General features: G+C 46.0%; 47 protein-coding genes (1 of these 47 running past the window's edge). 4 read left to right on the top strand and 43 right to left on the bottom strand.

Features of this window, described 5'->3' with window-relative positions:
• From M988_RS16605 to M988_RS16485, 23 genes are all read right to left on the bottom strand, one after another.
• Positions 1-520, bottom strand: the 5' portion of a protein-coding gene (locus M988_RS16605) for a CZB domain-containing protein (RefSeq protein WP_008815084.1). 185 nt of this gene lie to the left of the window's left edge; only the first 520 of its 705 coding nucleotides appear in the window; it begins with the start codon at positions 518-520; its stop codon lies off the left edge, out of view.
• 220 nt (positions 521-740) lie between these two features.
• On the bottom strand, positions 741-1277 hold the full coding sequence (locus M988_RS16600) for a fimbrial protein (RefSeq protein ID WP_156518187.1): 537 nt from the start codon (positions 1275-1277) through the stop codon (positions 741-743).
• A 55-nt stretch (positions 1278-1332) separates the two neighbouring features.
• Positions 1333-2274 (bottom strand): hypothetical protein, encoded by a 942-nt coding sequence (locus M988_RS16595; RefSeq protein ID WP_064575043.1) that lies wholly within the window; start codon positions 2272-2274, stop codon positions 1333-1335.
• 519 nt (positions 2275-2793) lie between these two features.
• Entirely contained in the window at positions 2794-3867 is a 1074-nt protein-coding gene (locus M988_RS16590) for a hypothetical protein (RefSeq protein ID WP_064575041.1), read from the bottom strand.
• A gap of 525 nt (positions 3868-4392) precedes the next feature.
• Positions 4393-4917, bottom strand: a complete 525-nt coding sequence (locus M988_RS16580; protein ID WP_064575037.1) for a hypothetical protein — start codon at positions 4915-4917, stop codon at positions 4393-4395.
• Complete coding sequence (locus tag M988_RS16575; RefSeq protein WP_064575035.1) at positions 4904-5605, bottom strand: fimbrial chaperone; 702 nt, start codon at positions 5603-5605, stop codon at positions 4904-4906. Before M988_RS16575 ends, M988_RS16580 begins: the two co-directional genes overlap by 14 nt.
• Positions 5598-8084: a PefC/AfrB family outer membrane usher protein gene (pefC, locus tag M988_RS16570; protein ID WP_061059190.1), complete on the bottom strand. Its 2487-nt coding sequence runs from the start codon at positions 8082-8084 to the stop codon at positions 5598-5600. Before pefC ends, M988_RS16575 begins: the two co-directional genes overlap by 8 nt.
• Positions 8085-8211: 127 nt before the next feature.
• Positions 8212-8751 carry a fimbrial protein gene (locus M988_RS16565; protein ID WP_064575034.1) on the bottom strand — a complete coding sequence of 180 codons (540 nt, stop codon included), beginning with the start codon at positions 8749-8751 and terminating at the stop codon, positions 8212-8214.
• A gap of 707 nt (positions 8752-9458) precedes the next feature.
• Positions 9459-9800, bottom strand: a complete 342-nt coding sequence (locus M988_RS16560) for a PapB/FocB family fimbrial expression transcriptional regulator (protein WP_064575032.1) — start codon at positions 9798-9800, stop codon at positions 9459-9461.
• A gap of 19 nt (positions 9801-9819) precedes the next feature.
• Positions 9820-10656 (bottom strand): helix-turn-helix domain-containing protein, encoded by an 837-nt coding sequence (locus M988_RS16555; RefSeq protein ID WP_064575030.1) that lies wholly within the window; start codon positions 10654-10656, stop codon positions 9820-9822.
• Between the two features lie 1117 nt (positions 10657-11773).
• Positions 11774-13504, bottom strand: coding sequence for a flotillin family protein (locus M988_RS16550; RefSeq protein WP_064575028.1), 1731 nt, complete (start codon positions 13502-13504; stop codon positions 11774-11776).
• Between the two features lie 36 nt (positions 13505-13540).
• A complete protein-coding gene (locus M988_RS16545; protein WP_008815093.1) occupies positions 13541-14179 on the bottom strand; it encodes an OB-fold-containig protein in 639 nt (212 codons plus the stop codon).
• A 347-nt stretch (positions 14180-14526) separates the two neighbouring features.
• Positions 14527-15486 carry an HTH-type transcriptional regulator YidZ gene (gene yidZ / locus M988_RS16535; RefSeq protein ID WP_008815095.1) on the bottom strand — a complete coding sequence of 320 codons (960 nt, stop codon included), beginning with the start codon at positions 15484-15486 and terminating at the stop codon, positions 14527-14529.
• Entirely contained in the window at positions 15455-16636 is a 1182-nt protein-coding gene (locus M988_RS16530) for an MFS transporter (protein ID WP_008815096.1), read from the bottom strand. The genes yidZ and M988_RS16530 overlap by 32 nt, the downstream gene beginning before the upstream one ends.
• A gap of 186 nt (positions 16637-16822) precedes the next feature.
• On the bottom strand, positions 16823-18478 hold the full coding sequence (locus tag M988_RS16525) for a PglL family O-oligosaccharyltransferase (RefSeq protein WP_064575026.1): 1656 nt from the start codon (positions 18476-18478) through the stop codon (positions 16823-16825).
• A 2-nt stretch (positions 18479-18480) separates the two neighbouring features.
• Entirely contained in the window at positions 18481-19155 is a 675-nt protein-coding gene (locus M988_RS16520; protein WP_004093246.1) for a helix-turn-helix transcriptional regulator, read from the bottom strand.
• Between the two features lie 13 nt (positions 19156-19168).
• Positions 19169-19717 carry a fimbrial protein gene (locus M988_RS16515; RefSeq protein ID WP_008815098.1) on the bottom strand — a complete coding sequence of 183 codons (549 nt, stop codon included), beginning with the start codon at positions 19715-19717 and terminating at the stop codon, positions 19169-19171.
• A gap of 18 nt (positions 19718-19735) precedes the next feature.
• Entirely contained in the window at positions 19736-20794 is a 1059-nt protein-coding gene (locus M988_RS16510) for a fimbrial protein (protein WP_008815099.1), read from the bottom strand.
• Complete coding sequence (locus M988_RS16505; RefSeq protein WP_004093252.1) at positions 20794-21405, bottom strand: fimbrial protein; 612 nt, start codon at positions 21403-21405, stop codon at positions 20794-20796. Before M988_RS16505 ends, M988_RS16510 begins: the two co-directional genes overlap by 1 nt.
• Positions 21406-21426: 21 nt before the next feature.
• Positions 21427-22188, bottom strand: coding sequence for a fimbrial biogenesis chaperone (locus tag M988_RS16500; protein WP_064575024.1), 762 nt, complete (start codon positions 22186-22188; stop codon positions 21427-21429).
• A gap of 47 nt (positions 22189-22235) precedes the next feature.
• Positions 22236-24710 (bottom strand): fimbria/pilus outer membrane usher protein, encoded by a 2475-nt coding sequence (locus tag M988_RS16495; RefSeq protein WP_064575022.1) that lies wholly within the window; start codon positions 24708-24710, stop codon positions 22236-22238.
• 180 nt (positions 24711-24890) lie between these two features.
• Entirely contained in the window at positions 24891-25433 is a 543-nt protein-coding gene (locus M988_RS16490) for a fimbrial protein (protein ID WP_008815102.1), read from the bottom strand.
• 78 nt (positions 25434-25511) lie between these two features.
• Positions 25512-26054 (bottom strand): fimbrial protein, encoded by a 543-nt coding sequence (locus M988_RS16485; protein WP_008815103.1) that lies wholly within the window; start codon positions 26052-26054, stop codon positions 25512-25514.
• A 763-nt stretch (positions 26055-26817) separates the two neighbouring features.
• On the opposite strand from M988_RS16485, the gene M988_RS16480 reads away from it, so the two are divergent.
• Positions 26818-27039, top strand: coding sequence for a putative periplasmic lipoprotein (locus M988_RS16480; RefSeq protein WP_004093259.1), 222 nt, complete (start codon positions 26818-26820; stop codon positions 27037-27039).
• 85 nt (positions 27040-27124) lie between these two features.
• Here M988_RS16480 and M988_RS16475 read toward each other — a convergent pair whose 3' ends face one another.
• Together M988_RS16475 and M988_RS16470 are read right to left on the bottom strand one after the other, a co-directional pair.
• Positions 27125-27316: a hypothetical protein gene (locus M988_RS16475; RefSeq protein WP_004093260.1), complete on the bottom strand. Its 192-nt coding sequence runs from the start codon at positions 27314-27316 to the stop codon at positions 27125-27127.
• 95 nt (positions 27317-27411) lie between these two features.
• A complete protein-coding gene (locus M988_RS16470; RefSeq protein WP_008815104.1) occupies positions 27412-28332 on the bottom strand; it encodes a LysR family transcriptional regulator in 921 nt (306 codons plus the stop codon).
• A 164-nt stretch (positions 28333-28496) separates the two neighbouring features.
• Here M988_RS16470 and lysA point away from each other — a divergent pair, with 164 nt between their 5' ends.
• From lysA to hycA, 3 genes are all read left to right on the top strand, one after another.
• Positions 28497-29759: a diaminopimelate decarboxylase gene (gene lysA / locus M988_RS16465; RefSeq protein ID WP_064575020.1), complete on the top strand. Its 1263-nt coding sequence runs from the start codon at positions 28497-28499 to the stop codon at positions 29757-29759.
• Between the two features lie 197 nt (positions 29760-29956).
• Positions 29957-32116, top strand: coding sequence for a formate hydrogenlyase transcriptional activator FlhA (gene flhA / locus M988_RS16460; protein ID WP_064575049.1), 2160 nt, complete (start codon positions 29957-29959; stop codon positions 32114-32116).
• 311 nt (positions 32117-32427) lie between these two features.
• Positions 32428-32892, top strand: a complete 465-nt coding sequence (gene hycA / locus M988_RS16455) for a formate hydrogenlyase regulator HycA (RefSeq protein WP_004093272.1) — start codon at positions 32428-32430, stop codon at positions 32890-32892.
• 55 nt (positions 32893-32947) lie between these two features.
• On the opposite strand, the gene hypE is transcribed toward hycA, so the two are convergent.
• The 18 genes from hypE to fdhF (M988_RS16365) form a co-directional block, all read right to left on the bottom strand.
• Positions 32948-33976: a hydrogenase expression/formation protein HypE gene (gene hypE / locus M988_RS16450; RefSeq protein WP_008815107.1), complete on the bottom strand. Its 1029-nt coding sequence runs from the start codon at positions 33974-33976 to the stop codon at positions 32948-32950.
• 14 nt (positions 33977-33990) lie between these two features.
• The gene (gene hypD, locus M988_RS16445; RefSeq protein ID WP_008815108.1) at positions 33991-35106 is read right to left on the bottom strand and encodes a hydrogenase formation protein HypD; all 1116 of its coding nucleotides are present in this window, start codon (positions 35104-35106) and stop codon (positions 33991-33993) included.
• Between the two features lie 13 nt (positions 35107-35119).
• A complete protein-coding gene (hybG, locus tag M988_RS16440) occupies positions 35120-35416 on the bottom strand; it encodes a hydrogenase maturation factor HybG (protein ID WP_004093282.1) in 297 nt (98 codons plus the stop codon).
• On the bottom strand, positions 35407-36528 hold the full coding sequence (hypB, locus tag M988_RS16435; protein WP_061059182.1) for a hydrogenase nickel incorporation protein HypB: 1122 nt from the start codon (positions 36526-36528) through the stop codon (positions 35407-35409). Before hypB ends, hybG begins: the two co-directional genes overlap by 10 nt.
• A 17-nt stretch (positions 36529-36545) precedes the next feature.
• Positions 36546-36887, bottom strand: coding sequence for a hydrogenase maturation nickel metallochaperone HypA (gene hypA / locus M988_RS16430; protein WP_035503530.1), 342 nt, complete (start codon positions 36885-36887; stop codon positions 36546-36548).
• Positions 36888-36996: 109 nt separating this feature from the next.
• Positions 36997-39297: a carbamoyltransferase HypF gene (gene hypF / locus M988_RS16425; protein ID WP_064575018.1), complete on the bottom strand. Its 2301-nt coding sequence runs from the start codon at positions 39295-39297 to the stop codon at positions 36997-36999.
• A 207-nt stretch (positions 39298-39504) separates the two neighbouring features.
• Positions 39505-41766, bottom strand: coding sequence for a formate dehydrogenase subunit alpha (gene fdhF / locus M988_RS16420; protein ID WP_082919470.1), 2262 nt, complete (start codon positions 41764-41766; stop codon positions 39505-39507).
• A 121-nt stretch (positions 41767-41887) separates the two neighbouring features.
• Positions 41888-42433, bottom strand: coding sequence for an electron transport protein HydN (hydN, locus tag M988_RS16415; RefSeq protein ID WP_008815112.1), 546 nt, complete (start codon positions 42431-42433; stop codon positions 41888-41890).
• A gap of 409 nt (positions 42434-42842) precedes the next feature.
• Complete coding sequence (locus M988_RS16410; protein WP_008815113.1) at positions 42843-43106, bottom strand: PAAR domain-containing protein; 264 nt, start codon at positions 43104-43106, stop codon at positions 42843-42845.
• Between the two features lie 11 nt (positions 43107-43117).
• Positions 43118-44008, bottom strand: a complete 891-nt coding sequence (locus tag M988_RS16405) for a hypothetical protein (RefSeq protein WP_064575016.1) — start codon at positions 44006-44008, stop codon at positions 43118-43120.
• A 19-nt stretch (positions 44009-44027) separates the two neighbouring features.
• Positions 44028-44879 carry a hypothetical protein gene (locus tag M988_RS16400; RefSeq protein WP_064575014.1) on the bottom strand — a complete coding sequence of 284 codons (852 nt, stop codon included), beginning with the start codon at positions 44877-44879 and terminating at the stop codon, positions 44028-44030.
• A gap of 2 nt (positions 44880-44881) precedes the next feature.
• Entirely contained in the window at positions 44882-45736 is an 855-nt protein-coding gene (locus M988_RS16395; RefSeq protein ID WP_064575012.1) for a hypothetical protein, read from the bottom strand.
• Between the two features lie 174 nt (positions 45737-45910).
• Positions 45911-46594, bottom strand: coding sequence for a hypothetical protein (locus M988_RS16390; protein ID WP_248846516.1), 684 nt, complete (start codon positions 46592-46594; stop codon positions 45911-45913).
• Between the two features lie 185 nt (positions 46595-46779).
• Entirely contained in the window at positions 46780-49668 is a 2889-nt protein-coding gene (locus M988_RS16385) for a T6SS effector BTH_I2691 family protein (protein ID WP_064575008.1), read from the bottom strand.
• A complete protein-coding gene (locus M988_RS16380; protein WP_064575004.1) occupies positions 49655-50869 on the bottom strand; it encodes a DUF4123 domain-containing protein in 1215 nt (404 codons plus the stop codon). The genes M988_RS16385 and M988_RS16380 overlap by 14 nt, the downstream gene beginning before the upstream one ends.
• A 3-nt stretch (positions 50870-50872) precedes the next feature.
• Positions 50873-52963, bottom strand: a complete 2091-nt coding sequence (locus M988_RS16375) for a type VI secretion system Vgr family protein (protein WP_064575002.1) — start codon at positions 52961-52963, stop codon at positions 50873-50875.
• A 9-nt stretch (positions 52964-52972) separates the two neighbouring features.
• Entirely contained in the window at positions 52973-54718 is a 1746-nt protein-coding gene (locus M988_RS16370) for a type VI secretion system baseplate subunit TssF (RefSeq protein ID WP_064575000.1), read from the bottom strand.
• Between the two features lie 267 nt (positions 54719-54985).
• Positions 54986-57130: a formate dehydrogenase subunit alpha gene (gene fdhF, locus M988_RS16365; protein ID WP_082019157.1), complete on the bottom strand. Its 2145-nt coding sequence runs from the start codon at positions 57128-57130 to the stop codon at positions 54986-54988.
• Between the last annotated feature and the right edge of the window lie 541 nt (positions 57131-57671).

Raw genomic sequence — 57671 nt, 5'->3', positions numbered from 1 at the left:
AATACGCAGGTAGATGCCCAAAATCTCGACGACCATCCCCGTGATACCATTGCCCTAAAGCACAGTGAAACTCATCGTCAGTAGGTACATTGTCTGAGCGTCTCAGTACTGACAGATACACTTTCTCTCGCCACTGGTAATGCTGTGACTTAAGAATGGTCATCAGGAAACTGTTCGCGATCCTTGCCATCGCATTAGCCGAGTCGAGCGTTGTTTTTTGGATACGGTCGGCGGTGAAACCAAGCTCATTGGCCAGTAATAGCATTTTATTCATATTGAGCGGTGGGGCGGTTTCAGGCGAGGCCTGAATTTTCTCAATATGTCGACGATAGACATACAGGTGATTGAGTGCCCGATAAGCATCCTCGCCCACCTGCTTTTGATGACTGGCAAGATTTAGCATATAGCGCTGCAGTTTGAGTGCTTTCTGAGTGGTGTATTGGATATGCGTCCGTTTCTCTTGCAGTGCGAGGTAAATATGTTTAAACCCTTCGTGCTCATTATCATCGTTTGCGCACATTTATTTTGTTCTCATTTTCTGTCTCTGACCTGACCGGTACCAGACAGCGTGACCTGCCGGAAACTTGAAAAAAACCTGTATCCACAGCGTTTATCAACCTTACCATTGGCCACTAGCCTCTGCCCTACACATTACGTTGACGGCTGTATCTGCGACGAATGTATATACCCTCGCTACGGCCTGCTTTACCTAGACTGAATATAAAGTCATATCTGCGACATCAGTTATAGCTCATCACGTATGCTGCTGCGGATTGAAAAGTCCCTGCCAGTCTACCGGGTATGAGTAAAACATTGAATTGTGCACCCATCTTCAGAAAATCATCACCCGGAATAGTTATAAAAGGTGTATCACGAGTAACAAACTGGGCCGGCCAAGGCTCTCTCTCGTAAGTCCAATAAATAGCAGCATCGGTTGCATTACCAGATTGGGCCCCAAGTAATCCCTTAAAACCGAAACTATCAACGTTGAAATTCCCCATCCATGAAATTGTAACTGTATTTTGAGATGTCAGCCCGGCACATCCAGCCTGAGTTAAATCAGGTTTGAGGCTGAAATGAACAAGATTAGACGGGTCAGGTGGGGCATTAAGCCCCACGCTACCCAGGTTAACTACGTTAGTAGCTGAACCACCCACTTCTAATTTCACATCACAAGTGGTGCTATTAACAGAGCCGATGAAACTCAGCGTTTCAGCAGTTGAGTTTAGCGCTAAAAAAGACGAACACAATGCTAATATCCGTGTAAGTAATAACATGATAATATTAATAATCCAGAAGAATCACTTAAAATAATAACCTTCAATTCTATAATCAAATCCAGACAACATTGATAGTCAGCGTAGTCTCCTTCAGACCATAGCTCCCTATCTTCGGATGCAACCTGATGATGAAATCCGTTTTATCCCGTGTTAACAGTAAACCGTTTTGTCCCGAAACTGTACTGACACGAACCGCAACGCTGTTTGTTGGATTGAGTATCTCAATATAGCTAGAGCCCATAGGGATTTTCGTGCTGTCGATAACATCAGGATTTATAAATTCTATTCCAACCTGACCACTGACACCTGCCTGAGCCACGGTAACCGTAAGTGTACGTTCTACTGTCGCAGCTGTATCCGAAGATGCGTTTACTGTGCCAAAATCGATTTCAGTCGGGTTGATGACTAAAGATGGCGATGAAGTTGCCGTGCAATTATAAGCAACGGGGATATCAAATCGCCTCTCTGTCGCTAGCCCCTGGTAAACAAAAAAATAGCCCAGTAACCCATTAGCCTGAACAGTAAATTGCCCATTGAGTAGCGTCGGTAGTGCCACTCTTACTGGGTTTAGGTTCATGGTAGTCCACGAATGCATCACATAACTCCCACTGCCGGGGAGGGCTATATTTGCCTGATTATTAGCGACAAACAGATTGAAATTACTATGTGAACCCACATTGAATGTATAGGTGCCGGGCACATAATTGATTGCAGAAAAGGTAACATTGTCATTAAATTTCACCCAGTTGCTTGAAGTAAATGCGAGTTTGATTGCTTCTTTCAACGCAGTAAGGTCAGCACTGCCGGGTATAGTTGACGAAACAAATGTCAGTTCATTTGTGTAAGGACCTATATTTACCTGTCTGTAAACATTAGCTTCATATACAGAGCCTTTAATTTCGGCCAAGACTGGCGTGCAGTTAAAATCTGTATCAGCATATGAAGTTACAGACACAGAGCACAAAGAAATCAGGAAAAACCTTATATATTGCACTTAATACCACCTTATTAATAAACATGTTATTCTTCTTTGGATATATTAAGTTTATGTCTTCCTCCGTAGAAATGACCTGCCCACAACGTAGCAGAGCCCGTGGTGAGTGGTGAGTTGAGCGTCAACACGGGCGACAAAAGAGTCAATTCACTGTGAGTGTGACAGTGACATTCGTCGTAGCGTTTCCGGGGATGACTCCAGTAGAGTCGAGCACAAACACGTATTTGCCCTTCGCTCCCGTGGTGATAGGCACATCTGAATTCAGGGGAACAGGATGGCCATATGCGTCCTGAATTGATACTTTTACCCCCACCCAGAAGAATTTTATCGCCGGTGGTTTGGTTGCTGTCGAAACGCATTAACAGATCCGATAAAATGCAGTGTGTCAACAGTTGTCATAAATGATGGAAATGATGGAAATAATAAAAATATTAACAATCGATATGACATGGTCAATGCCTGCATTCCCTTAATTCGGAATTTTCAGATCAAATATGTCCAGCATCAGAAAAAGAATAATCAATCCAGCTGCAGCAGGATGTTAATGATTGCCGTGGATTCTAAGTTATCAATTTTTGCATTTCTGGCATCCAGCGTCACGGTAAATGGCATATTAAGATTATCAACTTTAACCGGTTTTCCCAGTTCAACCGCCATTCCATCAGAGTTACGGTTCAGATAAATACTTCCTCCCCCCAGGTCAACACTTTGATTATCTGCCGCAGCTTCCGGACTGTTAAAGGTAACTGACGCTGCGGGAACAAAGGAGACTGGTGACGTAATCGTGAAATCCAGTGGACGGGTTATCCCATTTGAGCCTACTGAAACTTTCCCGAAGTTGATTTCATTCGTGACCGTGAATGTCAGCGGTGTGGCTACACGCGAACATGATACCGTTAGGTTGGGGCTAACCCATTGGCTAAAGCTGAAATTATTTTGTCTGAGTATTTTAAAAAGCCCACCTTGATATGATATTTTATAAATAAGCTTCAGATTTTTCATCTGGACTGATTCATCAGCCACATCCACCAAGTGTGGTTGACTTCCTGGCCCGCTGGAAAGTACCATTACTTCAATTCTACCGTTGCCTAATCCCTCTGGATAACCAGCACCAGGAACCAAAAAGATCGTTGATCCGCCATAATATTGAAAGCTTAAGTTATTACCATCGATCGTTTGATAGGGTGGTGATATCGGATTCCATTTCGTATATACATTCAGTATGGCATCTTTAATAGTTACATGAGTGTAGGGCTTTGCGATCGCACCATATCTTTCTGTCAGGTCGGTTAGGGACGTGGTGATAATCCCACCGGATAATGGTTGTCCATTATCACTGTCACTTAATTCTGCGGATATAATACTGGCTTCCGGTATATATTGCCGGTTAGGAAGTATTTCATGTGCTCCATTAACCTGAAACCAGACATCGTTCCAGTTGTATATGGTATCAGAAATCGGAGCTTCACATCGAAACTCCAGCGAGCCTGCAGCAGCACTCGCTACACCAGAAAAAGTTGTATATACCCCTGTACAGGACAATACAGATAACAGTAAGTTGAATGCTTTAAATGACTGAAAGGTATTTTTCATTTAGTTATTCTCTGGCTTTAATTATTATGCAGGATAAAACGTATTATTTGTATTTAATTGACTACAACAGGAAAATATCGAGACCTGCTGATTTTCCCTCGTTTTATTATCTTTACTCGACCGAAATTGTCTTTTCATTCAGTTTAACGTCAGCGTGGCGGAAGACAGTGTGGCTCAGAGCACTATCCCCTCGGTTAACAAAACGTTTTACGAAAGAGCTTCCCGTTGCATTTTTTATTACATCATCATTCGCATAGGCTGCAAGATTCGCTGACTGCGAATCGGCTGTTTTGGTAATCCCGTTTTGACTGATTGTGGTATTTCCCACCCATAATGTTCCGGAGCCAGATGCAGCGATAGTGAATGTTCTCCCAACGACACTGGTGTTTCCGTCTTTCAGTGTACGTTCATATGTCCAGACTGCACGGGTTGCTGGAGAAGATAAAATCAGCAACGTTAGTACTGCGCCGCATATCTATTTATTCCTTTTCATTACTCTCTTGTCCCAGTTCTTTTGAAACACCATCACGGATACATCACGCTGAACCGCACGGTGGCCGTGGTCTGTCCCCGGGGCGTGTCCGGTACTACAACGGTGGATGGCGTCAGTGTGCAGCTTCGGTTGTCCGTTCCCGCACAAAAACCCTTGGTTGTATCTGTCGCTCCATCCCCAGTCAGGTCAATCTCTTTCCCCGCCGTACTCAGCCAGAATTGTGCCGGTGTACCGGTAACACCTGCAGGCCCAGTCATTTCCATCCGTGAGGCGTTACCTCCCACCATCGCGCTGCCAATCTGTTCCCCGTAAATCACCGTATTCGTGGGGATCGGGCAATTGATATCTATCTTCACCGGGTTATAACTCTGCGTCCCATTCAGCAGACTGCCCAGATGTACCGTGGGTGGCACCGTCAGCGTACAGGGTGGGGCGGTGAACGTTGCTTTCAGTGTCACCGTGGCCGATGATGTTGCTGCCCGTGCTGATGGCAGCCATGCCATCAGCAGGACGAGCGAAGAAGAGAACACCAGTAAGGCGGCTTTATTTAACGTCATAACTCACCGCCCCGCCCCAGTCATTAAGCGCCTCCACACTGACCTCGTTTAGGCCACTGTGCCCCGTGCTGGCCTCAGAATAAGGCGCAAGTTGTGCCAGCGCACGCTGGGCTTCACTACTCAGCTTCACCTCTTTCCCTTGGCTTTTTACCTTCGTCACCGCGAAGTAATACGGTGTCGGGTTTTTTATCCATACGCTCCCGTCTCGACTGACTAAGGTCAGCTGTTTTTCCGCCTCTTTGCGCCCATCAGTTAGCGATTTGGGGCGGTAAATCAGTTTGACCTGAGTGTTCATGGCAATCGCCAGTACACTACCGTCGGTCTCCTTTTGCTTTGGCGGAATTTCCTGAACGTTCAAGCGAAACAGGGATTCTCGGTCAGAGGGTAATGCTGGGTTTACATTCATCAAACGGACTATCTGTTTCCCTTGAGGCCCCACCTTAAAGAACGGCGGAGATGGAACCATAAACACATCCGCTTTATTCTGTGACACATTGTCAATCCACACCTGGCCGCCATAGGTCTCCTGAGAACTGCTGCTCACCTCAAAGGAGATATTCTTTTTCCCCTCTTCATAGATAAACCGCGTTCCGTTCAGAGTGAAGGCCGCCATGGCTGAGCTGACCAGCGTAGTGCCTAGCACAGCCGCCAGCACCGTGCGCAGTAATACTTTCTTTCTGTTATTCACAACGTATCTCCTGAACGGTAACGATATTTTCTTTCAGACCAGACGCGCTGAAGCGGCATTGCTTCCCGTTGCTCTGGCTGACAGTAATGGTTTTCGGCGTAGCCAATAGGTTCATCAGTAACACGCCATTATTAGTAATGAATCCTGCATCCAGCCCCTGTTCGGTAGTTGCACTACCTCCGGTCAGTACATTGCCCTGCGCATCCCGCACTCGAACGATGTAACGCTGCACATTCTGGAAACCGAACTCCCGATAGATAATCGCTTTCTCTGTCGGTACCACTTCATAGGACGTATTAAGCAGTTCCGCGCTATCTGGGACGTTTTCTGGATTGATGCTGATGTTGGTCGGGTTGTATCCAGTCAGGTACAGCACCGTACTCCCATTGCCGTTGGTGGGCAGTGAGCCGTTAAAGGTCACCCCAGGGGTATCTTTAATCCTAACCACCGCCACGGTATCGGACGATTCTTTGGTCAGCAGGAGACCTGTAGGTGCAGTGGCAATTGCTGAGCCAGAGACATTCCCAGATAACGTGGTCGTGTCTCGGCTTTTCGACACGGCCAAGTTGGTCTGCATGCGGTCAAAGGCATAGCTAACGGAGGCGCCTGCGGTATTATTACTGCGCTCATCCGTCCCCGCGTTGACGCTGTAGTTCAGACGTTCATTCAAGGTGGCTGAGGTGCTGGTATTAAACGAGGTCCCACTGTATCGGCTGTAGCCCACCGAATTACTACTATAGTGACGTACTCCCCCCAGAGTGAACGGGATACTCACGCCCAGAGAGCCTGAATATTCATCCGTCGTTGACCAAGCACTACGAGAATAGTTGCCACTGAGGTACAGTGATATACCGTCCAGAATGGTGGTACTGGCAGACAGTGAAGCACCGATGGCATCTTTGTCACGATTCCAGTAAGACTGCTGCCAGAACGATCCACTCACATAAATATTGTCCATCCGGTGGGATAGGCGGGCTTCGTAACGTGCTTTTTCCCGGCCGTCAAACCAGACATAATGGTCATTCAGCCCAAGCCCGTCTGGGTCGTAAATTTTACGACGGTCGCCGTATTTAGGATCCCAACTTGCAAACTCGGTATACCCAGGGCTCTGATAACGGTACGTCAGCAGTTGAATATCCGTTTTGTTGGTAAAACTTTTGGCATACTTCGCCGTAGCACTTACGCCTTGGCGGCGGGAGCCATCATCATATTCAGCTCGCGAGCCGTTAACGCTCAGTGCCAGCGCGCCCCACATCCCCATAGATTGCGTAACGCCTATGCCTGCTGCCTGATAACCACTGTGCAGCAGAGTGGCCATATTGAGGGTGGTGGACGATAGCCCCCAGTCAAGGCTAGCCAGACCAAAGGTGCCATTACCGGAGGAGAACGCCTCACTCAGACGGTTGGAATCGTTTCGCTGCCCAACGGCTAGGTTGTAGTTATAGTCCCCTGGTCGCAGAAGAGAAGGCAGGGTGGCTACCGGGTATTCAGTTACAGTTTTATGCCCGCTATTATCCTCCACGGTTACCACCAGATTTCCGTTACTGGTGGAATTAATGTCATCGAGCCGATACGGCCCTGATGGCACTACGCGAGAATAAATGGTGTATCCCCCTTGAGATACTGTGATTCGGGATGCTGAGGAAGCGACACCCGTGATGACCGGCGCGTAACCCCGTGTTTGCCATGAGCGCATATTGCTGTTGGATCGCAGGGCGGCGCCATAAAACCCGAAATCATTGAATAACTCAGTCTTCGTCTGCGATCGTCCTAGCAACAGGTCGCCTTTAATTTGACTGATGGCCGTGGATAGTGTGAGGTCATTCGTGGTGAACTCACTTATCCCTGCGTTTCGAGCCGCGTTCATGTCACTGGATAAAATCCAGCGACCGACATTCAAACTGGTATTGAAGCTGCCATAGGCATTAAGGGAATCATCCCCATACCCGTTGTTGTTTCGAGTCTGAACGTTTTGGTTAAAGTTACCGTTATACTTCAGGCGTAGACCACTGATGCCATAATCCCAGCGTGAGGCATCGTTTTTTTCTGCCAACCAAGCTTGAGGAATACCGAAATCTAGGGACTGACTGCCGAGGTCAAAACTGACTTTTGTGCTGTCCTTACGTCCCAACTGGTAGCACCCTCGGACAGTGTCAAAGGTGTCCTGATACGCTTCCGGCTTAAAGAAGATGCCGGCATTCTGCAGCCACTCTGGACTGAGACAAAGCAGGCCTGTCTGCTCATCATCTGGACTGATGGTGAGCTCCGTTCGTCCGATTCGAGCGCCGTTGAGAGAAACGTCGATATAGTACTGACCTGCAGGATATTTCACCCCGTCCTTTAGAACCGAAGGAACATCCGTGGTTCCTTGCAGGAATGCCGTATTGAGTTCCGTGGCAGATGCAAAGGAAGAACAAATGCTCAGAGCTAGAAGAGACAGCGCAGGTTGTTTTATTTTTGTATATAGTTTTGTGTTCACGCAGACCTGCCTTCAGAGCAAATAAAGAACAAAACAAAAAAACAGCATAGACTGATAAAAGGCCCTGCCGAGCACGCACAGAACAGAGTTGTGTGCAGGCAGGACCTGTATGGATATCTAAAGAGGATTACTGGTAGGACACCACGTAAGCCACAGCAGAGCGGTAGTCACCCGGAGTAGTGTCACCAATCAGCTGTGCGCTGAATTTCGCGCCGTCGCTGGTAGCGTTAGCCAAGTTGGTTACGGCAACTTCTGCTGTGTTGGCAGTAGAAGTAATGTCACCTGGAGTATTGGCGTTCACCGATTTCAGTTTTGCGTAGGCGCCAGTTGCGCTCCCGCCCTGATTGGTCAGGCCGTTAGCATCCAGGTTACCAGTGAACGCGAAAGTAGCATTAGTCAAACCAGTGAATGTACAAGTAGCGCCGGCTTTCGGTTTCAGGGCAAAATCAATAACGCTACCTTCATGATCGGTGCCAGTTGCCTTCACTTTGACATTGCCCAACTGAATCACGTTGCTTACCGCACCATTGGATTCCGCTACGATGTCACAAGTGGTGTCAGTTACGGTACCCAAGAATTGGATATCTCCCCCGTTTACAGCCGCCATTGCAGAACCGGACATCACAGCCAGAGCCAGAGCAGAAACAGTCAGTAAATTCTTTTTCATTGCTTTATCCTTAATAAGTATTGATATAGGTACGACAGTCTGTCAGTGTAATTATTAATAAATACAACTTTCCCTTGATGATGGCGCTTGCTCCAACCTTGAGCTTTTCTTATTGCCACATCCTTATGGACAAGAAACCATCGGTGGCGCTTTAAAATAAAAATCAAAAAATAAAGCCCCACCGATAATCACTTATCTAAATATGGAGTTACATTATCCGACCAATAAGAATTGGATAGTGAGAAAGTTAAGTTATTAATAAGCCACTTGCACTCCGACGAGAGAGTACTTTACTTTATTGGTGCGCCCATTCTGCATGATTGTCCCCTAATCCTAACTTTTTCACTTTCTAGTTTTTTATATTTCCATCTATCCTCTGGAGTTTAATAAAAATTTCAGCGCATATAAGGAATTGCTGTGCTTAGCATAACCTCTGTGCTCATGATAATCTGACTGCCGCACTGTTTTATGCTAAGCGCGATAAATACCTCGCGATAATAATGTTGTTGGTTTTTTAATTGCATTGCTTTTAATCGATAACTTTCTACCAATAAGAGTTTATCAACTAACATATTGATTTAGCGTGGTTTTGAATTTTAAAAAATAACAACGCCTAGTTTTCCATTAAGTTCATAAATAACTTATGCAACCTGCGGCTATTATTAAGGCCATCTTTTTTCTTATTTATTGTTATGTTGCAATATCCGCTATTTCCTAGTTTCAATGTGCGTAAGCGACGAGCCGGTCATGGTGTGCCCTTCCTCATAAATTAGCGCACAAATTCTGGCGACCGTCCGACTGACCATCTGCATGTGACGATATTTCACCGAGAAATAACTCTGTGCGACACCATTAGCCTCACAGGCTTCGCTACGGCTTTTACCGTGTACCAATACATCTTCTAAAGACTGTCGGATACTTGGGCTATGCATCACACAGACCGTGGACAGCAAGCGAAAAAGTCGAATATCAACTTCACCCGGTGTTAATTCTCCCTGAGTTATTTTACTCATAGCGCTCAGATCATTCTCTTCATGTGTGCGACGCATTCCTCCACTCCTGCAATCTTTATACTGTGACACTGTATTCTTGTATATTAGCCAGTACCTGCTTCTCGTCACTGCTCGCCTTTATCTTGACCTGTTCATGCGAGGGCAATGGTGGTGGGGATGACACCAACGCCGGCCGGTGTTCCCTCATCGGGTAATAAGAAACGGGCCCTGCGGTTACTGTTAGCGAGGCAATAAAATCCTGAGTACGGTTCTGAATACCCAGTACTTTCATTGCCATCAAGCGATAGTGGTAAACTACCTTACTACTACATCCCAACAATCTTCCGGCGGTAATGGGTTCAACTCCCTTAACCAACCAACCTAAAACCACCTCTTGCGCCCTTGGCGATGCAATTAGGTGAGAAAAGTGTACATGCATTAATTGCTTAATTGACTGCAATGCCTCCGAAACACCTTGCGTCCTCCATGACGGGAGTTTGGTTAAATTCACTTCCTCTCTTAAAGTACGAAGGAGACAATGATATTCAGCCAGCAATAAACAAGGAGGATCATTCATCAAGGCATCATATTTTTTTAATGCTATCCCATCAAAATATTTCCCAACTATTTTGTCAGAGAATAAAAACTCGTCTTGCATAAATATGATGGCCGTATCTGGGCATTGTTGGCGCAGAGCTAAAGTAAGAGCCACTGCATTTCTAGGCGCATCATCGATAATAAGCAAGTTAGGCTGTGTATTTATTGCATAGCTAACAAGTATATCTGTATCACGCGTGCCTTGAATAATTATTCGGGTTTGTTTTATTGAACGGTACGTATATTCAATTGCTACCTGATGCGTCCAGTTCTTGGAGTAAATCATCACCTTTAATTTATTGTTTATCTTATTCATGACCGCATCCTTAAGCCCTGTTAATAACCAACTTCATTATTCATCCAAGAATAACACCATAGGGTTTGTGGGTTTACGAGCATCCTAAGCTAGACATTTGGCGTGGTATAATTAATAAAATCGATCGATAAGATCTTGATTTTAAATCAATAAGGTTTGATGTAAGAAAAATCTGATGATTGCATTGTGGGAATGTTCATAAAAGGAGCGATATTATTTTTTATAAAATATTTATAATATCAATGAATTTATTAATGTTTATTTTTGATATTACGTAATGTACGTTATAGCGTACATTGCATAATTATAAATACTTACAATAAGATGTTGCGATATTTTTCAGTATCAGCGCTTGAATGCTCATTTATTCGATAAACTTGAATAGTACGGAAAAATCGAAGGTTTAAAAAAACGGCATGGGAAATAGGCTGGGAAAAATCCTAATAAATTAGGACAAAGACAAATGAGAATTGTGTCGTGCATTGTAAAATACAGACACATTCAATATGGTGGAACTTGGATTATCTAACCTTATGGCAATAAAATAAAGAAAATACACTCTTTTTTAATTAGTAGAAGGCTAATGATGGGGTTTGTTTATCGTGGATAAACTGCAGAGAGGAGAAGACATTAACCTGCAAAAGTGCTGGCGACGATAAAGAATTTTGTTCAAACGTACTTAACGCAAGCAGCCCATCCACTCACCACCGTGTTTCTAGTCGCTGCCCCGCGGATATGATGAGTCAACGTAAACAGGCTAAACGATGCTTTTTGCTAGGGTTTAAACAGGAATAGATTGAATAGGTCGTTTAACATCAACGGTGCGCTGTTGATTTGACCCAGACTCTGAATTGAATACCAGTCAGTTGTGTAAAGGGGTACCTCAGTATGAATATGAACTGTAGGTCGCATAGCTGGGATAAAGATAAGCATCCTCACCAGCGTCACGGCGGTTTATCGCCCAGTGAGAAAATAAATGAAAAAGGGTGACAAAGGTGTACTGATTTTGTGAACTACTACATATTACGGGTGGTTCATGCTATCTAGTCTGCGTCAGACGCTTTTCACAAGATGCGACTAATCGCGAGTGACACAGCCTAGTTATAGTGAAAATAGATTAAGCAGGGCGCGGATGATTTTCGCTATCAACGACGGGTACATCTTCTTGTACTGGCAGATCATTCGCTGTCAGTGCAGCATCGCCGAGGCCATGGGGTAATGCGGCAGTCAGTGCGGCTAATGAACCACCGGAAAGACCCACCTCTCTGAGTAGGGAATCTACAATCGGCGCATGTGTACGATAGGATAGCGCGGCCGTCATTGCCTGTTCTGCTAGATTACTTCCACCGCTAGTACTTGGTTCAGATGAAGAGCCTGCTGTGGCAGAACCACTACGGTTTAAACCGTCAACCTGAATGATTTTGATACCGTCGATAGATTTTATTGGTTCAACGGACTTCTCAATAATACTTGGCAGGGACTGCAATAGTGCCAGTTTGAATTTTAGGCTGGTTTGATTATCGGACAGTATATTGACCGCATCATTTAATGCCCGTTGTGCTTCAGCTTCAGCAAGCCCTTTTTTCAGCGTCGCCTCTGCGAGTTTAATAATGGCTGCTGCTTGCATTTCGGCTGCTTCTTTCTCGGCCTGCGCCTTCAGCGTTAGCTGTACCGCTTCGGTTTCTGCGGATTGTTTTGCGACGATTAGCGCAACCTGTTTGGCACGATCTGCTTCGGCGGTTTCCCGAGTTGTAACCACGTGTTCTTCCGCGCGTACAGCCTCGGCTAATGCATCGTTTGCTCTTGCCTGAGCTTGAGATTGCTGCTCTGATTTACTGGCAATCGCAATATCTTTATCCTGCGCGGCGATTTCAGTCACCTGTTGTTGTTCAATCTCTTTTATTCTAATTTCACGTTCAGCTTCTACCTTACGAGTGCGAACAGCCTGCTCCCGGGCGATTTCCGCTTCTTGAATTTGACGTTCGGTGCTAATACGGCTCTGTTCAGCCTCTCGGCGGCGTTCCGCTTCAAATACGGCAATATTAGCGCTTTGCTCTGCGCTGCGAGTTTTTACCTGCTGCTCTTGGTCAAAGGTCATGAACGATTCTTGTTGCTCAATTTCCAGCTTACGTGACATGGCATCGCGGTTCTTTTCACGTACGGCGACTTCAATGTCTTGTTCGACTTCGTTACGTTCACGGCGGCGGCGTTCAGTTTCCTGAGTCAGTTTGGTTAGACCCTCTGCATCAAACGCATTGTTAGGATCGAAGAATTCTTTCGAGGTTTGGTTAAAGTTAGTTAATGAAACGCTCTCTAACTCCAAGCCGTTTTTGGTTAAATCCTCTGCGACCGTATTCTGTACGCCTTGAACGAAGTGTTCGCGGGTATCTTGCAGATCATGCATCGTCATCTGTGATGCCGTTGCACGCAGCGCATCCACAAATTTATCTTCAATAAGAATGCGTAGATCTTCCGGTGACAGCGTTCTTTGCCCCAATGTCTGTGCTGCGGTAGCAATTCCTTCAATGGTTGGTTTTACACGCACAAAGAATGCAACGACAACATCGACTCGCATACGATCTTTAGTGATCAAACTGTCTTTCATGGAGCGACTGACTTCCAGTTTGAGAGTATTCATATTGATGTGAATAAGCTCGTGAAAAATCGGAAGTACAATGGCGCCTCCGCTCATCACGACTTTCAGTCCACCCAAACCAGTTCTAACAAAGGATTGCTCTGCAGAAGCGCGCTCATAGAGTCGAGAGAAAATAATCCCGATGACCAATAATATGATTAATACGCCAAAAGAAACAAATCCCCAATAAGGAATGTTATCCATTTCAAACATAAAATTTCCTTGTGATATCATTAAGTAAGATAAGTTTTAAAGTAAATTAGGCCACGGGTTTTTGCTTGCTAAAAATCGCGCTGACGTTATTTTTGCAATAATGAGCACGCGTTCTCCCCGCGTAAAAATAACGTCTGGGTTTTCTGGCTCAATCAATAAATAGTGAGATTGTCCGTAGGTATCAACAATTTTACATTCTGCTGACATCCCAGGTTGCTCTGCGGATTGGGTTACAAGGGCCATTGAACCGACAAAGCTATCCTCTGACACCGCGAAGGATTCATCTTTGGGAAGATACGGAGCAAGCCATCGCCCTATGAAATGTAAAGTGGGCAGTGATAGCACAAATGCAATCAGAGCCATTAAACCTGCCGGTAGCGGCTTTTGAAGCAGGCTAATCATGAGATACTGCCCGCTGATACCAATAATAGCAAAACTGCCAAGCAGTAAAACGAGCATAACCAGCAATGGAAGCTTGCCAATGTGCAGCCAACTCAAGGCCTGCACGAGTAAGTTATCTCCACTGGCAAGATCAAAATGAGATCCTAAGGAAGAGTCTAAATGGCTAAATGCACTAGCACCTATTAGTAGCGATAATATTTCCAATACACCAAGAGAAATTATAAACGCAAGCGCGCAGAGAAAAGGGGCATTATAAGCAGACAGTAGTACCACTAGGACTCCTTTCGATCTATATCCATAATATGGTCATTCTATCGTTATTTCTTGCTTTAGGATATGGAGGGGGAGAAATATAGGATAATTGCTGTGAAAGATAATTTTCAAGGCATGTTTGCCGCTGAAACATCAATGGTTAAAATTGCTTTCGTCAAGTATCAGAAATTAACGTTAGGATTAGAGAAATATTTCACCCTAAGGTTAGATATCAAAATAAAACAATCGTTATCAATATTATCGCGATATAAATCGGAGATATTCACTACGTGAAGATGTAGTAGACCGCGTTTACATTTTGACTATGAATGAATTTCTCTTCGATATTTTCCTTTTATGTTCTTGCATCAGGTAAGGTTTTTATAGAGTGCCTTAAGCGTTTCTCGTAACCAGATAATTTTAGGGTTATGGCTGTTGCGTTTATGCCATAGCAGCGTGAAGGGAACCATCAGCTTTTCCCGTAGTGCTTCGTCGAAGGGGAGCGGGCGTGCGACCAAGGGGAGTTGGTGTAATTGATTATAGCGTTGGCAATAGAGAGGTGCGGTCGATATTAGCGAATGACCGGGTTGAGCAGCCATAAACAGCGATTGCTCGAAACCAGGCAGACTCAGTGCGATATTGCGTTTATGCCCCACTTCCTGCAATACGTCATCTAGCGCCCATGTATCGCTTTGCTCCCAGCAAATACTGATATGGGGATAGCGTAAAAAGGTTTCTAAATTCCATTCCTCTTGTAGCGCAGGGTGATCTTCTCGTAGCCAAACCCAAGGCAAATCAGAAAACAGAACTTCATAATCGATCGATAAAGGCAGCAGGCTGAGCTGTTCGCGCGATCGCGGATGGCTTTCGCGACCGGTGAAGCCAATATCTACTTCGCCACGAGTAATGGCGTCTAGTGCATCATAATCCCAGTTGCGTACTTTGATCGTTGCCTGCGGATAACGCTGGTAAATCTGCTGTGATAGGGAATTGAACATGATCATCATTAGCGGAGATTCTGCAACCAGTTCGAACTTCAGGCCATGCGGTGTTTCATTGTGTGGCTTATCAAGTAACAGATTGCTCATCTGCATCCACTCGGCCAAAGGGTGTTCCATACTGATCATCAGCGGCGTAGGCGTTAACCCCAGCGGCGTATTGACGAACAGCGGATCACCAAACCATGAGCGAAGCTTCGACAGTGACTTGCTCGCCGCCGAAGGCGTTACGTTCATACGCTTTGCCGCTTTGGTTACGCTGCGTTCTTGCATCAGAAGCTGTAGGCATAACAACAAATTAAGATCGAGACTGCTGATGGATTTCTTCATGGTTGGGTACAGGACTCTTGAGCGTAACGAGCATGATCAATGAGAGACTGACTATGCTACAGACAATCAGAATTGCGATCAGCATATTCAGCGCATCGATGCCGATTATCGCTGCTAGCCAAATCCAGAATGACGAACCGCAAACTTGGGCTATGCCTAGCACAGAGCTAGCCACGCCCGCGCGCAGTGAAAAAGGCCCTAAAGCCTGACTCATGGCCACACCAAACCCCACAGAGAAACCCGCGCAGATTAGCGTTAAGCCAAAGAGCGCCACGGTATTTGAGTTTGCGAGACTTAACACTACGGCGGCGACCAGAAATAGCCCCTGAGACGTTATCATGAGCGTCCGGGGTTTAAACACATCCAGAGCAAATGGGGTTGAGAATGATACTGCCATGCTCACACCCGCCGTCAACGCCATGATCATGGCATATTCTCCCCGCTCGAACCCCATAATCTCCATCAACAATACCGGCGAGGTATTTACGAAGGTGAGGATCACAGACACGCTCAATGTGGTAATGGCTAACCGGCTGAGGAAGACACGGGTGAGCAGTGATTCAGCAGTTATTTGTGACGGTGATGATGCGGAGGCTGATTCAGGACGAGTCTCTTTCAGAACAAACAGGGACAGCATACACGCCAAGAAACCCATGGTCATCATGGTGTAGAACAGGCTTTGCCATGGGAACTTGAGCATAATTAAATGCCCAAAAACAGGGGCTAGAACTGGCACAATGCAGGTAATTCCGTTTAGCAGTGAGAGTACTTTTGCTCGTCGGCGGTCGTCTAGCGTGTCTCGCAGAATGGCAAATGCCACGACATAGCAACTCCCCGCGCCGATGCCTTGAATAAAGCGTCCCGTTAGAAATAACAAGCTATCTTGTGCTAGAGAGCAGAGTGAGGATGCAATAATAAAAATCACGCTTCCCACGATCGCCACCGGTTTTCTTCCCGACCGATCGGCGATTTTACCTGCAAACAACATGGCACAGCCCATTCCAGTCAGATAGACGGAGAAGGCGATATGTAATTGTGATTCGCTGGCGCTGAGATCGGCTGCGATGCGAGGTAGTCCCACTAAATACATATCAATTCCAGTGGGATAGAGCAACACCAGAATAAAACTGCAGATTAGAAAACGTGTCATAGCATCCTCACAAGTAGAGTGGCGGCAAGGATAACGGCAAGGTGTGAGTGAGGCGAGTTGCCATTTGGACAACACTAATTTCCATATGGGACATCGACGTCAACATGGTCGCGATGTTGAGACGCGTCCAATAAAGACAACATTTTCTAATATGCTAACTTTGTTATTTTTTGTGCCTAGACCGAATCATGGTTGTTCAGTATTGCGATTCACTGTCCATCGGGGATCTGCAGGGAACAGCCAGCGGGCTTCATTAGTGAGTTGTTCTGCCTGAACGGGATCGTTTAAATATGTCGCGATTTGAATGCGAACGGCATACAGATTGTTGTCTGGATGGCGAAGCGTATAGTCTGCGGCCCAATGTTCAACGTTACGCAACGCATTAATATCCTGAACGTGATTAAAGCGTAACAGTTCCCCCATTTGCCGGTCATACTCATAGCGATCCTGTTGCAATACCGTCTGCCAAACCGCACGGGACGGGAGCTCATATTGTGTGCCATTCCTTTCAACGGTCGTTAGCTGATTCTGTAGGTACAGGGTTTGGATTAAAACACCGGCGGTGAATACGGTGAAAAATATCATGCCTCCACGGATCCATCTCATGGTCATCGGCATGGTGCTTGTGGAGTACGGACGATCCGCACAGCGCAGCAGCACAATCAGTAAAATCCAGTGTGGAGCCGATTGATATAAGGGAAATTCCGTCATCATATGTAATGCAATAGGAGAGGCGGTTAGTAACATGGCTCGTTGAAGCCGACCCCCATTCAGCCAAAGCGTGATGATTGCCATTAACAGCATTAACATTCCTACGGCGGCAAATATCCCTCCTTCCACCAGCCACAAAAGTATTTCATTATGCGGATGACTGACGGTTCTGATGCCAACGTTAGTGATTTGTCCGCCAAACTGATGCAGAAAAACGGACTCAAAACTACCAACGCCCCATCCAAACAGCGGATGCATACTGAATAACTGCCCGCTATGCTGCCAAATTAACAGCCGAGTATGGGTACTGTCGGTGTGAACTACGATAGGAAACTGTAGCCAAACATGCACGGCAAACGACAGGATGCCCCCAGCCACCAAGCTTATGATGGCGGCAAAGATGATAAAACGCTGCGGCCAAAACAGTCCTAAACAGGCGAGTATGACCAACGCCGTACTCAGATAGCCAATTTGTGATTGGCATGCGTAAAGAACAAAACCTTGCAGCGAGAGGCTGATATGCAGCAGCACGCGCTTCCACCGAGTAGTTTTGCTGCGATATAAAAGCAATAGCAGCGTGGCTGCTATGCCGCATGCGATAAAGCTCGCTAAGACATTAACCTGCTGGAAAATACCATAGGGGCGTAACTGCGCGGGTGGAAACTCCCACCACGCCGCTGCTTTGAGATGAAATAGCTGAATAACAGCGATGACACACTGCAAAACTGACGCTATCCACAGTGTGGAGAGTATCGCGAAGAGGTGCTGCCGCCGCCACGGTAACTGGAGTAATAAACGGTAGAACGATAATCCGGTGACTATACCGATTGCGACGATCAGTGCGTCGTTAAACCAAGGTAAAGGGGTGAGCAGTGCTCGAATAACCAGCACCACACATCCTGCATAAAGCCAGAACAGCGATGCTGAGCGACGATACCGCTGCCAGACTTTAGGCGCCTGAATGATAAGTAGCGCAAAGCAGCATAAGGCTATCCAACTCAGAATATTCAGAGGTAAAGATAGCCCGCTTCCTCCCATGTTGGGCAGGTAAACGGTCATCACGATACCGCCAAAAAAAAGAGCTGGTACTAATGCGCTATAGTAACCAGCTCGCAGTGAAATTCGGCGCATAGTTAAGCAAATCCCGTTAGATGGCGGAACGTTTGTGCCAGAGACACTGTGCTGGTCACATTGAGCTTTTTCATTAAGCGCCTTTTGCGATAGCTAACGCTTTTAACGCTGATACCACTGTTGAGAGCAATCTGTGTGAGTGATTGTCCCTTGAGAATTTCCTCCATTAGCCACCATTCTGTATGGGTGATGCCATACCTCGGCACCGAAAATGCCTGATTGCGGTAATGCTCAATGCTTTTACGGATCATACTGCTGTAATAAGGAGCGCTAAACGAGGTTAAGCGCAGGTGTTCCAGCATGTTGACTAATTCTTGGGGAGGCTCTTTCTTGCAGAACCAACTCGCCAAAGGCAGCTCGGTGAACAGTGCTGACAGCAGGGGAACTTGCCCCTCTTCAACGAGCATAATCAACTGACGTTGCTCACCTTTCAAATATTGATGACGAAGTAGACTTAATGCTTTAAACCGTGCCTCAGGTAGGCTAGCAATATCACAAAGTATGATTTGCTGTTTATTTCCCCAAATAGGTGTAGCAAGGTGATCGACGAGTTTTTGAAAGTCGCGATCAAAATATTCCAACGTAGATTGTGTGGATATATTTTTGGTATCAATAATTGCTTTTATTCCCTGAACGAAAGAAACGTCACTGTCAAAAATACAGAGTTGGAGTTCCATACGATATTAACCTTTATTGATAAGTCAGCGTATAATTCGCCGTGGCGGTAAATGGCCCCAGTGTTATATCTCCATTTTGCAATGCAGTTGGTTCGCCTGCGACCCAAGCTTGAAATGTTAAATCCATAGAACCGTTAGCAATATTTTCTGCCGTAGTCGGTTTATTGAGTTCTATTGCCGAACCATTGCTTTCTTTTAAACCAATTGCAACCCCTGAAGCTGAACTTGGAGAGACAGGATTTATAATCAGATGATTAGGAAGTTCTGTACTTTCTATTCCACTAAACGTGACTGAAACGGTTTTAAATACGGCATCACTGCAATTTTCTAGAGGTATGGTAAAAGGAACGGGCGGGCTCGTTTTATTACTATATAAATCTTTGGTAGATATTTGTTTGAAATTAACACCGATTTTATCTCCTCCTGGTTTGACGCTGCACGGCAGCGCCTCCACGGTTCCGTGGAAGCGCATGTCTCCGCCAATGAGCTCCGTCTGCGCGTAGATAGGGCCACTCAAAAGCAGAAAAATAGCGGCACCGTATAATTGATGGCGTTGTGGCATCGTTGCTATTCTCCTTAGTTATTGAAACTGTGCGACGACGGTAGCTGCAGCATCGAATTCCCCCTCAGGGATAATACTGCCCGGTTTTGCAATCGGCGCGGCGGTTAAATTCCATACACCTTGGTTATTATTAAACCCAGGGACGTCGTAGAATTGATTGGGTACTACCGTGCTACCTGATGAATCTTTTATGACAATGCCAAGATCGCGACGATCGTTTGCGCCATTTGTACCCAAATAGTCAGAGTTAAAACTTGCCACACCTGAACCGGCAGACTGAATACCCAGTTTTATATTAAGGTATCCCGTATCAAAACTGCCCCCCTTACACTGAACTTGAATAGGGACTTGCTGCACATAATTATTGCCATTTAGCTTTTCACTGGTATTAGGAATGGCTCCAAATTCGACGCTAATTGGCGTGCCTTGGTTAATAATACATTTGTCTGGAACGGTAATAATGCCAGAGCGAATATTAATAGTGGATAATGCCTCACCTGATAAAACACCCGCGGATAATAATCCACGGCGACCAAATACCTTAACCAGTTCGTGATCCACCAATACAATACCGTTAATAACGGGTTTGGTGATACGGAAGGTTATTTTCCCTTTTGAGCCCGAACGCACGTTGTTAAAACGAGATGACGGCGGCCTACAGCTTTCACTATAGCGGTTGGTTTCATCGGTAAAGGGCGACGTCACATACTCGCTTCGATTCCCTGCAATCCAGACCTCGACTTTAACGTCAAAATATTCATTTAAGCGGTAGTAGCCTGGGTTTGACGTTGATGGGGTCATGGTTGACGTCGTTGAGTAATAACGAGCGTCATTAATCCGTTGAGTACAGTATTCAGTGACGCCGAAATTACCGCCCAAATCCCATGACTTAGAGATGGTTCCCCCTATGACGTTGTTGGAGATATCCATCGTTTCCAGATCGAAGTCATACGTATGTGTACCACTGTTAGGTACGACTTCACCTTCGATCCAAGCTTGGGCGCTTGATGTATACGCTAGCGCAGCAAGAATGAGAGCAGTACTCCAACGGCGGCTAAACTGATTTACTTTTTTCATTACTGATACTCCATGATTAGCCGCAGTAGGCTGCGAAAGTCACCGGCGCTGATGCTCGACTGTGTGGATTCCAGTGCGGCATTAAGCTGTAGTTCGTTATCGCCGGGAGAGAGCAGCCAAGTGTTTGCTTTTTGGTTAAGCGCTAATGCGTGTCCTTTGTCATCAAGCAGGCGAATTCCCGCGCCTTTGACGGCGCCTTGGATACGTAATAGGTCTTGGTTTATTGGAGACGATTCCCCTTCCAAGCGGAGAGAAACCGCCTGTTCACCGCTGGTGTAGCGCTGAGTCGGTTGTCCGACGCTGTGACTTGTTATATCGCTTGCGGACTGAGAGGCGCCCCTCAAACAATCACGCAGGCGCAGTGTGAAAGGAATGAGTTTGCTGCGGTCTCCTGACTGATGAAACAGCCGAGCGCTGATATCTCCCAGATCGATATATTGCTCACGAGATTGGGGATCGAGCACACAGGGGGCGACGTAAACATTTCCAGAGAAATGAACGACGCCGTTTTCCCCTTCGACATGACTGAAGTCTTGTCGAAAGGTCGGTGCCGCCTGCAACATGAGCGGCATTGCGGCTAATACAATTATCGGTAACCGGAACTGTTTCATCACATCCTCCTTTATGTAGGGTCAGCGAGGCTGCTGATCAGCAGGTAATGCCTTACACACGCTTCCTTGGCAGCTGTACTTCAGTTCGGGATGGCCGCCATAATCGTTGATGTACATCATCGCGAAACTGCTCACCGCGGAATTAGTGACGTCAATATCGAGTGATGACTTCGGTGCAACCAATACGCCAGGAAACTGAGTCAGTTTGCCTCCGCCTTCTTTCACCGTTTTCTGTGCTAAACCAATAATCGTGATGTAGTAAGGCGTTGGATTTTCAATCGTCATCCGGTTACCAGATTGCTTATGGAAAACGACTTGGTTTTGCCATATCTCACCTTTGCTTTTTGGCACGATGGCGCTAGGGCGGTAAAACAGCTTAATGCGTGACTGCATAGCTAACTGCAACACGTTTGGTTTTGTCGGTTTAGGCGGAATTTCTCTGACATTGAGATAAAACAGGCTTTCACGATCCTGTGGTAAATCATCGATACCATTGGTCTTGGTGACACGAGCCACGCCTTTTTGCCCCCCGTTAATTCGCTGGAGAGGAGGCAGTACCACTAACGGTGAAGTGATTTTTTTGCCTTCAGCATCTTCCACCCAAGACTGGGCTAAAAAAGGAATATCAGGACTGGTGTTACTCAGATTGGCGCTGGCCGAGCGATCGTTACCCGTGATAATGAGGCGGGTACGATCCAATGAGATCCCAGCGTGTGCGCTTCCTATAATGGCGCTGAATAGGCATAGCGTGCTTAGCCAACGTTTGACTGTTAATTTGTTCATATTATTCCTTTCGCTATTAAGCAGGCCGCCATAAAGCGGCCGTTATTTCACTGGCAAGGCAGTAGTAATTGTTTGGAAGAGTTAAGGTTATGGTCAGGAATTTTCAGTTGGCACTGGCTCTTGCCGTTCCAATTGGCTGAGAGTTTTTCCCCCGGTGTCACACCCGCGATCCACGCCATACCGTTATCCATCACCATGGCCACGCTCACGCCGTCGCGATTGACAATTTCTGAACCAAACGGAGGGAAAGAACCATCTGCAAGGCGAATGAGTGCCATCATTTTTTCACCCTGAGCAACAGCAAAGCGCTGATAACCAATAGCCCCTTCGGTGAGCGTCGTTGTCGAAATTGCTTTGCTGGCTTCGATATCCTCATCCAGCGCATCAACGTCGATTCGAGTATCAAAACTGTTGTAGCTCACGACATCAGGTACGACGGCGACACCTTGGCTGTTGGTCCAAGCATGCTTACCATTAAGAGGAACACCGGCGATGCCGCTGGTATCCACCATGATGCGAGCCGTATCGAGCGTCGCGCTACTGTTATGCAAGGCGGCTCCGTATTGCGTGGCGGTAAATCCACCGCGCATGGTGCCGCCGACAGAAACATAGCGAGATTGCTGATAACTCAAGTTAGCGTTGAGTTCGGCCATCTGAGATCGATGCTGGTAATAACCGTCCATCGCAGCGCGATCGTTTTGACCTAAACCGGCTCGTATTCGCCACAGATTGTTGTAGTCGCTGTTATCGCTATAAGACGCTAACTGAGTCGTGCTGCCTGCGCTGTTTTGTAGGTCATAGCCCATCCAGCGGCTATCGCCGATCGGGATGGAGAGCGAGAGGGCAAAGCTGTCATCGCGTCGACCCTGATAGTCTGAACGCCAAGCAGATACGTTCGCCGTGATGCCATTGACACCAGCCAATCGGAAAGAACGCCCAAGCGTGATCCCGTAACGATCTTGCCCGCTGCGATCCCAGTAGTTTTGATGGGTGTAGGTAAGAAACATGGTGGTCGCCCAGTCAGGATTGTCAGCCCAAAAGGTTTTATTACCCGTAATGGTGTACATCTCTTTTTCTCGACCCACGTTGTCGTATTTCTGGTAACGCTCATCAAGATATTGAGAGAGAGAACGGAATGTCTTTTGAGAAAAGCGGTAGCCTGCAAAGGTGATTGCACTGTTATATTCGTCGAAGGTTTTAGCGTAGCTAAGCTTAAAGGACATCCCTTTTTGGCTATCCTGATCGGGGACGCGACTGATGGATTGCGTCACGTCAGCAGATAATGCGCCAAGCACATTCAGATCGCGGCCAAGACCTAAAGACCATGCGTTGTAGTCATTACCCGTCAGCATGGTGCCTCCGTACAGTGACCATGCATTGCTGATCCCCCATGAGAAGTCTCCGACGTAAAAAGCCGGTCCTTCTAGCTGGTGGTTATAGCGAGATGGCTTACCGATAGAGGTGTTGTAGCGCACGTAGCCAGGGCGTGTGAGATACGGGATATTGGCGGTATTGACTTGAAAAGTCGAAACCGAACCATCTTGTTCTTCAACTTTAACGTCCAACGTACCGCGTACAGAACTGCGCAAGTCCTGAATATTAAATGGCCCCGCCGGCACGGTCGTTTCATAAATAACGCGGCCACTTTGGCTAACGGTGACCTTTGCGTTGCTTTTTGCGATACCGTGAATTTCAGGCGCGTAGCCCTGCAGGCTTGGCGGCAACATGCGCTCATCGCTAATCATGTTGATACCGGTGAAGCGAACGGTGTCAAAAACCTGTGAGTTAAGATAGATTTCGCCGACGGTCAGTTTTGACGCCAGACTTGGCAGCGGGCGGTAGGCATACACCTGATTCCAGTCAAGATTATGCTGGCCATCATTGTCGTAATTTGCCTGATATTCACCACGCATACGCCAAGCACCGGCGTTAAAACCGGTTTGACCATAGGCTGACAGCGAGTGTGTGCTATCACCTTCTTTAAGCTGGTGAGTCATCTGGCCAGAAAGGCTGTAATCAAATACTAAGCCAGCCACACCGTCATCCCAACGTTCTGGTGGCACCCAATCAGGATCGTTATATTTCATCCATGCCTGCGGCACGGTGATATCCAGAATCCCTTCATGATTGTTGAGTTCAACGCCAGGGATCGCTTTGATGTCGAGGCACTGTGGGTCAACGTGGTGTATTTTCTCCTGGGCTTCTTTTTTTAAAGCGAGAAAATCGACCTGCTCTGGCGTCAAGCAGACAAAGCTGGTGTCAGCATTATTTGCTGTGGCGCGATAGATTACGTTTTGCTGTGATACTGCTTGGCCATTAACACGGATATCTAAAAGATAATTCCCTGGAACGACATAGTTATCGGATGAGAATCTCTTTAAATCGACATTTTTACGATCGGACGCATCTAAAACGTCGGTGTTAAATTCCACCATAGGATCGGCCGCGACCCTGTCGCTGTAGCAAAACAGGGCGATCAAAACAGCCAGTAAATTTTTTTTCGTTTTCGGTGAATAAAGCATAATATCACTACGTTATATTTTACCGGCTGTCATGCGCAGCCCTTAAGAGCGAGCTAAAACGCCCCCCGTCAGATATTCCCTTCATACTTCAAGCTGCATCTTTATTAACGGTGTTTACTCTTTTTCCACCCCAATGCGGCTCGAATTATTTTGGATATACATAGCTAACCTGCCGTTGAGTTACAGGTAGTCCATGAAAAAACGCGCCGTGGCATAGAAATCGCCCGCACGAATATTTCGCCCTGTTGAGACGAGTGACGCGCTGAAATTCAAAATGTTGTCACCATCCATCAAGGCATAATCAGGTGTGTTCTTACCCAGTGTTAATATTTCACCATGAGTATCAGCTAATTGAATTGCAAAGCCTCTAGCTTCCCCGTCAATGGCTAATAGTTGGTTGTCGGATGAGTCAGGTATGCCGGTGAATGTTACGTTTGCGCTATGGTAATAACTGCCGGGTTTTATAACGCTAGCCAAAGCACAACCGGTTAGCTTGATATTAAAATTTTTTGTGAGTAACACGCCGGAACCTTGCGCTATATCCCTCGCTGAGATATTTCCAAACTCGATCCACTGTTCTCGGTAGAGTGGATCAATCACACAGGCAGCTTCGATTAATTCACCTTTCATACTTAGGCTACCCGGTGTTATATTTCCTGTTTGCGCATGGGCAAGGATCGGAATGACACCGATAGCAATATATAGCCAGCTGCGGATAAACATGATGTCTCCCTGTCAGGAATAATGTTCTATCCAAGGGTGAAAATAAACGCGGGAATGCTCCCGCGTTGTACGGCTGATTTATTGATAATCAATCTGGAAGTTAACGGTAGATTGGAATGCACCTGGGGTTACTGCACCAGATGCATTGTCAGCTTTCAGGTAAGCGACAAATGGGATCTTGTTAGTGCCGTTAACCAACTGAACTGGTGTCATTTTTTGACCCCAAACCACGTTGTTACTTGCGTTGTCTTTCAAACCGATACCTGCGCCTGAAGCGGTGCCAGAAGTGAAGGCAGCTAAGGTATTATCGGCTGTGTTAATGGTGTTTGGGTTATAGGTCACCGTCGCAGTTTTTGCCACAGTAGTATCGCAATCCTGCAATTCAATATTCTTCTGAATATTGCCGGCTTGCTGGCCATTAGCTAAAGCTGAAGTTGGGATCTGGCCAAAATCAACAACCACTGGGCTAGATGATGGCGCTAAACCACAGGCAGAGTTGACCAGTTCACCCTGGAATTGAATTTCACCTGTAGTTGGAGAACCCGTGTAAGCCGCAAATGCAGTCATAGACGTCATGCCAGCAGCTAAAGCTGCAATAATTGCCAGTTTATTCGTTTTCATATTGTATATTCCTAGAGATTTAGCATATTGCTATCAATAAGTAACAGCACATGGTGAAAATTTATGTACTTGCTACTCTATTTTATTCAGCGGTTTTAAATGTCGATTTTTATTAAATGAAAGATATTTCATAAATCCATTTAACAAATCAATATTACAATTATTTTGTTTATACATAAAAGGCTTTGCTAATCAATAAAAAGAATTCGGTATATTTTTCTAATTGTTATTTTATCCTTAGAGGTTCAGATCGTTTGTTAACAATGCTTGTGCTGCTGTTGGAATAAAAGTCCTGATATCTGGATTTATTTGGAATGTTCCTAGTTAATTCATTGGCGAATTAAGATAATTCCTTATGGTTTTATTTTTAAATGATTTAAATTACAAAAATGCAACATATTGATATTATATGAACCTTAAACTTATGAGGTTTATTCTTAATGGTTTAATAATTTGGCTCTAGGAAAATATATAGGGTATAAATTCTTGGCAGGTTTTGATGACGTGCTGGAGTAAGGTAATGGTTTTGGTTATGGGTTAACTTATTTTCATAAGAATTTTCTCTGGATTGATTATATCTCGTTATTTGACTGCTTAATGGACGGTTGATCTAACATGCATCTGAGCGTCAGGGGCAATTGCGACATCACACTCTTTACAATCCAAATACTTTGCAACTATTCATTACTCTCTCATCGTGCGTAGAGTGCTAGAGTTGCGCCTGAAGCATGTTGCTTAAGGCTTGAGCCTCTTGAGGTGTACCATGAAAAAGTTAATTGCTATCGTGTTGTTTTCAACGCTGCTAGCGGGTTGTGCAACAGAATCACCATGTGTGCCGAGCTATGATTCGGAAGGGCGATTAGTGCATACCAATACCTGTATGAAAGGTACGACTCAGGATAATTGGGAGACGGCGGGGGCTATTGCTGGTGGCGCAGCGGCGGTTGCTGGTTTGACGTTGGGTATCATCGCGTTAACTAAATAACGCTATCGTTTAGACTTCGTTAGCGGTAGGTAAACAAAAACTCAGCCTAGGCTGAGTTTTTGTTTTAATGCTTAGTCGCGCCATTTTATTCTTTCTTTTCATCTTCATAGCGTGTTTTTGCGTCCAGTGCTTCTTGATGTGTTGGATGCTCGCTGATTAATGTATTGGGACGAGGGTGATCTGCCCGTAGCTCATACCAAATTTCAGTTGCTCCCTGTGTACCTTTACGGATTTCAACGATCTCTGCATGTCTTGGATAGGGCGGTTTACCTGCCATTTTTGCTCCTTATTGTCTGATGAAATCAGTGTGATAGTTCTTTTCAGTATAGACAATGTTGGTGAATGCCCAGATAAAACCGACGATTCTTAGAATTAGGGGAAAGACCCTTTAAGGCGTAGATAGACTTCGGAAATGTAGCCTTCCAGATGAGCAATAAACGCTTCAACCAGCGCCGAAGAAGGACGATGCTTCGGTACAATCAGACTTACGGTAAAGGGGACGTCAACGCTAAAGGGTCTGATTTCTACGCCACACCCTACGAAATCCAGCGCGGTGAGCGGATTGACAATCGAAACGCCAACTCCTTGGCACACCATTGCACAAATAGACGCGGCGCTGTGGGTTTCTACCACCATCTGACGACTAACCTGCTCGCGATGAAAGAGAGCGTCTAGCGTTTGGCGATAGCCATCGTTAGGCGACAGACTGATATAACGTTGTTCCTCAAAGTCTTGGGGTGTCAGCCGTTTTTTACTGAGCAATGGATGATTGCTCGGTAGTACGCAAATCTCGTTTAAGGTAGCCAGCGTCCGGCGTTCAGTGCCTGGTGGCGTATAAGTGTTCTCTGTTAATCCAAGATCGTAGCGCTGTGCGGACAGCCACTCTTCTAATAAAGGAGACTCTTGTGGAATCACATTTAGGCTTACGTCTTGGTACTCGCCCAAAAATGTACGGCAGACATTGGGCAACAGAGACTGCGAGAACGCGGGCAGACATGCAATAGAGAGCTGAGCCTGCTGGAATTGTCGAATGTGAGTTGCAGCGTCAACAATACGCTCAATGCCATAGTATGAACGCTGTACTTCCTCAAAGAGCTGTAACCCCTGTGCTGTGGGTCTCAGTCGCCCACGAACTCGGTCGAATAGAGACATCTGCAGCAGTTTTTCAAATCGAGCTAACTCACGACTGACAGTGGGTTGTGACGTATTTAGCAATGCCGCGGCTTCGGTCAAATTGCCTGTCGTCATTACCGCATGAAAGATTTCGATCTGGCGCAAAGAAATAGCAGACATGGTCGACGAACTCCAAGCGAGATAAAGCCATATCATAAATGAATAGACTTGCCCTAAATAGATATTTTATTAAAGGCACACTCAGTGGCAATAATCGAAGCACAACATCAAATAACCACAAAATCAAATAACCACAAAAATAGACTGACCGCCGAGAGGATGCCATGCCACGTTCGCTAAACGATCGCACTACTTCGCTGAATGCCGATAATCTCATTACGCTACCGTCACGTTTTGGTGGCCCTGTATGGGTTTATGATGGCGAGATCATTAAACAGCAGATTGAAGAACTGCGCGAATTTGATGTAATTCGTTTTGCGCAAAAAGCCTGCTCGAACATTCATATTCTGCGGTTAATGCATCAGCAAGGCGTGAAGGTGGACTCCGTTTCTTTAGGGGAAATAGAACGTGCACTGCTGGCGGGTTTTCAACCCGGAGGCTCGCCAAGCCAAATCGTGTTTACCGCTGATGTACTCGATGAAGCGACGATTGCTCGCGTGGTTGAACTGAATATTCCCGTGAATGCTGGATCAGCCGATATGCTGAAGCAGTTGGGAGAGCGCTCGGCAGGGCATCCGGTCTGGCTGCGTGTGAACCCAGGGTTTGGTCACGGCCACAGCCAGAAAACAAACACCGGCGGTGAGAACAGCAAGCATGGTATCTGGTTTGAAGAACTGCCGCAGGCGCTGGCATTAATCAAACAGTACGATCTAGAGCTGATAGGTTTGCATATGCACATTGGTTCAGGTGTGGACTATCAGCATCTCGCGCAGGTTTGCGATACGATGGTACGTCAGGTAATCGAGCTAGGTCATGATATTCAGGCGATCTCTGCGGGCGGCGGTTTATCGATTCCCTATCAGCAGGGTGACGAGTCGATTAACGTTTCTCACTACTATGGCTTATGGAACGACGCGCGAGAGCGTATCGCTCGTCATCTAGGCCATCCTGTGCATTTGGAGATTGAGCCGGGTCGCTACTTGGTTGCTGAGTCAGGTGTGTTGGTGGCACAGGTTCGCGCGGTGAAAAATATGGGTAGCCGCCATTTTGTTTTGGTTGATGCGGGTTTCAACGATCTTATGCGCCCAGCAATGTATGGTAGCTATCATCATATTTCTCTCTTGCCTGCGGATGGACGAGACGTGACTGCTCAGCCTCGGGTTGAGTCTGTGATTGGTGGGCCGCTCTGTGAATCTGGTGATGTGTTTACGCAAAAAGCGGGCGGGGAAGTTGAAACGCGTTCAATACCGGCCGCACAGGTAGGCGATTATCTGGTTTTCCATGATACCGGTGCATATGGTGCGTCGATGTCGTCGAACTACAACAGTCGCCCGTTGCTACCTGAGGTGTTGTTTGAAAATGGTGAGTCGCGTTTAATTCGCCGTCGTCAGACGATTGAAGAATTATTGGCACTAGAGATGGTATAATTTTACTAATTATATTTATTAATAGTTTCATGTGCGTTAGCGAATTGTTGACGCACATGTTCAAAGAATAATGGTTATTATTTGCCACCATTACAATGGCAATAATTGTCATATTTAAGCATTCAGATCATATCTATTCTGGTTTTCTTTCCCGTAAAATAACCGACCTAATCATTTCACGCGCATCATCTTCAGTTATGAATACCGTCAAAATACAGTCTTCGACCAGAATGAATCCGGTCTGGCAGGATATGCTGCATCAGGCCACACAAACGCTGCTTGCTCAGCGAACCCTCTCTGAGCTGATGCAGGCTCTCCACGGCTTGTCATTTTCCGTTATTCGTTTTGATCGCGTTAATATCTTGCGCCTCGACCCTCTGCATAACCGTATAACACATTATGGCTATCAGCCTGAAAGCAAACAGATGCAGTGTTCCAATGATGTTTTATTGGCTGAAGGACCTGGGGGGAAAGTGTGGGCGGATCAGCAACCTATTTGCTGTCAGCGCGAGCAGTTTATTCAACAGTTCCCGCAGGTTTCAGAATTAGCGCAGTATCGCTCTCTTAATGTTTATTATCAGCTACCGCTGACAACACCACGCCAAAGATTAGGCGGCATTGAATTCATTAAACACGGTAATCAGCAGTTTAGTGAAAGCGAGTTGGCGTTGGCTTTGCCGTTATCTGATGTGGTTGCCAGCGTACTCGAGAATATTCTTGAGCGCGAACATGTTCAGCTTGAAGAAGAGAGCCTTCGTCGCGAGCGCGATCATTACCGCATTTTAGTCGACGTAACCAATGCCGTGACTTCTAAGCTAGAGCTAGACGCACTGGCCGCTGAGGTCTCCAAAGAGATCCATCGTTTCTTTGGTATTGATTACATCGGCCTATCTATTTTTGATGAACAGGAAGATCGCTTCAAAGCCTATGTGGCCTGTTATCAAAGTGGAAAGCCGGTGCTGCGCGAGCAAAAGTACTTACCGCTGGAAGGCTCTCTTGCTCAGCAGGTGGTGCAAAGTGAAGAGATGCTGTTGATGGATTTGCAGGACTCCACACGTTTGGCGCCACAAGATCGTCAGTTAGCTCAGATGTTAGAGTTTGGTCATCAGACGATTTGTCAGCTTCCGCTGGTCTTCGGCAACAAAGTGTTGGGCGTGCTTAAACTAGCTCAATGTCAGCCAGCCATCTTCAGCGATAACAACCTTAAACTGCTACGCCAAATAGCGGCTCGTATCGCTATCGCTGTGGACAACGCGCTGGCTTATGGTGAAATTTCTCGCCTGAAGGATAGTTTGGTTCATGAGAACCGTTATTTGACCGAGCAAATTCGCCAAGATAGTGATTTTGGTGAGATTGTGGGGCAAAGCGCCGCCATCAAAAGCGTGCTAGAGCAGGTCGAAATGGTCGCTTCTAGTGATTGTAGCGTGTTGATTCTGGGAGAAACCGGAACAGGTAAAGAGCTGATTGCGCAAGCCATCCATAATCTGAGTTCCCGTAACCAAAAACGCATGGTGAAGATGAACTGCGCGGCAATTCCAAGCGGGCTGATTGAAAGCGATCTGTTCGGTCATGAAAAAGGGGCTTATACCGGAGCAACGTCGCAGAGAATGGGGCGTTTTGAGCTAGCAAACAAAAGCTCACTGTTTTTGGATGAAGTGGGAGATATTCCTCTCGAGCTACAACCTAAACTGTTGCGAGTACTGCAAGAGCGCGAAATTGAACGTCTGGGTGGGAATAAAGTTATCCCTGTCGATGTGCGTCTGATTGCGGCCACCAATCGTGATTTAAAGCAGATGGTTCTGGACCGTGAATACCGTAGCGATCTCTACTATCGCCTAAATGTTTTCCCTATCGTGATCCCGCCGCTGCGTGAACGTCCAGAAGATATTCCGTTACTGGTTAAATTCTTTACGCGCAAAATTGCCAAACGGATGAACCGCACCATTGATAGCATTCCAACGGAAACCATCCGCATGCTGTGTGATTTGCCATGGCCGGGGAATATTCGTGAATTGGAGAACATCATTGAACGCGCAGTTATCTTGACGCGTGGCCCTGTGCTGAATTTACAGCTTAACGAACTGCAATATCATCTTTCACCGCCGTTGGTGAATAAGCCTGCGAGAGAAATACCGTCTTCTTCGTCGACATGGACGATGCCAAAGGCATCTAAGCCCGCAGAAAAAGTGCCGCATGAACAAGACGGCGAACTTAGCGAACGTGAACGTATTCTCAATGCTCTGCGAGAAACTAACGGCATTGTGGCTGGGCCACGCGGTGCTGCGGCTCGCCTAGGATTGAAACGCACGACACTGATTTCCCGTATGCAGCGTCTGGGCATTTCTGCTAAAGACTGATTTATCTCTTATGACTCGGGCGGAAATTGGCTTTTTTCGCCCGTGACATTTTCTTCGACATAAATGTCGAAGCGTCATCATTCCTCGTTTCATCATCATGTTTTTTACGCCTTCTCAATGAAATGCCGAAGTTAACCAATTGAATAATATCAATTATTCATTAATTTTACTTTTTGGCACGGATTATGCTTTGTATGGATTGAAACGTTCAACGCTGCTGGATTACGGCCTGATTGAGCGTCAAATCTATCAATGGGGCTAAGCCCTGAGTAACAAACTCCAACCCACAATGTGGAGCGAGGCAAAGAAGCATGAAGGTCAGCGAATTAACCGAAAAGTCGCTTTATATCCATGACAAAAATGAAAAATTAATGGCGCAATGGGCTCTGTACAAAAGCAGCCTGATTAAAGCCGCGACCTCTTCAAAACTGAAGATTTTTCATGAGTTCAGCTGCGGGGATGGCGATAGCGTTAACTTCACCGTGTTTGATCACTTTATGGTTGAAGTGAAGCTGGCAGATGAGTTCTACAGCAAAAAAATTCAGTATGGCCTGCGTATGAACGATGAACAGGGTGAAGATCATTTTGTTGAAATCAGTCATTCGACAATCGATGAGAATGGCCTGATTGACGGTACTGTCAACAATCGTTCTATGGACGCTGTGCTAGAGCACTATCTGGATAAAATTCACGACCTGTACGAGACCTTGTATCAGGCGATGAATACCAACCAGCCAGTGCGGGAGTTGTTGGTAGGTAAATTAGGGGCGCATTAGTTTACCTATCCACTTCTGGCTGCATAACGGCGGCCAGAAGTGGACAATATGTTTCTTAGCAAATCCTCGGTAACGGCTCGCTATGCGGTAAATCTAGCAGGCGTGAAGTGCCATACATTCCCGTTAAACGCACCTGTTTGCCTTCGGTAACGTCACCAATGGTAGCCGCATCTACGCCGAGTGGGTGTGCATGCAAGCTATCCAGTACCGCTTGTTCAGCTTCAGGCGCTACGGCAATAACCAATTTCCCTTCATTGGCGAAGTTCAGCGGTTCTAGGCCTAATAATTCACAAATGCCTCGAACGGCATTTTTTACCGGCAGTGACTGCTCAATCACATCAATACCGCATCCGCTGGCGTTGGCGAACTCATGCATAATGGCTGTAACTCCACCGCGCGTGGCGTCTCTCAAAGCGCGTACACCAGGAATATTTCGTAAAGGTGCAATCAAGGGAGCGAGAACAGCGCAATCGCTGATCAATTCGGCTTCAAGCCCAAGTTGCTCACGCAAATTCAGGATTGTCGCGCCGTGATCGCCCAAGGTGCCGCTGACGATCAGCTTGTCACCCGGTTGAATTTCAGAAGCTCCCCAATGGATATCATTAGGGATCGCGCCGATACCCGCGGTGTTGATAAAGATCTTATCTGCCGCACCGCGCTGCACAACCTTAGTATCGCCGGTGACAATCTGAATATTGGCGGCTTTAGCGGTTGCAGCCATGCTGCGCACGATCTTTTCCAAATCCAGCAACGGCAATCCTTCCTCCAGGATAAAGCCACAGGAGAGGTACTTAGGCTGAGCACCGCTCACCGCTAAATCGTTTGCAGTGCCACATACGGCTAATTTGCCTATGTCGCCGCCGGGGAAAAAGATCGGATCGATAACGTAGCTATCGGTCGTGAAAGCTAGGCGATCGCCGTGCTGATTAAAAATGCTCAGCGGCAGGCGAGCCTGATCTTCACGTTCATCTAAAGCGGGATTGCTAAACAACGGTAGAAACAGCGTATCTAGGAGTTGTTGCATGGCGCGACCACCGCTGCCGTGCGCCATTGTGATCACATCATCTTTAGACCATTCACTCATTATTCGTACCTTTTTTATTCAAGCCCACGACGATATTGGTAGAACGCCGCACAGGCTCCCTCAGATGAAACCATCAAGGCGCCAAATGCGTTTTGTGGATTACAGCCTTCACCAAACAGAGGGCAGTCGGCGGGTTTACAACGGCCGGTTAGAACATCGCCACAGCGTGCTCGTGGATCGTCTGCCACTTTCTGTTCTTGAGGATGAAAGCGCAGTTCGGCATCAAATTGAGCATAAGCAGGGCTTAAGCCAACGCCAGAATGAGCAATTTCTCCCAAGCCTCGCCATTCGCTGCTGTCTTTGGTTACAAAGACGTCATCTAATACTTTTTGCGCAATAGCATTACCGTGATCGGGAACGATGCGGCGATATTGATTTTCGACGCTGCAACGCTCTTCTGCTATCTGAGCCACCAGCATATCCAAGGCTTGTAGGATATCTAGCGGCTCAAAGCCGGTAATCACCAACGGCTTATGGAAATCTTCGCAGATAAACTCATAAGGGTGAGCACCTATCACCATGCTGACATGACCCGGCGCGAGGAAGCCGTCGATGCGCACGTCAGGCTGCTGTAATAAGCTACGCAGCGTTGGAGTAATGGTGATGTGCTGGCAGAAAACGGTAAAGTTTTTCAGCCCTAGCGCTTTAGCCTGCTGCAAGGTTACCGCGGTGCTTGGCATGGTGGTTTCAAAACCAAGTCCAAAGAACACGACTTCTTTATCGGGGTTTTGCTGAGCCAGCGTAAGCGCATCAAGCGGAGAGTAAACGATACGAACATCTGCGCCTTTGCGTTTAGCATCTAGCAACGAGCCATGGCGTCCGGGCACGCGCATGGCATCCCCAAACGTGCAGAAAATCACGTCTGGTTGGTTAGCTATTTCAACGCATTCGTCGATACGTCCCATAGGAAGAACACAGACAGGGCAGCCGGGGCCATGCACAAACTCGATCTCTGGTGGAAGTAATTGATCCAGCCCGAATTTGAAGATCGCATGTGTGTGTCCGCCGCAAACCTCCATCAACTGTAAAGGAAGTCGGCAGTGTGAAGGCAAGGAACGAACCCGTTCGGTAATGCGCTGAACCAGTTTTTTTGCCAGTTCAGGATTGCGGAATTCATCAACGAACTGCATATCTTATATCACCTTACTTTTCACTGACCTGTGGCGCTGGCTCGCCATTACGGAGAAAGTAGCCAACGTCTTCTTCGACTTCTTGCATTGCCATTAATGCGTCTAGCGTATCTTTGGCTTCAGCCTCATCCAGAATGCTCATGGCAAAGCCTACGTGAACCAATACCCACTGTCCGAGCATATCTTGCGGTGAGCCCTCGCAGACCAATGCAATATTGACTTCGCGTTTCACGCCGCATACGTCGACCGTGGCCATTTGATGAATATCATCGCCAACGGCAACCACCTGCCCCGGAATTCCTAAGCACATACATTCGTCTCCAACCAAGCGAGCCAAGCGTCCATACCTTCGCCGCTGGTGGCAGAAAGCTGAATCACGGTGATCTGCGGATTTACACGTTTAGCGTTGGCGATGCAGGCCTCAACGTCAAAATGCAGATACGGGAGCAGGTCGATTTTATTGATGATCATCAGGGAAGAGGCTGCAAACATATGAGGGTACTTCAGCGGCTTATCTTCGCCTTCGGTAACGGACAGTACGGCAACTTTATGGCGTTCGCCTAAATCAAAACTGGCTGGGCAAACCAGATTTCCTACGTTTTCAATAAACAGCAGGCTGTGGTCTGGTAGATCCAGACGATGCATGGCGTCGTGCACCATTTGAGCGTCTAAATGACAGCCTTTACCGGTATTAACTTGAATGGCGGGTACACCAGTGGCACGGATACGTTCAGCGTCGTTGGTGGTTTGCTGATCGCCTTCAATGACGGCACAGCTATACCGATCAGCAATACGCTTCAATGTTTCAGTTAGCAGCGTTGTTTTGCCTGAACCAGGGCTGGAAACTAAATTTAGCGCAGCAATGTGCTGTTGGGTAAAGTGCTCACGGTTGTGCTCTGCCAGATGATTATTTTTACCGAGCACGTCTTGTTCAATTTGCAGCATACGGCGCTGAGTCATGCCGGGCGCGTGGCTACCGGCTTCACCTTTTCCGTAGTGCAGATCGTTGTCCTGCTGTTCTGGTACGAATTTTTCTTCGTGTATGTGCTGGTGTTTACCTTTGTTTTTATTCTTATTTTTATGTTTGTGCTGATGATCATGAAGATGCAGTTCGGCATCAGAAGCCAAAACATAATTATAGTGATGATGATGCACGTCGCCGGTGTGGTGGTAATGGTGATGGACGACGACGGTCTGTGGGTGCTCATCTTGTGCGTGGTGGTGATGCCCATGGTGTTCATGGCCGTGGTGTTCATGGTCATGATGGTGGCCGTGCGCATGTTCATGATGATGTTCATGATCGTGATGATGGTCACCATGCGGGTGTGTATGCCCGTGTGCATGGTGATGCTCATGATCGTGATGATGATCGTCGCCTTCAATACGCTGTTCGCCAGCCGCGCAACCGCAGGTAGTACACATAAATTCTCTCCCGAAAACTATTCGATTTCGATTTGTTTGATTTGCATGCTGTCGCCGCTGTCCACGCGCAGATTATGGCTCTGGCAGTGTGGGCATCCGGCGTCATGTGCAGATACGGTGATTGACTGACTACAGTCCCAGCACCACGCCTGTGCAGGCTGGGTGGTGATGTGCAATTTGCAGCCTTCGGCCACGCTGCCGCGGCAGACGATGTCAAAACAAAAATGTACGGCGCTCTCTTCAATACAGGATAGCGCGCCAATCTCCAGCCACACGCCCGTTACGCGCTTCACGTTGTTGGCTTTAGCCTGCTGTTCAATGATGTCAAATGCGCTTTGGCATAGGGTCAGTTCATGCATAATTATGATCTTATTTTTTATGGCGGGCATATCCTCGGCGAATACACCCGATGAGACCTTGATTACCGTCATTAGATAACGCATTGGCGGCACCGTGGTAGCGTGACGTTTATGTCTTTGCGATCGTCCTCGCATCCGATAGCTGTACGGCAGCGATCACGGCTTGTCCAAGTGCTAAGGCGCCATCGCCAGCAGGTAATTTCTGCGGCAGCAACAGCGTGAAATCCGCTAAGTTTTGATGTAACAGCTGGCGCAGTAAGCGGTTATGCAATACGCCCCCTGACATCACGATAGTGCGACAATTTTCAGCCTCGGCATGCACGCGAACTAAATCCGCCAGCCCTTGGGCTAGTGCCGCATGAAATGCGTAGGCACGCTCTTCTGGAGGTGCCTGCCAGCTTAACCACTGCTGCCAAAACACTGCCATGTCGAGGTTATTTTGCTCATCTAAGGGGAGGGATATGGGCGCATTTTTGCTTTTTGCCTGCTGCGCTAACGCTTCCAGGCGGCAGGCCGCTTCACCTTCAAAGCTGATAGCTTCTGCACAAATATTTAGCGCAGCGGCGGCGGCGTCAAATAATCTTCCCGTAGAGGACGCCAATGGGCTATTAAGATTACGCTCGACCGCTCGCTGTAAAATCTGCCATGGCTGCGACAAAATAAATTGGGCTTCGGGATATTGCTGCCAATGCGGTACGAAGCGTAGTAGCTGTGCTAAAAGATTGCGCCACGGCTGCCGAGCCGCTAAGTCTCCGCCGGGCAGCGCAACGGCAGGTAAGCCGCCTAGGCGCTGCATTTGTCGATAATCGACCCGCAGACACTCTCCACCCCATAGCGAATCATCCGTTCCATAGCCGATACCGTCGAGCGCAAGCCCAACGAGCGGTGGTGTATCCAGCGCAATGTTGTGCTCGGCCATGCACGCTACCAGATGGGCATGATGGTGCTGAATCGGCAAACAGGTTAAATCCGCCTTTTCTGCCCACCGTTGAGCGAGCTGAGTACTGGCATAGGCTGGATGCAGATCGCAGGCCAAGGCTTCAGGCACAAACTGATAGATTTGGTGCAATAGTTCCCATGTTTGGGTGAATTGCTGCTGTACGCGCTCGTCGCTCAAATCACCGAGATGTTGACTCAGCACCGCACGGTTACCTTTCAGAAGGCAAAACGTATTTTTTAAATCACCGCCGACGGCGGCAATCGAGGGTAAATGACGAAAATCCTCTGGCAGATCGAAGCTGTCTGGAACAAAACCGCGTGAACGGCGCAGCATTTCGCTGCCGTTGGTGTGCCAGCGAATAACGGAGTCGTCAGCGCGCTGCACGATGTCGCGATTATGCAGTAACCAAATATCGGCAATGCCAGTGAGCTCGTGCAGCGCCTGTTGGTTGCTAAGCGCGGGTGGTAAACCATTGGCGTTACCAGAGGTCATGACAAGCGGGCGTCCGATCTTTTGTAGCAGCAGATGGTGCACAGGATTGGATGGTAGCATTACGCCGACTTCGTCTAGGCCAGGCGCAATGCCATCAAGCACTAACGATGATTTTGGGAGCAGAACAATAGGGGCTGCGGGACTCTTTAACAGCGAGAGTAAATCGGCTGAGACGTCGTCTCGACAGAAAGCGCGCACCCAATGTTCATTGGGCAACATAACGGCCAACGGCTTTGCTGGGCGTCGCTTGCGCTCGCGGAGTAATTGTATGGCCTGTGGATTGGAGGCATCACAGGCCAGATGGAATCCACCAATTCCTTTAATGGCGGCAATACCGCCGTTAAGCAATACGTCTATCAGTTCTTTCCACGCCTGTTGTCCCGTAAATGGCTGTCCTCCGGCCCTATTACTGCACCATAAATGAGGGCCGCAGTCGGCACAGGCAGTAGGTTGTGCATGAAAACGCCTGTTGGCGGGATTTTGGTACTCTTGAGCACAGGTTGGGCATAGCGGGAAGCTAGCCATGGCGGTGAAAGGACGATCGTAGGGCATACGGTGAATAATGGTGAAGCGTGGGCCGCAGTGGGTGCAGTTGATGAATGGATAGCCAAAACGGCGATTGTTGGGATCGCTCATTTCCCGTAAACACTCTGGGCAGGTAGCCGCATCGGGCACAATCTGGGTGTCCATTTTGCCTTTACCACTTTCCACAATGCAGAATTCATCGGGCAGTTCGCCGCCAGTCCACTCGTGTTCACTGATGCTGTCAATACGTGCTAACGGAGGGCATTCCTGACGCAACAGATGACAAAAATAAGCCACGTCGGCAGGTAAACGCAGTGCGATTAATACCCCTTGAGCATCATTACTGACTTCGCCTTGTAGTTTTAAGCGTTGAGCGAGTTGCCACACGAAGGGTCTAAAGCCAACACCTTGGACTTTGCCTTTCACTCTCAGCAAGATTGATTGTTGACTCAAAGGGGCTCCTGAACACTAACTCGTGGGAATGACAAAACTTCGCCACATCGAAGAGGCCTATTTTCCGTACTTAAGCGATAAACATCTTTGATGTGGGGCAGCGAGCATGCAAAAAGGGTCAAATAAATACAGTGATAACTTTCCCATTGGGCAGTTCTAATGCCCTCCCCAAATTCGGGGAGGGGATACTAAACAGATTGAGAATGGTTAAGCGTGCGCCATCCTGCGTTCTGCATCCTCAACGTGATGGCGAAGCCGTGATTTCATCTCGTTATAGGTCTGAGAGGCGTATGTCTCAGCCCAATCCTGATCGATAATTGGCTCAACCCGGACCGCGCAGTATTTGGTTTCTGGCGTTTTTGATACCGGATCCAAATTATCCTGCGTTAGCTCATTACAAGCGCCAATCCACCACTGATAGGTCATATAGATCGCACCTTTGTTGATGCGTTCGTTGTAATTACAGCGAGAGATAACCTTTCCGCGGCGGGATTCAACCCAAATAATTTGTTGATCGAGTATGCCCATTCTCTGCGCATCTTCGGGATGGATCTGAACAAAGCCAGGCTCATCGGCCAGCGTCTGTAGCGCCACGCAGTTACCCGTCATTGAACGACAGCTGTAGTGACCAACTTCGCGTACGGTGCAGAGTACTAAAGGATAGTCGGCATCGGGTATTTCAGCGGGAGCACGCCAAGCGGTGGCGAATAGCTGACCCTTACCGGTTGGTGTATCGAAATGGTTATCTTTATATAGGTAAGGCGTGCCCGGATGATCTAGCGTTGGGCACGGCCACTGTATATGGCCCATTTCACCTATTTTTTCGTAGGTCGCACCGTAATAAAGTGGGCATAGCTCGCGTAATTCATCCCAAATTTCTTCGTTGCTGTTGTAATGCATCGGGTAGCCCATCTCGGTCGCTAACAGGCTGATAATTTCCCAGTCGCGTTTAACGTTCCCTTTCGCTTCGATGGCCTTGCCAAAGCGTTGGAAACCACGATCGGCGCAGGAAAAGATTCCACCGTGCTCGCCCCAACTGGTAGCAGGTAAAATGACGTCGGCTTGCTCGGCTGTTTTGGTCATGAAGATGTCTTGCACAACGACAAATTCCAAAGCCTCGAAGCCCTTGCGAACTAGGCCTAAATCAGCTTCGGTCTGTAATGGATCTTCGCCCATGATGTAGTAGGCTTTTACCTTACCTTCTAATGCCAGATGCGGCACTTCAGTGATCCGATAGCCGACATCGGGATCCATGTCTTCGACGTTGATGCCCCATGCTTTGGCAAATTTGGCGCGGATTTCAGGATCGGTGACCGACTGATAGCCTGGAAACTCATTGGGTAGCACCCCCATATCGCAGGCACCCTGCACGTTGTTTTGCCCACGAACGGGCCCCACACCAACGTTAGGACGGCCTAAGTTACCGGTGAGCAAGGCTAGACCCGACAAGCCTTTCACGACGTCAACGGCCTGACCAAACTGTGTCACGCCCATGCCCCACATGATGGTAGCCGAAGGGGCTGCGGCATAGGTGCGCATGGCTTGACGAATATCTTCGGCAGGAATACCTACGAGTTTTTCAACCGCTTCTGGACTGTAGTCGGCGACAATTTTGCGATATTCCTCGAAACCCTCGGTGAAATTAGCGACGTAGCTTTTGTCGTACAGGTTTTCTTCAATCAGCACATGCGCAAAAGCGTTAACCAAAGCCATGTTGGTTCCGTTTTTCATTTGCAGGTGCTGATCGGCAATGCGTGCGGTTTCTATTTTTCGTGGGTCGCACACGATGATTTTGGCACCTTTCTCTTTGGCTTTGATCACGCGGCGGGCGACGATAGGGTGAGAATCCGCGCAGTTATAGCCAAATACCAGCAAACATTGAGAGTTTTCAATATCGCTGATGGAGTTACTCATGGCACCGTTACCCAGCGTTTGTTGCAGGCCTGCAACAGAAGGGCCGTGGCATACGCGCGCGCAACAATCGACGTTGTTATTGCCGGTTACCGCACGTGCAAATTTTTGCATGACATAGTTGGTTTCGTTACCGGTTCCGCGAGAGGAACCGGTATGCATAATCGATTTCGCACCGTACTTCTGTTTGATTTCTTTTAGGCGCTGAGCGGTATAACGAATGGCTTCGTCCCAAGAGACAACCTCGAACTTTCCACCTTTCTCACGGCGGATCATGGGCTCATTCAAGCGCGGCGTAAGCAGTTTGGTGTCGTTAAGAAAGTCCCAACCGAAATACCCTTTCAGACATAGTTCGCCCTGATTGGTGACCCCATTGGCGCCCTCTGCGCGTACTATTTTGCCGTTTTCAACACACAGGTTAATTTTGCAACCTGCGCCGCAGTATGGGCAGACGGTAACAACTTTGCTTTTCCCAACAACATCGTTAACTGCAACGTTGTGGTTCACGACATCTAGATTATTGACAACAATTTGATTATTCACGATAGGTGAATTCATAACGAGACCTTACCCCGAACCGGGGATAATGAATGGTTGTTAATCAATCCCTTACGTTTGAAGCCGCAGTAAATTCACTGCGACGTCAATCAATAGGGACTAAAACTGCTTAGCAAAAGAGTTAAAACATGAAATCAATGGTGGTATCGAGTGCGGCACGGCGGCGTTTTTCGTTGATCAGATCCTGCATAGCATTGCGGTCGATCAGTTTCAGCGCATTGGTTGGGCAGGTTTCTACGCAAGCGGGGCCATTTTCACGGGTATGGCATAGATCGCATTTGTTAGCTTCGGCTTTAGACGAAACCATCATAGCGGAGGCGCCATTTTGGCGAACGACCGGCGAGGTTACGACTTCCATCGTGCCATATGGGCAAGCCACTACGCAGGTTTTACAGCCGATGCATTTTTCTTGTGATACGTAGATGAAGTCTTTCTGGCGAGAGATAGCGCCGTTCGGACAGACGTTTGCGCAAGGCGCGTCTTCACATTGGCGACACAGGATAGCGGTGCTAACGTTTTGCCCTTTAATCACGTGAATGCGTGGAGTGAAGTTGTCTTTGGACAGGTTGTGAAGTTCGCTATCTTCACGGTGAGCCATGACGCAGGCGACTTCACAGGTGCGGCAGCCGATACATTTTTTAGGATCTGCAATGACGAACCGGTTCATCAATTAACTCCTGATTTCTCATTATATTTGGTGGGGCAGAACGGAACTGCCCGTGCTCAGATTGCTTATCGGTACTAGCAAGCACACATCATGCCAAGTGTGTTTTGTTTGTGTTTTTTTGTTTTAAATTAGTGAGTTGCTTCTAGCACTTATTTAAGATGAATGAAAAGAACAGCGTGAAAATTCAACCTCGACAGGAGATTCGACAGAAGTGTCGAACCATTTTCGCTATCTATCATGAATCATATTATCGCTGGTCTAGCGAGGCGGCTTGTTGATCTTGAAGATGATAATGAGTGGGAACTAGGGTGATAAAACGAAGCTCATATTGATAAACAAATCAATAACCCCTTATTGTAGAAGAGGTTATTAAAACTCGTCTCCCATTGATAATGGGAGACAGAGGATACTACCCATGTTTGACGGTAAAATGAGAGGCAATTAGCTTGGCACCACAGGAGGTTTGGTCGCCATCGTGTGCAGCTTGTTTTCCGTTGAGGGTGAATCCGCTGCCGGAAGCAATAATGGTGGAGGGCGTATGACCCAGAATGGGGCACACAACCATATCGCCATGACCAGCAACGGCGATGCCGTCCTGTGTGAACCCTGCATCAGCAGTGACGACTGTACCGCCATGATTTGTTTTATCGCCCAAGACAATGAGTGGTTTCATTAATTCATTCCTTATTCAGTTATATATTTTTCAAAAGGCTTAATTTGTTTGGCAGCAAACTGTGGTGTGAAACGCTGGCTGTTATCCCCTTGATAGGCATCACAAGGAACGGCAGCAGGAGATACCTTAAAAACTTTGCACATTAACCACCAGCTTAATGCAAAGAGAGAAAGCAAGGGGAACAGTAGGAATGTCCAGACTGGCCAGAAAATGATCTTGGTGTTCATTTCGACCCTGTCGCAATATCGGCGACGAAAAGGCCAAGGAGCGTAGTGTTGCCATATTTCGCTAGGGGAAAGCGTGACTTTGGTGCTGAACACGCGACTCCATTCATAGCTTTTTGGAACTCGTAAACCCTCATGACCCTGCTGCATAAATGCGTTTATAAAAGTGGTTACTCCGTGCAAAACTGAGCGCTGATCGTTACTTAATTCAACATAGTCAACTGAGACAGTATTATCTTCATTACGATGAGGAAAAATAAAATAGATTTTAGCCACATTATTAATATTGATCTGACTATCCCATAATAGAGAGCTCCATTGGGTGCTTAAATCTTTCCCTCTATGATGGGCATGCACCATCCTAGTACTACGGTTAAAAACGATATTTGAATTCTCCTTGATGTTTATAATTGCCTTGCCGCCAATAAATAACATTATGATAATAATTGGAATTAATACTAAAACAAAAAAATGACTAAATCCTGAACTAAAATAGATCGCAGTAAAGAGCATAGCCTGAAACCAAAAACGCCCCATAATTGATTCAAAAGCTAACGTAGCAGTTTGGATTTCTAAACAGTTATCGCTTATTGAAATTAACTGATTACCAATCCATGCATCTTCGACCTTGTATTTTCTCTCAGGGAAATCATAGGTAACCTCCGATGTTTTTATCATATTTATTACTCCTTGTAGTTTAAGGCCTAATCCCTTTAGCTGCCATTTCTGGTGTTACGCGGATGCTATCGTCACCTTCGTAGGCTTCTTCGGGGACAGGATGAGGTCTGATGTTGAATATTTTAGTGAAGGGGTACCAGAGCAGTGAGAAAATCATATTAATGGGGAACATAATAAATGTGTAAATTGGCCACATATATATTTTAAGCATTTTTTCTATTGGATCTACAACCCTCCCACAAAAAGGCCACGGGGCATAATGGCATAATGATTTGCAAGGTGGGAATGAAATGTATATATTCTCTAATCCGGACCATTCATATTCAGCTGGAATTATGAGACTATTGGAGCCATGACTTATGAAGGTTTTTATATAATCTGAAATCGGTTTTATACTCCATTCGTCATCTATTTCTATATTTTTAGTTATTATTATTCCATTTTTATCACGTCGATGCATAGATATCATTGTTTTTGCACCGCCATAAATAATGACATCATTTACATGGTTAATATATTTTTTATTATTATAGTAAGCATAACATTTCTTTGTTTTGCGATTGAATACTATATTTGATAATGCGGTTATTCGTGATACTAACGCCCATTCAAGCATGCAAAACAAAAAACAAGAAACAAGAATAAGAAATATCGGTAGTAATGGTTTTTCATATGGTGATGGGGTAAATACAATGCCTAGTCCAGAAATATTTATAAAAAAAGCTATAAAAAAAAGTATTTTACCATTTAATGATCCATTAAACGTTTCTTTTGGTCTAAGTTCAAGGCAGTTTTTGCTCATGGAGACAAAACATTTTCTCATTGCTTCTTCAGGAGTAATTATCTGCTCATTAGGTTTTTTATTGTTCATAATTAAGGTCTAATCCCTTTGGCCGCCATTTCTGGCGTTACGCGGATGCTGTCGTCACCTTTGTAGGCTTCTTCGGGGACAGGATGAGGCTTGATGTTGAATATTTTGGTGAAGGGGTACCAGAGCAGTGAAAGAAACGTATAAAGAGGAAATAAAAGAAATGTATATAGCGGCCATAGATAAATTTTGAGTGTTCTTTCAAATTCATCAGTAATTTTCCCACAAAAAGGCCAAGGAGCATAGTGCAGTAGTGCTTTGAATGGTGGTAATGCGACATTCTCTTTTTCTAAATCAGCCCAATCACGGCTAGTTGGTATTGGTAGGTCACTTTCTCCTTCATGTAAAAATTTCTTAATATAATAAATAATTGGTTGGACATTCCACTGTTCATCAATTTCTATATCACCAGTGATAACTTTCCCCTCTTTATCATGACGATGTACAGAAATATGAGTCGTCTTTCCTCCGGAAATAATTATGTCTTCAACATCGTTGATATGTTTTCTACCACAGTAGTAAACGTAGCACTTTTGTGTTTTTCTGTTAAAAACAATATTTGAATTGTTTTTTATTTGTGAGATAAACATAAATATTAAAAAAGAGAAAAGCAAGATAGCCACTGCGTGAAGAGATAATTCAATGAAGTTGTGATTTTCCATCCACGATTGAATTGCAGACATAAGAATAAAAACATTGACAGATATGATTGCGGGTAAACACATTCGGCTTAAGTATGCTCCTTCAGAGATACTAGATGCTTTTATTTCAAGGCAGTTTTTGCTGATTGAAACAAAAATGTTTTTTATATTGTCCAGATCCGATATGTCTTGTTCGTATTCTGGGTATCTATTATTCATTAATATATTACCTTTCTGTTTTAGTTCACTACTATTTGTGTTTTTTTGATTCTATCAATAGATTCATCTGTTATGCTATGGATGTTCCATCTTATTGTATTTTATAAATAAATTCTCAGATGTTACTGCTATATTCTAGTATTATATTTTAGTGATGGCTTCATTTCTCTAATGCTAAGGTCTAATCCCTTTAGCTGCCATTTCTGGCGTTACGCGGATGCTGTCGTCACCTTCGTAGGCTTCTTCGGGTACTGGATGTGGTTTGATGTTGAATATTTTGGTGAAAAGGTACCAAAGGAGTGCAAAGAACATATTAATCGGGAACATAATAAATGTGTATAATGGCCACATATATATTTTCAATGCTTTCTCTTCTGGATCGGTTATTTTAGAACAAAATGGCCAAGGAGCATAATGACGTAAAGCCTTGCAAGGAGAAATTGAAACGTTTGAACAGCCTATATCTGTCCATGCTAATTTAGTCGGAATGGGAAGTTCACTGTGCCCATTTCTGATAAAATTATTGATGTAATCCATGATTATTTTTATATTGTATCCATCATCAATCGATATGTTTTTGGTTAATATAGTTCCATTTTTTTCACGGCGGAAAAGCGATATTATTGTGCTGGCACCACCTGAGAATATAACATCGTCGACATTGTTAATGTATTTTTTGTTGTTGTAATATGTGTAGCATTCTCTTGTCTTTCGATTGAATACGATATTTGATGTTTTTGTGATGACTGATGTTGATGTATACTCAAATACCCAGGAAATAATACATAAAAACAAAATGAGAGATGTTATTAATAATAGGTCATCATCGTATTCATTAATATAAGTAGCGTATAGCATATAACATGCTCCTACGTGAGTGAGCAATGTTACGAGTAGAAAAAACCTACCATGAAATATACAGTAAAGTCTCTCTCGTGGCCTAATTTCAAGGCAGTTTTTACTCATGGAGACAAAACATTTATTAACTGCTATTTCAATTTTTTTATTATGGTCTGTTATGTTATTCATTTTAATTCCTAGAGCTAAGGCCTGTAATATGTAATTGATGGAATTGAACGCATGTATAGTTCTGGATCCATTTTATTTTCTGAAATAATGACCATTTCATTTGTATCTCCAGTATTGGGCTGGTATTTTAAATCCAATCGGGCTTGACCTCCATTTGGAGAGGAGTCATTTTTGCTAAAACGCAGGAGAATCCCCCCATTTGTCTGAGGCGCTTCCTCTATGAGATAACCGGTTGATATATCTCTAATATCACTAATGCCTTTTATATAGTCTGGAAAATAAAGAACAAATTTAGGTGGTTGCATTCCAAACTTATTACTAATTATTTCTTCAGGTAACCACTGAGAATAAACAGTAGGATGTTTTAGATATTGAGCTAGTGTGGCATCGACCATAATGGGTTTATAGCGAATGTTGAAGTACTCTTGTAACGTTTCACTTAGCGATCCCCACCTATGCAGGTCTCTATCGGAGTTTTCATCTGCCATTAGTATACCAAACTCTGTGCGATTGACCCAAGCTTCATAAGGTGTGTGATTTCTTTCATCGGCCTCTAGCCCAAGCCATATACCAACACCAATTAAAGTTATACCAAGTATTACCCATCCAATAATAGGAATGAGTGCCATTGTACTGATTAATCCGCCAATGTGTAAAAGGAGCGCAGAACCGAAAAGCATAAGAAAAGCAGATCCTAATCTGAAGTATTTCCCATCAGTTTGATTTTTTATGGATTTCAATATTTCAGTTATAAATGTGAAAATAATTGCGCCCCATCCGAAAGTTAATCCAGCAACATCTGAAGCAAGTAATCTTGGTATCAGTTTTACGTAATACTCTCCTGCAACAGCGATTCCAGCATCTAAACTTTCGCGCACGGCTAAATTTTTTACCGATACCAGCGCTGCGTTTATTGTTGCCAACTCCCCTAGTCCTGCAGCCATAAAACTGCTTATATTAATCGCTGTGGGTTTTTCTTGGCATGTTTTTAGAGCGCTGAATAAATAAATACTGGCAAAAATCAATACTCCAGGTGAGACGATTGCTACACTAAATAGTGCACTTCTTTTTCCTGCAACATAATTTTCATTATATTTTGCACGTATTTCTGTTTCAGTGATAACTTTCAGATTACGTCTGTTGGGACCAGAGAAAATAGATGCTTTAGTGCTTTCTGATATCGCCAGCATATTACTCTCAGTCAATACCTCTAGGTTTTTTATCGCAGGAACTGCTTCTATAACATCACTGGTGATGTTATAGCGACTACGAAGAACTCCTAGTAACTTAGTTGCGTTATTTTCTTCTATTGCTTGTTCTACATGTTTAGTTAGGCTGGCAATTTTATCCCAAGATTTTCTTCCTTTAGTTAGTTTTAACAATGTCGTCTGGATGTTTTTAGCAATAATATCGGTACCTTGTGTGGCTTTAATAAAACTGAGTTTTTTAGAAATGGTCTGAATAATTAAATCCGGCGCACTTACCCATACACCTGCTGTACTTGCATCTTTTTCAAAAGGTCTATACGCGAGCAATGCTTGGTTTAAAGGGCTATTAGCATCGTTAATCCAATCCATGAACAATGTACTGCGTGGATCTTTATCCTCTTGTCCTGGAAGCGGAAAACCAGCACCGTCAATAATCATTGCAATAGATAGTTCTAGGGAATAAGCTGATGCTTTGAAATAACGGTCATAGCTGCTTAAAGCACAGGCGATTGACAGTCGCATATATTGGTATTGTTGTTCGGTACTTTTTAGCCATGCGTGATGATCGATTGCGGAAAGCCGAGCCCGCTTTATCATAATTTCTAAATCATCTTGAACTTGTTTCTTCTCTTCTAGAAAAGCCATAAATTTTTGTTGATCAATACGTTTGGCAAACCTATGGCCGCCCTTACTACGAGATTCATCCGTCAGCAGCATATAGTGTGATAGATCGCGTTCACCATCCACCAGCGACTCATCCCCTTTTGATGCACTTAAGCTAATTAAGGTATTAAATATTAATTCGCTGATTGCATTTTTTTGGTAAAAATCTTCACTGGGTCTCTGTAATTTACTCACGTTTAACTGAAGTGCCAGTGGGAGATTAGAACCGGAGCCTTGGGCTTTTACATCGGCAGTTTGATGTGCATATAGCTTGGCAATAGAACCTGTGTCGATACCAATACCTTCCGCATCCAGCAAGGCAATCACCGCCGGAACCTTTGGAGCGTATTGCTTGAAATAGCCAGCCATTGACTTGAGCGTGTAGAGATCGGTTTGGTAGCATTCACCTTGGCTCCAACTCATATCAATTCTTATATCGGCGGGTTTGTACTCTTCAACCCATTGTTCTAGCGCAGCTAGAGGCATGATGTTTTTTTGGGTTGAAAAAGATTCGCTACAATTAACAAGCTCTGCTGGATCAACTGGCTGCATAAAAAGTTGGCGTGAGGCGATACTGCTTAAAATGTCACTGACTTGTTTTTGAGTCCACAGATGGGGGCTATAACCAATCCATACTTCAGTGGCATCGGCTTCAATCCAGATGTTGTGACTAATATTGCCGCTAGCGTAAGAATTGGTGGAACCGTATTGCTCTAAGTTTTGTATCAGAAGTTCTTGATAGAGCCCGTTACCCTCATGTTCGTGGATGATTAGCTTTTTGCCTTTTTCCGGCGAGGACATATAGGTGTAAACATAACCGCCACGTAATGCGCGCAGAGTGTATTTTGAACAGTGGAGTTCAGCAATACAGGTAAAACCTTCTTCGAGCGTAAAACCACAGCCTTCCCATGCAAACTGCTGGGGGTCATCCGGTTTTTTAGGCACAATTCCGTAACGAACGGGGACTAGGGGAATACGCCCTTTAGCGCTGGTGCAAGGTTTGGCTGAAACAACGTTATCAGTGGTTGCCATAAAAAAGATCTCCTGAAAGTAATCGCTGTGCTTCCCTGCGTACTGATAATGGTGGAAGGTTGTTTTGCACAATGTGCTTGGCTAACTGGATGGAGGTGCCGTAACTTTGCAAAAATTGTTCACGTATCTGGCTTTCACTAACATTCTGTTCTGGTGGTCGGTAGGTTGTTAGGACAGCATTGGTGGCATCATAAAAATACCGCTGCTTATTTTCTGGAATCAGCAACCAATCACTCATCAACTGGTGATAAAAATATTCACTAGTAAAGTATCCTAGCGGGTTGTGAATCAGATAATCCAAAGCGTCGAGGCGGTCAACTACCGGCTGTTGCAGGTTGGCAAGCACACATACTGAGCGCTCATGGTTCATCTGTATCATGTGGGCAAAGAATGTATGAATGAAGCGTTGAACATGCTCTTGGCGCTGAATATTGAATTTTTGCAATTGATGCTGACAAGTTTTTACCAGTTGTAATGCACGTGGGTAATGTTCTTCAGCGCTGTCCGAACAAATTAATAGCTCTCGAGCTAATAGGGCGTCTGACTTTTGATGTTTGGCGAGAGAAATACGCTTTATTTCGCGAGAGGTTAGTTTCAGTACTGGAGTAAATAGCGTTTCACGATATTGTGATTGATATTTCCGCCAAGGATATTGGCTATTGCCACTGTGGTAGTAATACACGTTTTGTAGTGGGCCAATCAATCGATCGCGTTTCTTGGCTGTCATTGCGCTCAGTATGTCATCTAGAGAATTTGGCAGCCAGTTAAAGCGCACACAGTGACCATTGCTCATCACTAGTGTGGATACTGCGGCCAAATGTGACACTAATTCATCAATAGGATTTGCGCTGTGAACAATTAGGCCAGCATGATGTTGTCCCCATAAGGCAATGAATTGTTCCAGTGTGGCCGTGTTTTCTGTTACTTCAATCAACAGTGGACCTTTCTCCCTTTCTCGATCGTAGCGAGTATCCTCCCAAATCCAGTGATACAGGATGTAGGGATCGCTTTGCTTGATGATTTCTATCAGCGAAGGTGCTGGCGGAAAAACATCATCGTGCTTCTGCAAGCCGTTATAGGTGAGGTGTTCGATAATGCGCGGCTGAAGCAGTAAATAAACCGGATAGCCGCATAAGGTGGCTTTGAGTTCCTGAGTATTCAATGCGTTTGACGTTTCACGTTTATTTGTGCGCAACGACATTATTTATTTCTCTTTCTCGCATGGGCAGTCATCCAAAGGGCAACTACCATCAGGTTGCATAGAGCACATGTCGTCAAAGGGTTTGCCCTCTTCGGGCGATTGTGAGGGGGCTCCAGAGAAAGAAGGTGCTGCGCCCATCGTTGCGGCCACAAGACCTTTCAGGAATATGTTTCCCTCAAGCGTTATTCCTTTTGCATCGAGGGTGATTTTGCCTGCAGGTCCCCGCAGTACGATTTTTTCACTGGCATCATGTAAAATTTGGGGGCTTTTCTGCTGCAGCTTTTTACTAGCATCGTGTAGAGACTCACCCACCACGCGATGGGTGTAATTACCACCAGTATCTATCTGATAGTTTGCTGTTACCTGCTCTTTACGATGATTGCCAATGTTCGCAATATAGTCTTTATTAATCTCTATTTTTTGATTGCGGGTAACAACCAGATAATCATCGTGAGTGATCGTAGTACGCCGGTCATTGCCGACTTCCCAGGTTTCATCGTGGCCAGTGATGTTTTTTCTGTCATGGTTGACGTTGACTACCTCATCGTTACCAACGGTTTCTGAGCGGTCATGACCAATTTGAGTCGTTTCGTCATTATTGACGGTGTTGAGTTGGTTCTTTTGGGCGCGAATATAAACCTGTTCGTTATCCGTTGCATCTTCAAAAGAAAGCTCGTTATAGCCACCGCCTTTATAGGTTTTGCTACGCAATACCATCTTGGTTTTATTACCAGGTAACGGATAAGGTGGACGGTTTTTTCCGTTATAGGTACATCCAGTGACAATAGGGCGGTCAATATCGCCATTCAGATAGGAAACGATCACCTCTTGCCCAACTCTGGGGATTGCCATCATACCAAAGCCGTTACCATTCCAGCCTTGAGCAACGCGTATCCAACATGACGCCTTTTCGTCCGCGTTGTTGTATCTATCCCAATGGAAATAAACGCGAATACAGCCATCTTCATTAACGTAAATTTCCTCACCTGAGGGGCCAACGACGGTGGCGACTTCATCTCCGTCAGCCTGAGGTCGGTAACGATAGGCTGGACGCCAGTCATTGCGACCCGGTACAAAAGTGAACTGATTTGTGAGCGTGGTACCACCGCCATTATCTTCTTCTTCCAGCGCTTCGGGCATTTTCCCATGATGGTCAATTGCGACGATTTGCCAGCGGTCATTCATTGATTCAACGGGATGTTCGATGATGGTGAAAATTCGACCAGGCATGAGCTTAATACAATTGGAGTGAGCTGTGCCCATCTGCGCATTTGCCTGTAATTGTTCCATGCGATAACGCACCAATGGTGCTGCCTCTGCATCCTGTTGAAAACGTCCATAGCTTTCAAAGACGGAATAATGTCCGCCACTTCTGGTGCTGGCTTGCTGCTTTAAAGCATACGAAGGTCGATGATAGTTGCGGTCTTTGTGAATGGCTTGCTCAGGGTGCATATGAGCACCAAAGCGCAGCGAGTGGATAATATCTCCTTGAATCGCACTCTTTGGATGTGGATTGTATGTCAGAGATGTCGCGACCAGCATACCTAAATGGGTGTCGCTATAGCACAATCCTTTATTATCAAACCAATACATAATGCCTTCCTCGGATGAAAGGCGATGGAAAAAGTCAAAATCAGACTCACGTTTTTGCGTTACATATTCCCGAGTTTGATGTGTGTCTTGAAGCTGGGTACAGTTAGATTGCACATTATTTTTTTGTAGTAACGCGCGTAAGATATCGGGTACGGATTGCAGTTGATAAATGCGGCTGTCTTGATTTAGCGTCATGGCCCACATTTCAGGGCGAATAGTAAGGTAGTAGAATGTCCGTCGAAATCCACTATCGCCTCGTTCGGCGCTTGCGACCACGCCAGTAATGGTTCGTTGTTCTTCATTATCCACGTTAATCGTCAACGATGCTTGCTGCAGTAGCTGCTGATCTAAATCGATGTCGTTGCGAGGGCTCACTAGGGTCAGTGTTAGTGTGAAGAGCGCGCAGAGTTCCTCATTAAGATGAAACTCAGCAACGTCAAATGTCTCGGCAGCTAAGCCACCAATTTTGCAAGTGAAAAACAGCCCTGTTTTTCTTTTCATAACATATCCTTACAACATCGGGTGATGACCTTGAACATGGCCGATATGCCACCGTTCGTTAGTTCGCTGGTTGATAACGTCTAAATGAATAAAGCTGTTGGTGTTTTGACTAACGGATAATACGTAGCTCAGTGAGACGGCAAACTGATACATCTCACCTACGTTGGCATAACAGTCAGGATTAAGTGTCAAGGTGACAGAAACTCCCCTGTTGGGGCTTCCTTTCACCAGCCAATCCATTGGTTTTGTCACTGCCGACGTGATTCCTTCAATGCTGCGTTGAATAAATTCACTCTGGGTGAGGTTGCTTTGCTGATGAAAATCAAACTGGCGCAGTAAATCCTTTAGATGAGAGGTGTCTTTGAGCACTAAATAATTGAATGATAAAAGCGAGAGTAAACGCCAGTGTTGATGGCTATCAGTTATGCCACTATAGCCTTGCGAACATGGCGTGAGGTTAGTTACCGATAGCTCATTCGGAATCTCTTCCCCTGTCATCGTTATTTTGCCTGAGTCCAGATGAGACGCAGCAGGATCCCAGCTAATGTAATGGCAAACTAAGGGTGGGAGTTGGGTATCCTCTAGTTGACCATTTGCCAGATAAAATTGGATTTTGCTCTGGTGTTGACCCGATATTTGAGTCTCTTCATGTATCGAATAGAAATAACGTTGAGTGGCGCTATCATCCAATGGCATAGAATACGGCACGGTGGCGCTGGTCAGGGGGACAAACTGAATATTGCTCCCTGTGTTTGTTGTGTCAGGCTCTTGATTAGCATGTATACCTGAGACTTTGAATACGTTCTGTTCCTCTAGCAGACAGGTTTTTTTGCCAAAAGGAACGTAGATTTCAGGTGTGTGTTTAGCTGCTAAATTGACTGCCGGACAGCAGTGGAGGATAAAAGCATCATCTATATTTTCTATGGGCAGCTGTTTATTAAAACTAAAAGTAATAGAAACAGTTCGGTCTTTGGTCAATGGTATAGATTTATATTCTGATGAGAGATTGAGTGTTATAAAGTTATATATATGCGGGAAATACAAATATTCAGCAAATGCCTGTAATGCCCAATAACGCTCATTTTCTGCGGGAATAATGAGTTTGCTGGCGTTAGGGGCGCATTCCTCAATCGGGGAATTAATTCGGATTCGTTGCTCGTCAAAACATATATATGTTTTTGTTAGATATTGGGAGAACCATAATTTCAGTAGCGCTGCAGTGGATTTATCATGGCTTAGAAATAATATGATTTTTCCTGGTGACCATGTAGCGCTAGAGCCATAGTGCCGAAAAGATAGTGTGACCTCGTTTTTATCCAGTTCTTTAATCATCGTCCTATTTTGTACGGCTATCGGTTCTATGTGGAGATGGGAACGAGTAATAAAAGTTATTGGTGGCTCATGTTGTGAGGTGTGTATGTGGCTATTCTCAGCGATGTCGCATGGGTATTCATCTGCACAACCGATGTCATTGAGTTCAGCAAAAAACTGAACAATACTCGTCGCGGGGAGTGGTCTTAGTGGCATAGGCCAGATTTTTGATAGCAGAGGATTGGTAACTTCAGGTATGCCATCTTCAATTTTTTGCTTTAGATGCCCAGATAAAAACGAAAACCCAGAAAATAATCTCTCTACGTCGGGATCGCTACCGCCGGCCAGAAACGGTGCTAGCCTCGGGTGATCTCTGGATACTTCAATGCCACGTAGACGCAAATACTCCATCTCGGTACGGAAATAGCTCTCGAATGGATTCATATTGTTCTTAGTAAATTATTTTTAATATATTTTCTAGCAAACGCATTCTCGTTGTGAATTTAATGCGTTTTTTTTGATGGTTAATAATGTTATTTAAAACAATTACGGGAAAATTAAAACTTAATATTGAGTTAATTTTCTATTACCATTCTTCATTATCATATTGATAATTTTTGCTTATCTTTCTGATATTTTTTTTGCATAAAAAAACGCCCAACATTGCGGCTAAGCAATGTTGGGCGTTGGTTTCAACTTTGGCTGAAAAACTTATCCTTCAGCGGCTACGCGCAGGCGACGTTTGATGTTGTCGTACTCACGTACTACGTACTGTTCGGCTTCTTCCTGATCTTTGATTGCATCAACGCTGACAGCACAGTATTTGTACTCAGGCGTTTTGGTAATCGGACTCAGGTTTTCTGCTACCAGTTCGTTACAGGCACCGATCCACCATTGGTACGTCATATAGACCGCCCCTTTATTTGGACGATCGCTGACCGCTGCGCGGGTAATGACTTTACCCTGTCGCGAACGTACCCAAACCAGCTCTTGGTCGCGGATGCCAAAACGTTCGGCATCTGCGGTGTTGATTTGGATATACCCCGGCTCATCGGCCAATGCGGCTAACGCTTTACAGTTACCGGTCATAGAGCGGCAAGAGTAGTGGCCTACTTCACGTACGGTAGCGAGCACCATTGGGAATTCGTCGCTGACTTTATCAATCGGCGGACGCCATTCGCAGGTATAGAACTGACCTTTCCCGTTCGGCGTATCGAAGTTACCGCCTTCGTACAGGTATGACGTTCCTGGACTGTCGAGCGTTGGGCATGGCCATTGAATGTAGGCCAAATCGGCCATTTTTTCGTAGGTCGCGCCGTAGTAGATCGGACACAGTTCGCGCAGTTCATCCCAGATTTCCTGCGTATTGTTGTAGTGCATCGGGTAACCCATCGCGGTGGACATCAGGCTAATGATCTCCCAGTCGCGTTTGACATCACCTTCAGGCTCTACCGCTTTGTAGAAGCGCTGGAAACCACGGTCGGCTGCGGTGTATACCCCTTCATGCTCGCCCCAAGAGGTTGCAGGTAGTACAACGTCTGCAATCGCGGCGGTTTTGGTCATGAAGATATCCTGCACAATCAGAATATCTAGCTTTTCAAAAGTACGGCGGATAGTGGCCAGATCCGGTTCGGTTTGCAGCGGATCTTCACCCATCACGTAGTGTGCTTTGATCAAGCCGTGATCGATATTATGTGGTACTTCGCTCAGCGCGTGACCGATATTCGCTGGCAGGGATGGAACACCCCAGGCTTTGGCGAATTTTTCACGAGCGGCTTCGTCAGTCACATACTGATAGCCCGGATAAGTGTTTGGCAGCGCACCCATGTCGCAGGCACCCTGAACGTTATTTTGTCCACGAACTGGGCCTACACCGACGTGTGCTTTACCCAGATTACCCGTTAGCAATGCTAGGCTGGTTAAGGTACGCACGGTTTCTACACCCTGGTAGAACTGGGTAACACCCATGCCCCACAGAATGGTTGCCGTTGGTGCTTTGGCATACATGCGGGCTGTTTCACGGATCATCTGAGCACTGATACCGGTGATCTCTTCAACCGATTCTGGTGTGTATGGCATCACCAAATCGCGGAAGGTTTCAAACTCTTCGGTATGCTGTTCGATGAACTCACGATCGTGAAGATTTTCTTCGATGATGACGTGTGCCAAAGCGTTCAGCAGTGCAATGTTAGAGCCGTTTTTCAGCGGAACATGAATGTCAGCGATACGCGCGGTTTCAATGAAACGCGGGTCGCAAACAATAATTTTAGCCCCTTTCGCTTTCGCCTTGATGATGCGGCGAGCCACGATAGGGTGGGAGTCTGCGGCGTTATAACCGAAGACGAAAATGCATTGAGTATCTTCAATCTCAACGATTGAGTTACTCATGGCGCCGTTACCGACCGATCGCTGCAGACCTGCAACCGAAGGGCCGTGTCAGACGCGCGCGCAACAATCGACATTGTTAGTGCCGATGGCTGCGCGGGCAAATTTTTGCATCACATAGTTAGTTTCATTACCAGGACCGCGGGAAGAACCGGTGGTCATGATAGCGTCAGGGCCGTATTTCTCTTTCACAGCCAGTAAACGGGAACTGGCGAACTCAATGGCTTCTTCCCATGAGACGTTTTCCAGTTTTCCACCGCGTTCACGACGGATCATTGGTGACTTCAAGCGCGGAGTCAGGATTTTAGTATCGTGGATAAAATCCCAGCCGTAATACCCTTTCAGGCACAGCTCGCCTTGGTTCGTCACGCCATTCGCACCCTCAGCGCGAATGATTCTACCGTTATCGACCACCAGATTAATTTTGCAACCTGATGCGCAATAAGGGCAGACCGTGATGACTTTCTTCATCAACATTGCTCCTATTTTATTCAGCCGGAAGGGACAGAACCCGGCTCATATTCATATCGCTCGGCAATCCAAGCGTTATTTAATGTTTATTCACCCTATTTATATGCATGTACTGTGCCAATTTGATACCCCTTGAGGGGGATGGCTAATGCCTTGAACTATAAGGGGTCTAGGGGGAGGAGTATGCTGATCGACATCATCAAAGAGGTGACGAGTTCGACAGTTTTGTCGATATTTGATGGGGGATGGGAATGGGAGCAGTGTGAGGTTTCGTACGCCTAATGTACCGAAACCGACATACACTCCGTGCAGGCGTCCGAGTTGGGGGGCCAATCGCTGCCCCCCAACACCCCAGCTTGGCACCGTTCTTCAGCCTGCTTCGCAGGTGCCCGAATCTCGTCATTCCGGCCTTAACGGAACGAACGGCAATCGCGAGTATTCGGCGCATCCCTGCGCCTCACCCCTTCGGGGCCAACGCAAGTGTTGTTCAAATTTGCTCCAGGCAAATTTGTCCATGCCTCCGTCGTTCTTTCGCCGACAT

Origin of the sequence: Hafnia paralvei ATCC 29927 (genome assembly GCF_001655005.1) — a bacterium.
In the GTDB taxonomy this organism is placed as follows: domain Bacteria; phylum Pseudomonadota; class Gammaproteobacteria; order Enterobacterales; family Enterobacteriaceae; genus Hafnia; species Hafnia paralvei.
The sequence above is the reverse complement of the archived record's forward strand: the minus strand, read 5'-3'. Positions and strand labels throughout refer to the sequence as shown.

Excerpts from the sequence above, each read along its gene's own strand:
- M988_RS16510 (WP_008815099.1), bottom strand. The coding sequence starts at position 20,794 with ATGAAAAAAGTAAATCAGTTTAGCCGCCGTTGGAGTACTGCTCTCATT.
- M988_RS16375 (WP_064575002.1), bottom strand. The coding sequence starts at position 52,963 with ATGAAAAGAAAAACAGGGCTGTTTTTCACTTGCAAAATTGGTGGCTTA.
- M988_RS16475 (WP_004093260.1), bottom strand. The coding sequence starts at position 27,316 with ATGGCAGGTAAACCGCCCTATCCAAGACATGCAGAGATCGTTGAAATC.
- M988_RS16400 (WP_064575014.1), bottom strand. The coding sequence starts at position 44,879 with ATGAACAATAAAAAACCTAATGAGCAGATAATTACTCCTGAAGAAGCA.
- M988_RS16560 (WP_064575032.1), bottom strand. The coding sequence starts at position 9,800 with ATGCGTCGCACACATGAAGAGAATGATCTGAGCGCTATGAGTAAAATA.
- hypE (WP_008815107.1), bottom strand. The coding sequence starts at position 33,976 with ATGAGTGAATGGTCTAAAGATGATGTGATCACAATGGCGCACGGCAGC.
- hypB (WP_061059182.1), bottom strand. The coding sequence starts at position 36,528 with ATGTGTACTACCTGCGGTTGCGCGGCTGGCGAACAGCGTATTGAAGGC.
- M988_RS16530 (WP_008815096.1), bottom strand. The coding sequence starts at position 16,636 with ATGACACGTTTTCTAATCTGCAGTTTTATTCTGGTGTTGCTCTATCCC.
- M988_RS16495 (WP_064575022.1), bottom strand. The coding sequence starts at position 24,710 with ATGCTTTATTCACCGAAAACGAAAAAAAATTTACTGGCTGTTTTGATC.
- M988_RS16555 (WP_064575030.1), bottom strand. The coding sequence starts at position 10,656 with ATGAATAAGATAAACAATAAATTAAAGGTGATGATTTACTCCAAGAAC.
- M988_RS16565 (WP_064575034.1), bottom strand. The coding sequence starts at position 8,751 with ATGAAAAAGAATTTACTGACTGTTTCTGCTCTGGCTCTGGCTGTGATG.
- hybG (WP_004093282.1), bottom strand. The coding sequence starts at position 35,416 with ATGTGCTTAGGAATTCCGGGGCAGGTGGTTGCCGTTGGCGATGATATT.
- M988_RS16370 (WP_064575000.1), bottom strand. The coding sequence starts at position 54,718 with ATGAATCCATTCGAGAGCTATTTCCGTACCGAGATGGAGTATTTGCGT.
- fdhF (WP_082919470.1), bottom strand. The coding sequence starts at position 41,766 with ATGAATTCACCTATCGTGAATAATCAAATTGTTGTCAATAATCTAGAT.
- M988_RS16405 (WP_064575016.1), bottom strand. The coding sequence starts at position 44,008 with ATGATAAAAACATCGGAGGTTACCTATGATTTCCCTGAGAGAAAATAC.
- M988_RS16390 (WP_248846516.1), bottom strand. The coding sequence starts at position 46,594 with ATGCTATACGCTACTTATATTAATGAATACGATGATGACCTATTATTA.
- M988_RS16395 (WP_064575012.1), bottom strand. The coding sequence starts at position 45,736 with ATGAATAATAGATACCCAGAATACGAACAAGACATATCGGATCTGGAC.
- M988_RS16500 (WP_064575024.1), bottom strand. The coding sequence starts at position 22,188 with ATGAACAAATTAACAGTCAAACGTTGGCTAAGCACGCTATGCCTATTC.
- M988_RS16590 (WP_064575041.1), bottom strand. The coding sequence starts at position 3,867 with ATGAAAAATACCTTTCAGTCATTTAAAGCATTCAACTTACTGTTATCT.
- M988_RS16380 (WP_064575004.1), bottom strand. The coding sequence starts at position 50,869 with ATGTCGTTGCGCACAAATAAACGTGAAACGTCAAACGCATTGAATACT.
- lysA (WP_064575020.1), top strand. The coding sequence starts at position 28,497 with ATGCCACGTTCGCTAAACGATCGCACTACTTCGCTGAATGCCGATAAT.
- M988_RS16580 (WP_064575037.1), bottom strand. The coding sequence starts at position 4,917 with ATGACGTTAAATAAAGCCGCCTTACTGGTGTTCTCTTCTTCGCTCGTC.
- hycA (WP_004093272.1), top strand. The coding sequence starts at position 32,428 with ATGAAGGTCAGCGAATTAACCGAAAAGTCGCTTTATATCCATGACAAA.
- hypD (WP_008815108.1), bottom strand. The coding sequence starts at position 35,106 with ATGCAGTTCGTTGATGAATTCCGCAATCCTGAACTGGCAAAAAAACTG.
- M988_RS16520 (WP_004093246.1), bottom strand. The coding sequence starts at position 19,155 with ATGGAACTCCAACTCTGTATTTTTGACAGTGACGTTTCTTTCGTTCAG.
- hydN (WP_008815112.1), bottom strand. The coding sequence starts at position 42,433 with ATGAACCGGTTCGTCATTGCAGATCCTAAAAAATGTATCGGCTGCCGC.
- M988_RS16385 (WP_064575008.1), bottom strand. The coding sequence starts at position 49,668 with ATGGCAACCACTGATAACGTTGTTTCAGCCAAACCTTGCACCAGCGCT.
- M988_RS16600 (WP_156518187.1), bottom strand. The coding sequence starts at position 1,277 with ATGTTATTACTTACACGGATATTAGCATTGTGTTCGTCTTTTTTAGCG.
- flhA (WP_064575049.1), top strand. The coding sequence starts at position 29,957 with ATGAATACCGTCAAAATACAGTCTTCGACCAGAATGAATCCGGTCTGG.
- M988_RS16525 (WP_064575026.1), bottom strand. The coding sequence starts at position 18,478 with ATGCGCCGAATTTCACTGCGAGCTGGTTACTATAGCGCATTAGTACCA.
- M988_RS16550 (WP_064575028.1), bottom strand. The coding sequence starts at position 13,504 with ATGTTTGAAATGGATAACATTCCTTATTGGGGATTTGTTTCTTTTGGC.
- M988_RS16485 (WP_008815103.1), bottom strand. The coding sequence starts at position 26,054 with ATGAAAACGAATAAACTGGCAATTATTGCAGCTTTAGCTGCTGGCATG.
- M988_RS16470 (WP_008815104.1), bottom strand. The coding sequence starts at position 28,332 with ATGTCTGCTATTTCTTTGCGCCAGATCGAAATCTTTCATGCGGTAATG.
- M988_RS16490 (WP_008815102.1), bottom strand. The coding sequence starts at position 25,433 with ATGTTTATCCGCAGCTGGCTATATATTGCTATCGGTGTCATTCCGATC.
- M988_RS16505 (WP_004093252.1), bottom strand. The coding sequence starts at position 21,405 with ATGAAACAGTTCCGGTTACCGATAATTGTATTAGCCGCAATGCCGCTC.
- M988_RS16410 (WP_008815113.1), bottom strand. The coding sequence starts at position 43,106 with ATGAAACCACTCATTGTCTTGGGCGATAAAACAAATCATGGCGGTACA.
- M988_RS16480 (WP_004093259.1), top strand. The coding sequence starts at position 26,818 with ATGAAAAAGTTAATTGCTATCGTGTTGTTTTCAACGCTGCTAGCGGGT.
- hypA (WP_035503530.1), bottom strand. The coding sequence starts at position 36,887 with ATGCATGAACTGACCCTATGCCAAAGCGCATTTGACATCATTGAACAG.
- yidZ (WP_008815095.1), bottom strand. The coding sequence starts at position 15,486 with ATGAAGAAATCCATCAGCAGTCTCGATCTTAATTTGTTGTTATGCCTA.
- M988_RS16515 (WP_008815098.1), bottom strand. The coding sequence starts at position 19,717 with ATGCCACAACGCCATCAATTATACGGTGCCGCTATTTTTCTGCTTTTG.